Below are 55,250 nucleotides of genomic sequence, written 5' to 3' on the forward strand. Positions count from 1 at the left end.
CCGGTGGGGCCACGGCGGCGGGCCGGGCCGGGGCCGCGGGCACCGGGCGGGACGGCGCGCCGCCGGCCGCGGGGGGAGTGGCCGTGGTGGCCGGTTTAGCGATGATCGTGGGCGGACGAACGGCCGGCTTGCCGGCTTCCACCGGGCGCGGCCGAGCTGGAGCCGGGGTACCGGGGGGCCTGGGGCGCGCCGCAGGTGGTTCTGGACGGGCAGGGGCGGGGGCGGCGGCAGGGCCTGCCGTGGGCCTCGGAGCCGGGGGCCGGTTCGCGGGCGCTGCCGGGGCGGCTGGGGCCGTTGGGGCCGGCGGAGCGCTGGCCCGGGGAGCGGCCATGGGGGCCGGCGCGGCCTTCTTCACCGCCAGGATCGCCTTGGCCGGAGGGGTGGGCGCCGCAGGCTCGGGCCGCGACGGGGCCTGGCCGCCGACATTGACGCCGATCAGCGAACGGATGCGGGTGGCCTCGTCATCACTGATCGAGCTGCTGTGACTCTTGGCCGCAATGGAGAGCTTCTCGGCGGCATCGAGCACGTCCTTGTTGTCCAGGCCCAGGTCCTTCGACAGCTCGTAGATTCTCACTTTGCCGCTGCTGGTCATTCAGAAAGGTCTCCGTACGGTGGGGCCGAAAGGGCCCCGGGGCCGCACGCACGTGGCGACCATGGTTCATCTTGCCTCAGAGGTTGCGGGGCCGATCGCTCGAGACGTGCCTCGAGGCTGGCGATGATGGCATCGCTGACGGCGCAGCGGAGGCCGCGCTGGAGGCGGCGGCGGCGGCGGGCTTCCTCCAGGCAGCTCGGTTCGGGGCAGAGATAGGCCGAGCGACCCATGCCCCGATCCAGACTCACGCTCCCGTCGGCCTGACGCACCACCCGCCAGAGCTGGCTGCGGTCGCAGAGGCGGCGACAGGAGACGCAGCGGCGCAGCACCGGGCGCCTCGCGGGCGCCGTCACCGGACGTCCTCGCCAGGAAGTTCGTCGTCGGGGACGGCCGCGGTCGTGGCTTCGGCCGGCTCCTCGCCCGGCCCTTCGGCAGGGGCGCCGTCCTCAGCCTCCTCCAGCTCGTAGGACTCCTCGTCCTCGGGCAGGGGGTACAGCTCGCGCAGGCGGGCATCCTCCTCGGCCCTGGTGGCCTGTTCGGCCTCCAGGCGGGCCTCGGCCTCGGCCTGCAGGGCCTCCTCCTCCTGGCGCTGGGCGATCAGGGCCGCCACCGTCTGGTCCTCGCTGACCTGGTCGTACTCCTGGGCATTCTTGATGTCGATCTTCCAACCGGTGAGCCGGGCCGCCAGGCGGACGTTCTGCCCCTCACGGCCGATGGCCAGGCTCAGCTGATCGTGGGGCACGAGCACGTGGGCGTGGTGCCCTTCGGGGTCCACCAGTCGGACCATCTCCACCCGCGCCGGACTGAGGGAGTTGGCCAGGTACTGGGCCGGATCCGGTGACCAGCGGATCACGTCGATCTTCTCGCCCCGCAGCTCATTCACCACCTGCTGGATGCGGGAGCCGCGGGCGCCGATGCAGGCCCCCACTGGATCCACTTCCCGCTCCACACTGTCGACCGCGACCTTGGTGCGGGGGCCGACGGCACGGGAGGGGGGGTTGGCTTCCCTGGCCACGGCGACGATCCGCACCGAGCCCTCCTGGATCTCAGGCACTTCGTTCTCGAACAGGTAGACCACCAGGCCCGCATTGGCCCGGGAGACGAACAGCTGGGGACCACGACGGGGCACCTCGCTGACCTCCTTGAGGAACACCTTGAAGGTGGCGTTGGCGCGGTAGTTGTCGTTGGGGAGCTGGTCGCGGCGGGGCAGTTCCGCTTCCACCTCCGGCCGGCCCAGGCCGCTGCTCACGGCCATGATCACGCTTTGACGCTCGAAACGAATGACCCGGGCGGTGAGCACGGGATCTTCCAGGTCGGCGAATTCCTCCTGGATCATGCGGCGCTGCTGGTCGCGCAGTTTCTGGGCCAGCACCTGCTTGGTGGTGGCGGCGGCCATGCGGCCGAAATCATCTTTCTCCGGGGTCACGTCCAGCACCACCGTGTCGCCGATCTGGGCGTCTTCCGCCACCTGGCGCACCTCTTCAATGGCGATCTGGTGGTCGTCGCTCTCCACCTCCTCGACGATGATCTTGCTGGCCAGCACCCGATAGCCCTCTTCCTCGAGATCGAGCGCCACGTCGAAGTTGCTGAAGTAGTCCTCCTCGAAGGGGTCTTCGCTGATGCCCAGGTAGAGGGTGCGGCGGTAACGCTCGTAGCCCTTCAGCAGGGCCTCCCGCAGGGCGGCCTCCACCACCTGGGGAGCCAGCTTCTTCTCGTCGCTGATGTCCTCGATCAGGTTGTTGAGACCGGGGAGCAGAACCAGGGCCATGGACTCGGGGGCAGGTGGGAAGGAAGGGGAGGAAGGGCGAACCGGAGCGGCTCAGGAATCGGGGGGCGCTTCGGTGAGCCGCACCCGCAGCACCTCGTCGCGGGGAATGCGCAGGATGCGGCCACGCTCATTGAGCTGCACCACCTGGTCATCCCGGCCCAGCAGCAGGCCCGTGCGGCGCACCTCCGCACCGCCGGCCTCCTGGCGGATCAGCTCCACCGGGAAGCCGCGGAAGCTGACGAAGTCCCGGTCGGTGAGGAGCTCCTCCCCGATGCCGGGGCTGCTCACCTCCAGGACATAGGCCATGGTCAGCAGTTCCGACGCCTCAAGGGCCTCGGCGAGGGGACCGCTCACGGCGGCGCATTCGTCGAGGTTCACGTCGCTGCCGTCGGCCCGCTGCACCCGCACCACGACCGTGAGGGGGAGGCGATGGGCGAGCACCTCGACCGACTGCACCGTGAGGTGGGCGGCCTCGACCACCGTCCGGGCCAGTGTCTCCAGGTCGTCGGTGAGGGGATGGGGCAAGGACAGGCGGCGTGGGGAGGGACTCCCGCGGGCGGGATGGTCCGCCGTGCGCTGCAGTGTTCACTGCCCCCAACCAGCGGCGAAGCCCCTGTCAGGGGAAACGTCGTCCGGGAAAAGGGTGATGCCCGGCGGGCACTCGCTCACCCTAAGGGATTGGCCCCCGGGGGGCTGGGCAGCTCCAGGACAGGAGCCTCGGCGTAATAGTCGTTGGCGCTGACCTCGCCCCGTTGGCTGAGGTCCTGGTTGAGGCACTGGCCGCACTGCTCAGGGGTGCGCAGGAACTGGCACACCCGGGCCCAGAGCTTGGCGCGGCTGCCGGGAGCCCCCTGGCTGAAGTGGACCAGGTCGTTGCCTCCGGCCATTCCCTGGATCTCCACCTTGCAGAGGGTGCAGCGCTGCCGGGTGCCGGGAGGGATTGTGGCCATGGCCTCGGGGAGGACTGGGGGCAAAGTTAAGCCGATTCAGGTCAAGCGGTCCTGCCGGGGGCCAGCCAGGGCGGTCTCCGATGCGAATTCTTCAACTGAGCGACCCCCATCTGCTGGCCGAGCCGGCCGGCCGCTGCCATGGCCGGCCGGCGCTGGACCTGCTGCGCCATGGGGTGCAGGAGGCCCTCGGCCAGCTTCGGGCGGCCAGGGAGGCCCCCGATCTGCTGCTGATCAGCGGCGACCTCTGCGATGACGAGAGCTGGGGCGGTTACGTCCGCCTGGGGGAACTGCTGCAGACGCTGCCGTTGCCGGTGGCGTTGCTGGCGGGCAACCACGACCAACCCGCCCTGCTGCGTGCCGCTCTCGGGCGCCGCGCCGTGATCGCCCCGGCCCTGGTGCGCTGCGGCCAGGGCTGGCTGCTGCTGCTCGACAGCCACCGCAGCGGCGACACCGCCGGCGAACTGGGTCCGCTGCAGCTGGACTGGCTGCAGCGCCAGCTCGTCGTCGAGGGGTTGGCCGGGGGCCAATCCCTGCTGGTGGCCGTGCACCATCCCCCGGTTCCGATCGGCGACACCGTCATGGATGCCATCCGGCTGCGGGACGGCGAGGCCCTGCTTGATGGGCTGCGGCCGTTCTCTGGCCTGCGGGGGCTGGTCTTCGGCCACGTTCACCAGCACTGGCAGGGACAACTGCCCGGCCGGCCGGAGGTGCCCATGCTGGGCTGCCCCTCCACCCTGCGCAGCTTCCCCCCCGTGCAGCGCTGCCCCCTGGAACGTCCGGACGACCCAGGCGGGCGCTGGCTTCAGATCGGCGAGGACAGCGTCCTGCGGCAGCAGTTGCTGCGCTGGGCGCCGCTCGACGGACCTAGCCTCGCCGGATGCAACGCTCCCACCCCCTGTCTTCCCTGAGCCGGCGGCTGCGGGGCCTGATGCTGCTGGCCCTGCTGCTGGCGTTCGCCGCCCTTCCCCCGCCCGCCGCGGCCCTTGAGGCGGATCCACCGGCCCTGACCCCCCACAGCTTCGTGGCCGACGCCGCCCGGCGGGTGGGCCCGGCGGTGGTGCGGATCGACACCGAGCGCAACGTCGCCAGGCCCCCCTTCGATCCCACCCTGCTGGATCCCCTGCTGCGGGACCTGTTCGGCGACCCCTCCAGCAGCACGCGGGAACGGGGCCAGGGCTCGGGGGTGGTGATCGATGGACCGCGCGGCCTGGTGCTCACCAATGCCCATGTGGTGGAGAGGGTGGACGCGGTGACCGTGACCCTGGCCGATGGCCGTCAGCTGGACGGGTCGGTGGTCGGCACCGACCCGGTCACCGATCTGGCGGTGGTACACATCACCGGAAAGTCCCCCCTGAGCGCCGCGCCCCTGGGGGATTCCGAAGCCCTCGAGGTGGGCGACTGGGCCATCGCCCTGGGCAGTCCCTATGGCCTGGAGCGCACCGTCACCCTGGGGATCGTCAGCAGCCTGCACCGGGACATCAACAGCCTTGGCTTTGCCGACAAACGCCTCGACCTGATCCAGACGGACGCGGCGATCAACCCCGGCAACTCCGGCGGCCCGCTGATCAACGCCGCCGGTGAGGTGATCGGCATCAACACCCTGGTGCGTTCCGGGCCAGGGGCCGGGCTCGGCTTCGCCATCCCCATCAACCTGGCCAAACGGGTGGCCGACCAGCTCGGTGAGGGGGGCACGGTGGTGCATCCCTACCTGGGCCTCCAGCTGGTGCCGCTCACGGCCCGGATGGCCCGGGACAACAACAAGGATCCCGATGCCCTGCTGCAGCTGCCCGAGCGGGATGGGGCCCTGGTGCAGCGGGTGCTGCCGGAAAGTCCGGCTGAGGCGGCCGGGCTGCACCGCGGCGATCTGGTGGTGGCAATTGCCGACCAGCCGGTGAACACCCCCTCGGCGCTGTTGCAGCAGGTGGAACAGGCCCAGGTGGGCCAACCCCTGCCGCTGCGGGTGGTCCGGGGCCAGCGGGAGCTGCAGCTCTCGATCCGGCCGGCGGCCCTGCCCCAGGCGGGCTAGGGAAAGCTCCCTTGCTACGGTCTGGCCCGATTTCCGCCAGACCCCCGATGTCCGATCTCCAGGACCGCATGAAGGAGGCCGTGGCCACGGCGGCGGTGGATCAGATCCGCGACGGCATGGTGGTGGGGCTGGGTTCCGGTTCCACCGCCGCGCTGATGATCCGGGCCCTGGGTCAGAAGCTGCGCCAGGGCGAACTGAAGGACATCGTCGGCGTCACCACCTCGTTCCAGGGGGAGGTGCTGGCGGCCGAACTGGGCATCCCGCTGATGGCCCTCAACGCCGTCACCAGCATCGATCTGGCCATCGACGGCGCCGATGAGGTGGATCCGTCCTTCCAGCTGATCAAGGGGGGCGGCGCCTGCCACGTGCAGGAGAAGCTGGTGGCCCGCCGGGCCGATCGCTTCGTGATCGTGGTGGATGCCACCAAGCTGGTGGAGCGCCTCAACCTCGGCTTCCTGCTGCCGGTGGAAGTGCTGCCCGGGGCCTGGCGCCAGGTGCGCGATGAACTCACGGCCATGGGGAGCTCGGTTGAGCTGCGCATGGCCGTGCGCAAGGCCGGTCCGGTGGTCACCGACCAGGGCAACCTGGTGCTTGATGTGGCCTTTGAAGGGGGCATCGGCGACCCTGCCGCCCTGGAGGCGACGATCAACAACATCCCCGGCGTGCTCGAGAACGGCCTGTTCGTGAACCTCGTCGATCAGGTGCTGGTGGGTGAGATCGAAGCCGGCGAGCCCCGGGTGCGGGATCTGCCCCGGCATTGACCAGCCAGGCAATGGACCAGCCCTGGCGTCAGTCGGGCGAGAGCCGCTGGCGCACTGACTCGGCGTGGCTGTGCAGCCCCTCGCTCTCGGCCAGGGTGATGACGGCGGCGCCGGTGGCCTCCAGGGCCGCTCGGTTGAACTGGATCAGGCTGGTGTGCCGCAGGAAGGTCTCGACGCTCAGGGCGCCGGCGAAGCGGGCGGTGCCGGAGGTGGGCAGGGTGTGGTTGGGTCCGGCCAGGTAGTCGCCCACCGCCTCGGGGGACCAGGGGCCGAGGAAGATGGCGCCGGCCTGGCGGATCCGATCGGCCAGGTCTTCGGGATCCGCCACCAGCAGTTCGAGGTGCTCCGGGGCGAAGCGGTCGCTGAGGGCCGTCGCTTCGGCCAGATCGCCGCAGACCACGATCAGTCCCCAGTCGTTAAGCGCCTGGAGGGTGATCGCGGCCCGTGGATGCCCCTGCAGCTGGGCGTTGATGGCGGCCGGCAGGGCGGCGGCCAGCTCCTCGCTGGTGGTGATCAGGATGGCGGCCGCCAGGGGATCGTGCTCGGCCTGGGCCATCAGATCGGCGGCCACCTGGGCGGGCTTGGCGGTGTGGTCGGCGATCACCAGCACCTCGCTGGGGCCGGCCAGGGAATCGATCCCGACCCTGCCGTAGACCGCCTTCTTGGCCAGGGTCACGTACAGGTTGCCGGGGCCGCTGATCACATCAACGGCGGGGATCGTTTCGGTGCCGTAGGCCAGGGCTGCGATCGCCTGGGCGCCCCCCACCCGGTACACCTCCTCCACCCCGGCCCGGTGGGCGGCTGCCAGCACGGTGACGTTCGGCTCGCCTCCGGGGCCTGGCGGGGTCACCATCACCAGCCGTTCCACGCCGGCCACCCGGGCGGGAATCGCATTCATCAGCACCGTGCTGGGGTAGGAGGCGCGGCCGCCGGGGACGTAGATCCCCGCCCGCTGCACCGGGCGCCAGCGGCGCCCCAGCCGTTCGCCATGGGGGCCGTCCACGGCCAGATCCGAAGGGATCTGGCGGCGGTGGAAATCCAGGATGCGGTCGTGGGCCAGGTCGAGGGCCCGGCGCAGGGGCTCTGGGCAGGCCGCCCAGGCCTGGGCCAGGCACTCGGGCGGTACCCGCAGGGGATCGGGCCGCAGGCCATCGAAGCGCTCGCTGAACTCCAGCAGGGCCGCATCGCCGCGCTGGCGCACTTCGGCCAGGATCGCCGCAACTGTGGCCTCTGCTTGCTGCATCTGATCGCCTTCGGTGCGGGCGGCGATCGCTTCGAGCCGTTCACCGGCCAGCCGCCCATCCCGCAGGCAGGCGATCCGCAGCGGCGGCAGCGCGGCCAAGGCGCCACCGGCGGGGCTGCTGCTGGTCGGGATGGAAGCAACCACGGGTCGGTGCCGAAGGCGGAGGGCTGCCTCAAAATTAGGGCCAAGGACCCGCCAGGCCCCAGGAGGTAGGATCCGCGTTTGCCGAGTCAGCGCCCCTACGCCTGTGGCCAATAACAAGTCTTCGAAGAAACGCATCGAGATCGCTGAACGCAATCGCCTGCGCAACCGCACCTACAAGTCCGCCCTGCGCACCCTGATGAAGCGCTGCCTGACGGCCTGCAGCGCCTACGGCCAGCAGCCCGGAGAGGAGGCCAAGGCCGCCGTCCAGGCCAGCATGAGCGCCGCCTTCAGCAAGATCGACAAGGCCGTCAAGGTGGGAGTGGTGCACCGCAACACCGGTGCCAACCAGAAATCACGTCTCAGCGTGGCGGTGAAGCAGGTGCTCGAGCCGACGGCCGCCGGCAGCGCCGGCGCCTGAGCGCCACCCCATGGCCGTCAGCTCCGAGGCCGCCCCTTCCCTGGTGGACAGCCATTGCCACATCGTGTTCCGCAACTTTGAAGCGGACCTTGAGGAGGTGGCCCAGCGATGGCGGCAGGCGGGGGTCAAGGCCCTCGTCCATGCCTGTGTGGAACCCGCCGAAATTCCGGCGATCCGGTCCCTGGCCGACCGCTTTCCTGAGCTGCGTTACGCCGTAGGGGTCCATCCCCTCGATACCCAGCATTGGCACAGCGACACCGCTGCGGTGCTGGAAACAGCTGCCCGTGCCGACGACAGGGTGGTGGCGATCGGTGAACTGGGCCTGGATCTGTTCCGGGCCACCAATCTCGATGAACAACTGGCGGCCCTGGGACCCCAGCTGGATCTGGCGGTGGCCCTGGATCTGCCGGTGATCATCCACTGTCGGGACGCGGCCGAGCCGATGCTCGCCGAGCTGCGCCAACGGCAGCGCCGTGGCGCCTGCCCCCGGGGCGTGATGCATTGCTGGGGGGGCACCCCTGAGGAGATGGCAGGGTTCCTGGAGCTTGGCCTTTACATCAGCTTCAGCGGCACGGTCACCTTCGCCAAGGCCGAGCCCATCCACGCCTGTGCCCGGCTGGTGCCAGCCGATCGCTACCTCGTCGAAACCGACTGCCCCTTCCTGGCGCCCGTGCCCCGCCGCGGCAAGCGCAACGAGCCTGCCTATGTCGCGGAGGTGGCGGCCAGGGTGGCCGACCTGCGGGGCGAGACGCTCGAGCAAGTGGCGCAGGCGACCACGGCCAATGCCACCCGTTTATTCAGGCTGCCCGACCAGGTTGTATGATGTCTTATTGGCCTGGAAGCGGAAGCGCTCTTTTTGTCCACGACGGCATCCATTGAGTCGGCAACTGAGTCGGCACATTCTCAGCGAGCCCTGTAAGCGCCTCTGCTGGAGCATTCGTCCCATTTCCATGGGCGGACGCCACAGCTAGGCGCCTGTTGGCATGGCCCGTCACCGGGCACCCCTCCAGGCAGGTCTCACCGTGATCGCCCTTCCCCGTCCAGGCCCGCCCTACCACCACCGTTCCTGCAGGTTCACCGCATGAGCAGCGCGATCCAGGTCGCCAAGACCGTCACTTACCTTCCCGATCTCGTGGAGGTACAGCGGGCGAGCTTCAAATGGTTCCTGGAGAAGGGCCTGATCGAAGAGCTGGACAGCTTCTCTCCGATCACCGACTACACCGGCAAGCTGGAGCTGCATTTCATTGGCGATCAGTATCGCCTGAAACGCCCCCGCCACGACGTGGAAGAGGCCAAGCGTCGCGATGCGACCTTCGCTTCCCAGATGTATGTCACCTGCCGTCTGGTCAACAAGGAAACCGGCGAGATCAAGGAGCAGGAGGTCTTCATCGGGGAACTTCCCCTGATGACCGAGCGCGGCACCTTCATCATCAACGGCGCCGAGCGGGTGATCGTCAACCAGATCGTGCGCAGCCCGGGCGTCTACTTCAAGGACGAGCAGGACAAGAACGGCCGCAAGACCTTCAACGCCAGCCTGATCCCCAACCGCGGCGCCTGGTTGAAGTTCGAGACCGACAAGAACGACCTGCTGCACGTCCGCGTCGACAAGACCCGCAAGATCAACGCCCACGTGCTGATGCGGGCCATCGGCCTGTCGGACAACGACGTGCTCGACAAGCTGCGGCACCCGGAGTATTACCAGAAGTCGATCGAAGCGTCCAACGAAGAGGGCATCAGCTCCGAGGACCAGGCCCTGCTGGAGCTCTACAAGAAGTTGCGTCCGGGTGAACCGCCCTCGGTGAGTGGCGGCCAGCAACTGCTGCACAGCCGCTTCTTCGATCCCAAGCGCTATGACCTGGGCCGGGTGGGTCGCTACAAGATCAACAAGAAGCTGCGTCTCACCATCCCCGATGCGGTGCGCACCCTCACCGCCGAGGACGTTCTCTCCACGATCGACTACCTGATCAACCTTGAGCTCGATGTGGGCGGAGCCAGCCTCGATGACATCGACCACCTCGGCAATCGCCGTGTGCGTTCGGTCGGCGAGCTGCTGCAGAACCAGGTGCGTGTCGGCCTGAACCGTCTCGAGCGGATCATCAAGGAACGGATGACCGTCGGCGAGACCGAATCGCTCACGCCAGCCCAGCTGGTGAACCCCAAGCCCCTGGTGGCGGCGGTGAAGGAGTTCTTCGGCTCCAGCCAGTTGAGCCAGTTCATGGACCAGACCAACCCCCTGGCCGAGCTGACCCACAAGCGCCGCATCAGCGCCCTCGGCCCAGGCGGTCTGACCCGGGAGCGGGCCGGCTTCGCCGTGCGCGACATCCACCCCTCCCACTACGGCCGCATCTGCCCGATCGAAACCCCGGAAGGCCCCAACGCCGGCCTGATCGGTTCGCTCGCCACCCATGCCCGGGTGAACGAGTACGGCTTCATCGAAACCCCCTTCTGGCGGGTGGAAGACGGCATCGTCCTCAAGCAGGGCGACCCCCTCTATCTCTCCGCCGACCTGGAGGACGAGTGCCGGGTGGCCCCCGGTGACGTACCCACCGACGCCACCGGCCGCATCACCGTCGATCTGGTGCCGGTCCGCTACCGCCAGGACTTTGAGAAAGTGCCCCCCGAGCAGGTGGACTACGTCCAGCTGTCGCCGGTGCAGGTGATCTCGGTGGCCACCTCCTTGATCCCCTTCCTGGAGCACGACGACGCCAACCGGGCCCTGATGGGCTCGAACATGCAGCGCCAGGCCGTCCCCCTGCTGCGGCCCGAGCGGCCCCTGGTGGGCACCGGCCTGGAAACCCAGGTGGCGCGGGATTCCGGCATGGTGCCCATCACCAAGGTGAACGGCACCGTCTCCTTCGTGGATGCCACCGCCATCGTGATTCGCGATGAGCAGGGCCGGGATCACACCCACTTCCTGCAGAAGTACCAGCGCTCCAACCAGGACACCTGCCTCAACCAGCGGCCGATCGTTCGCCAGGGCGATCCGGTGATCGCCGGCCAGGTGCTGGCCAACGGCTCGGCCTGCGAAGGCGGCGAGATCGCCCTTGGCCAGAACGTGCTGATCGCCTACATGCCCTGGGAGGGCTACAACTACGAGGACGCCATCCTGGTGAGCGACCGGCTGGTTCAGGACGACCTCTACACCTCGGTGCACATCGAGAAGTACGAGATCGAAGCCCGCCAGACCAAGCTCGGACCCGAGGAGATCACGCGGGAAATCCCGAATGTGGCCGAGGAAAGCCTGGGCCACCTCGATGAGATGGGCATCATCCGCATCGGTGCCTACGTCGAATCCGGCGACATCCTGGTGGGCAAGGTGACCCCCAAGGGTGAATCCGACCAGCCGCCTGAGGAGAAGCTGCTGCGCGCCATCTTCGGTGAGAAGGCCCGTGACGTGCGCGACAACTCCCTGCGGGTGCCCAGCACCGAACGGGGCCGGGTGGTCGACGTGCGCATCTACACCCGCGAGCAGGGCGACGAACTGCCGCCGGGGGCGAACATGGTCGTGCGGGTCTACGTGGCCCAGCGCCGCAAGATCCAGGTGGGCGACAAGATGGCCGGCCGCCACGGCAACAAGGGCATCATCAGCCGCATCCTTCCCCGGGAGGACATGCCCTACCTGCCCGATGGCACCCCCATCGACATCGTGCTCAACCCCCTGGGGGTGCCGAGCCGCATGAACGTGGGTCAGGTGTTCGAATGCCTGATGGGCTGGGCCTCGTCCCACCTCGACTGCCGCGTCAAGGTGGTGCCGTTCGATGAGATGTACGGCCCCGAGAAATCGAAGCAGACGGTGCAGGCCTACCTCGAGGAGGCCGCCAAGCTGCCCGGCAAGGAGTGGGTCTACGACCCCACCAACCCCGGCAAGATCCAACTCATTGATGGGCGAAGCGGCGAACCCTTCGACCAGCCGGTGACCGTGGGCTACGCCCACATCCTCAAGCTGGTGCACCTGGTGGACGACAAGATCCACGCCCGCTCCACCGGTCCCTACTCCCTGGTGACCCAGCAGCCCCTGGGCGGCAAGGCCCAGCAGGGCGGCCAGCGACTCGGGGAAATGGAGGTGTGGGCCCTGGAGGCCTACGGCGCCGCCTACACCCTGCAGGAACTGCTCACCGTCAAGTCCGACGACATGCAGGGCCGCAACGAGGCCCTCAACGCCATCGTCAAGGGCAAGCCCATCCCCCGGCCGGGCACGCCCGAGTCCTTCAAGGTGCTGATGCGGGAGCTGCAGTCCCTGGGCCTCGACATCGCCGTCTACACCGACGCCGGTGAGGAAGTCGACCTAATGCAGGACGTCAATCCCCGCCGCAGCACCCCCAGCCGTCCCACCTACGAGTCCCTCGGTGTCGCGGATTACGACGATGACTGATCGCTTGATTCACCGGCTCTGATTTCTCCGCTTCTCTCGATCACCCTGCGTTTCCGCCATGTCCAACAGCAACCTTCGCACCGAAAACCACTTCGATTACGTGAAGATCACGCTCGCTTCCCCCGAGCGGATCATGCAGTGGGGGCAGCGCACGCTGCCCAACGGTCAGGTGGTGGGTGAGGTCACCAAGCCGGAAACGATCAACTACCGCACCCTCAAGCCCGAGATGGACGGGCTCTTCTGCGAGAAGATCTTCGGCCCCTCCAAGGACTGGGAATGCCACTGCGGCAAGTACAAGCGGGTGCGGCACCGCGGCATCGTCTGCGAGCGCTGCGGCGTGGAAGTGACCGAGAGCCGGGTGCGGCGCCACCGCATGGGCTTCATCAAGCTGGCGGCGCCTGTGTCGCATGTCTGGTACCTCAAGGGCATCCCCAGCTATGTGGCGATCCTGCTCGACATGCCCCTGCGGGATGTGGAGCAGATCGTCTACTTCAACTGCTACGTGGTGCTCGACAAGGGGGACCACAAGGATCTCACCTACAAGCAGTTGCTCACCGAAGACGAGTGGCTGGAGATCGAGGACCAGATCTTCGCCGAGGATTCCGAGATCGAGAACGAGCCGATCGTGGGCATCGGCGCCGAAGCCCTCAAGCAGCTCCTCGAGGACATCGACCTCGAAAAAGAAGCTGAGCAGCTGCGGGAGGACATCAACAACTCCAAGGGCCAGAAGCGGGCCAAGCTGATCAAGCGTCTGCGGGTGATCGACAACTTCATCGCCACCAACGCCCGTCCCGACTGGATGGTGCTGGATGTGATCCCGGTGATCCCTCCCGATCTGCGCCCCATGGTGCAGCTCGACGGCGGTCGCTTCGCCACCAGCGATCTCAACGACCTCTACCGGCGGGTGATCAACCGCAACAACCGTCTGGCGCGTCTCCAGGAGATCCTCGCTCCCGAGATCATCGTCCGCAACGAAAAGCGGATGCTGCAGGAGGCCGTCGATGCCCTGATCGACAACGGCCGCCGCGGCCGCACCGTGGTGGGGGCCAACAACCGGGCCCTCAAGTCGCTCAGCGACATCATCGAGGGCAAGCAGGGCCGCTTCCGCCAGAACCTCCTCGGCAAACGGGTCGACTACTCCGGCCGTTCCGTGATCGTGGTGGGCCCCAAGCTCAAGATGCACCAGTGCGGCCTGCCCAAGGAGATGGCGATCGAGCTGTTCCAGCCGTTCGTGATCCATCGCCTCATCCGCCAGAACATCGTCAACAACATCAAGGCGGCCAAGAAGCTGATTCAGCGGGCCGACGACGAGGTGATGCAGGTGCTGCAGGAAGTGATCGAAGGGCATCCGATCCTGCTCAACCGGGCCCCGACCCTGCACCGTCTGGGTATCCAGGCCTTCGAACCCAAACTGGTGGATGGCCGGGCGATCCAGCTCCATCCCCTGGTCTGCCCCGCCTTCAACGCCGACTTCGACGGTGACCAGATGGCCGTGCACGTGCCCCTGGCGATCGAGGCCCAGACCGAGGCCCGCATGCTGATGCTGGCCAGCAACAACGTGCTCTCTCCCGCCACCGGCGAGCCGATCATCACCCCGTCCCAGGACATGGTGCTGGGCGCCTACTACCTCACCGCCGTCGATCGGGAGAAGGTGCAGCCCGCCTTCGGCGACCGCTCGCGCACCTTCGCCGATCTCGAGGACGTGATTGCCGCCTTTGAGGAGAAGCACCTCACCCTGCACGACTGGGTCTGGGTGCGCTTCAACGGTGAGGTCGAAAGCGACGACGAGGACAACGAGCCCGTCCAGCAGGGCACCCTCACGGACGGCACCCGCTTCGAGCAGTGGAAGTTCCGCCGCGACCGCTTCGATGAGGACGGCGCCCTGATCAGCCGTTATCTGCTGACCACCGTGGGTCGGGTTGTGATCAACCACACCATCATCGACGCCGTGGCCGCCACCTGAGTTCCACCGGCCGGGCCGAGCCCCGCGCCCCGTGTCTTCCGTCCCCCTCCAGCCTTTTCCAACGCGCGCTGCCATGACCGCCACCCCCGCCAAGAAGATCAGCAAGAAGAGCGCCAAGGCCGCCGCCGAACTGGCCGCTGCCACCGCCGCCGCCGAACTCGCGGCCTCCGCCCTGAGCAAGCAGGCGCCGCCGTTCCGCAACCGGATCATCGACAAGAAGGCGCTGCGCAACCTGGTCTCCTGGGCCTACAAGCACCACGGCACCGCGGCCACCGCCGCGATGGCCGATGAGCTGAAGGATCTGGGTTTCCACTACGCCACCCAGGCGGCGGTGTCGATCTCGGTCGACGACCTGCGCATCCCCGGCGACAAGGCGGTTCTGCTGGAGGAGGCCGAAGAGCAGATCACGGCCACCGAGGAGCGTTACCGGCTGGGCGAAATCACCGAGGTGGAGCGCCACACCAAGGTGATCGACACCTGGACCGAGACCAACGAACGGCTGGTGGCGGCCGTGCGCCGCAACTTCAACGACAACGATCCACTCAACTCGGTGTGGATGATGGCCAACTCCGGCGCCCGGGGGAACATGTCCCAGGTGCGCCAGCTGGTGGGCATGCGCGGCCTGATGGCCAACCCGCAAGGGGAGATCATCGACCTGCCGATCCGCACCAACTTCCGTGAGGGCCTCACGGTCACCGAGTACGTGATCTCCTCCTACGGCGCCCGCAAGGGCCTGGTGGACACGGCCCTGCGCACCGCCGACTCCGGCTACCTCACCCGCCGTCTGGTGGACGTGGCCCAGGACGTGATCGTGCGGGAGGAGGACTGCGGCACCCACCGCTTCATCCCCATCAACGCCGACGAGCGGGGCCGCTTCGGCACCAAGCTGGTGGGCCGTCTGGCGGCCCAGCCCGTCGTCGACAGCGACGGTGTCGTCATCGTCGATCGCAATGGTGAGATCGACCCGGCCCTTTCCGCCGCCATCGAGAAGGCGGCGATCGCCACCGTGATGGTGCGCTCACCGCTCACCTGCGAGGCCTCCCGTTCGGTCTGCCGCAAGTGCTACGGCTGGGCCCTGGCCCACAACGAACTGGTCGACCTGGGCGAAGCGGTGGGGATCATCGCGGCCCAGTCGATCGGTGAACCGGGCACCCAGCTCACCATGAGGACCTTCCACACCGGTGGTGTGTCCACGGCCGAAACCGGCGTGGTGCGTTCCCTGGTGGACGGGATCGTCGAATTCGGCCCCAAGGCCAGGGTGCGTGACCACCGCACCCCCCACGGGGTGGAGGCCAAGCTGGCCGAAACCGATTTCACCCTCACCCTCAAGCCTTCGGGCAAGGGCAAGGTGCAGAAGATCGACATCACCAACGGCTCGATTCTCTTCGTGGCCGATGGCGATCCGGTCGCCAACGACATCATCCTGGCCCAGATCTCCTCGGGCTCGGCGGTGAAGAAGAGCGTGGAGAAGGCCACCAAGGATGTCATCTGCGACCTGGCCGGCCAGGTGCGCTTTGAGGATGTGATCCAGCCCCGGGAAGTCACCGACCGCCAGGGCAACATCACCCACAAAGCCCAGCGTCTCGGACGTCTGTGGGTGTTCAGCGGCGACGTCTACAACCTGCCGCCCAACGCCCTGCCGGTGGTGGAGACCGACAAGCCGGTGACCACCGGCAATGTGCTGGCCGAGAGCCGTCTGCAGAGCGAGTATGGCGGCGCCGTGCGGCTGCGCGAGTCCACCGGCGACTCACGCGAAGTGCAGATCGTCACCGCCAGCCTCACCCTCAAGGACTGCAAGCTGGTGGGTGAATCCAGCCACACCGGCGAAAGCTGGCACCTGGAGGGCAAGGACAACAGCCGTTACCTGGTCAAGACCCAGCCCGGCACCAAGATCGGCGCCGGAGAGGTGATCGCCGAACTCACCGACGACCGTTTCCGCACCCAGACCGGCGGCATGGTCAAGTTCGCCCCCGGCCTCTCGATCAAGAAGGCCCGCTCCGCCAAGCACGGCTTCGAGGTGAGCAAGGGCGGCACCCTGCTGTGGATCCCCCAGGAAACCCACGAGATCAACAAGGACATTTCCTTGCTGATGATCGAGGACGGCCAGTGGATCGAGGCCGGCACCGAAGTCGTCAAGGACATCTTCAGCCAGACCGCCGGCATCGTCACCGTCACCCAGAAGAACGACATCCTGCGGGAGATCATCGTGCGCTCCGGTGAGCTGCACCTGGTCTCCGACGCCAAGGTGCTCGGCCGCTACGGCGAGGACGGCAAGATGGTCAACCCCGGCGAAGAGATCGCCCCTGGCCTCAAGGCCGAGGCGATGAAGTTCGTCGAGAAGGTCGACACCCCGGAGGGCGGCGCCCTGCTGCTGCGGCCCGTCGAGGAATACGCCATCCCCGATGCCGCCCACCTGCCCGAACTCTCCACCGTCAAGCAGACCGGCGGCCCCTCCCTGGGTCTGAAGGCCACCCAGCGCCTCACCTTCAAGGACGGCGAGCTGATCAAGTCGGTGGAAGGGGTGGAGCTGCTGCGCACCCAGCTGATCCTGGAAACCTTCGACACCACCCCCCAGATGACGGTGGATGTGGAGGTGGTCGCCGACAAGCGGGCCAAGACCATCGAGCGCCTGCAGCTGGTGATCCTGGAAACCCTGCTGGTGCGCCGCGACACCCTCTCCGATGCCAGCCACGGCTCCACCCACACCGAGCTGCAGGTGGAGGACGGCATCGCCGTCAAGCGCGGCGATGTGGTGGCCACCACCCAGATCCTGTGCAAGGAGAACGGCGTGGTGCAACTGCCCGAACCCGTCGTCGGTGAACCGATCCGGCGCCTGATCGTGGAGCGGGCCGACGACACCCGCAGCCTGGATCTGGGCGGAGCCGCCCCGAAGGTGGCCGTGGGCGATCGCATCGTCGACGGCGACGTGCTGGCTGACGGGGTGCTCTCCCCCTGCTGCGGCCAGGTGGAGGCCATCGACGGCAAGACCCTCACCATCCGTCTGGGTCGGCCCTACATGGTGTCGCCCGATTCGGTGCTGCACGTCCGTGACGGTGAGCTGGTGCAGCGCGGTGATGCCCTCGCCCTGCTGGTGTTCGAGCGCCAGAAGACCGGCGACATCGTCCAGGGTCTGCCCCGTATCGAAGAACTGCTGGAGGCCCGCCGGCCGCGGGAATCGGCGGTGCTCTGCCGCAAGAGCGGCACCGTGCAGATCAAGCAGGGCGAAGACGACGATTCGATCACCGTCTCGGTGATCGAGACGGACGACGTCATCACCGAGTACCCGATTCTTCTCGGCCGCAACGTGATGGTCAACGATGGCCAGCAGGTGAGCGCCGGTGAGATGCTCACCGACGGTCCGATCAATCCCCACGAGCTGCTGGAGTGCTTCTTCGAAGACCTGCGCAGCCGCAAGCCCACCATGGAGGCCGCCCAGGAGGCGATCTCCAAGCTGCAGTTCCGCATGGTCACGGAAGTGCAGAACGTCTACAAGTCGCAGGGGGTGTCGATCAGCGACAAGCACATCGAAGTGATCGTGCGCCAGATGACCAGCAAGGTCCGCATCGAGGATGCCGGTGACACCACCCTGCTGCCCGGTGAGTTGATCGAGCTGCGTCAGGTGGAGCAGGTGAATTCCGCCATGGGCATCACCGGTGGCGCTCCGGCCGAGTTCACCCCCGTGCTGCTGGGCATCACCAAGGCCTCCCTCAACACCGATTCGTTCATCTCGGCGGCCTCCTTCCAGGAGACCACCCGGGTGCTCACCGAAGCGGCGATCGAGGGCAAGAGCGACTGGTTGCGGGGCCTCAAGGAGAACGTGATCATCGGTCGCCTGATCCCCGCCGGCACCGGCTTCGGTGGCTTCGAAGAGGAGCTGCGCGCCGAGGCCGGACCCCACCCCGACATCCTTGAGGAGGAGGCCGCCGGCTACCGCCGCAACCAGAACCTGCGTCCCGACTACACCGTCGAGATGCCCGCCCCGGCGGTCACCGCCGCCGTGCTCGATGACCCCTCCGAGGAGGATCTGGAGGCCACCCGCAGCCGCCACGGCATCGAAGCGGCCGCCAGCGGCTTCGCCGCCTTCGCCCGTCCCACGGCGGATGAGGGCCTCGAGGAGGAGCTGATTGCCGATCCGGCCGCCCTCGAGGGCCTGCAGGAGGAGGGGCTGCTCAGCGATGACTGATCCGGCCGTCACCACCCCGGTGCCGGTGCGCCGGGTGCCGCGCTTCGGCTTCCACACCCACACCGAGCGCTTGAATGGCCGGCTGGCCATGCTCGGCTTCATCGCCCTGGTGGCGGTGGAGTGGAAGCTGGGTCACGGCCTGCTGATCTGGCCCTGATGGCGGAGCCCGTTCCCCTGCTGGGGATGGGCCTGGCGGCCCTCCAGGAGTGGGCGGGCCTGCAGGGCCAGCCTGCTTTCCGTGGCAAGCAGCTGCACGACTGGATCTACGCCAGGGGAGCCCGCAGCCTCGAGGAGATCACGGTGCTGCCCAAGGCCTGGCGGGAGCAGCTGGCGGCCGCCGGCACCGGCCTCGGCCGTTCGCCCCTGCTGCACCGCAGCGACGCCCGCGACGGCACCACCAAGCTGCTGCTGGGCACCGCCGATGGCCTCAGCATCGAGACCGTGGGCATCCCCAGCGGCGACCGGCTCACGGTGTGCGTCAGCAGCCAGGTGGGCTGCCCCATGGGCTGCCGCTTCTGCGCCACCGGCAAGGGGGGGCTGCAGCGCTCCCTTGCGGTGCACGAGATCGTCGATCAGGTGCTCAGTGTGTGGGAGGCGATGGACCGTCGCCCCAGCCACGTGGTGTTCATGGGCATGGGCGAACCCCTGCTGAACACCGACGCGGTGCTCGAAGCCATCGCCTGCCTCTGCACCGATCTGGGCATGGCCCAGCGGCAGATCACCGTCAGCACCGTGGGGGTGCCCCGCAGCCTGCCCACCCTGGCCGAGCGCGCCCTGGAGCGGCTGGGCCGGGCCCAGTTCACCCTGGCCGTGAGTCTTCATGCCCCCGACCAGCGCCTGCGGGAGGAGCTGATCCCCACCGCCCATGCCTACCCGTTGGAGGCCCTGCTCGACGACTGCCGCCACTACGTGGCCATCACCGGCCGGCGCGTGAGCTTCGAATACATCCTGCTGGGCGGCCTCAACGACCATCCCCGCCAGGCCGACGCCCTGGCCCGCCTGCTGCGGGGCTTCCAGAGCCACGTCAACCTGATCGCCTACAACCCGATCGCCGAGGAGGACTTCCGCCGCCCCGCCCCCGAGGCGGTGGAGGCCTTCCGCGCCCAGCTGGAGCGGCGCCACATCGCCGTGAGTGTGCGGGCCAGCCGTGGTCTGGATCAGGACGCGGCCTGTGGCCAGCTGCGCCGCCGCCTGCTCACCGCCCCGGCGCCTTGATCGCCGTGGTTTCGGCCCAGCGACCCGTCGCCGTGCTCGCCGTCGCCGGCCTGCTGGTGGCCCTGGCCTATCTCGGCATCTGTGGCGTCCTGTTCCTGCGCCAGCGCGCCCTGCTCTATTTCCCCCAGCCCCGCTCCGCCGATGCGCCCGGCGAGCTGCTGGCCCTGACCATGGCAGGCGGCCCGCCGGGAAGCCAGGTGCTGGTGAGCGTCCAGCGCCGGCCCGGCCCGAAGGCGCTGCTCTATTTCGGCGGCAATGCGGAGGCTGTGGCGGGCCAGTTGCCGCTGCTGGCGGCCGCCTTTCCGGAGCACAGCCTTTATCTGATGCACTACCGGGGCTACGGCGGCAGCAGCGGCCAGCCCTCGGAGCAGGCCCTGTTCGCCGATGCCCTGGCCCTGTTCGACCGGGTGAGCACCGACCACGACCACATCGCGGTGCTGGGCCGCAGCCTGGGCAGCGCTGTGGCGGTGCATCTGGCGGCCCGCCGTCCCGTCGCCCGGCTGGTGCTGGTCACCCCGTTCGACAGCATCGAGGCGGTGGCCTCCCGCCAGTTCCCGCTGGTGCCGGTGGCCCTGCTGCTGCAGGACAAATACCGCTCCTGGGCGGACGCCCCCCGCGTGGACGCCCCCACCCTGCTGATCGCGGCCGAACGGGACGAGGTGATCCCGCGCGCCAACACCGACGCTCTGCTCTCCCACTTCCGCCCCGGCGTCGCCTCCCTGGTGGTGCTGCCCGTCGATGGCCACAACGCGGTGGAGGGCTCCCCCGGCTACATCCCGCTGTTGCGGGAGTTCTCTGCATCCCGCTCGGCGGAGTAGGCCCCGCGGGCGCCCTGGCCGTTCCAGGGGGTGAGCCGCAGCATCAGCAGGAAGGCCGGCAGGGCCGCGGCGGCGGTGGCCAGGAAGAAGCCTGGCCAGCCCAGCCGTTCGGCCACCAGCCCGGCGGGTGCGGCCAGCAGCGAGCGGCTCAGGGCGTAGACCCCCGAGAGCAGGGCGTACTGGGTGGCGGAGAAACGGGGGTTGCAGAGGCTCATCAGCAGCGCCACGAAGGCGGCGCCCACCATGCCGCCACCGATGTTCTCCAGGGCCACGGCCATCAGCAGGCCTGGCATGCCGCCGTCGAAACGGGCCAGGGCCCAGTAGGCCAGGTTGCCCGCCGCCCCCACCAGGGCGAACAGCCACAGGGAGCGGTTCATGCCCAGCCGGCCGAACAGCAGGCCCCCCAGCAGCGTGCCCACGATGGTGGCGCCGATGCCCCAGCCCGCCAGCACCGACCCCACCACCTCGGGGCTGAAGCCCTTCTGGATCAGGAACGGCACCGCCATCAGGCCGAGCAAGCCGTCGGGCCAGCGGTAGAGCAGCACCAGGGTGAGCAGGGCCACGGCCCTGGGGCCGCCGCTGCGGTGCAGGAATTCCCGCGCTGGACCCAGCACCGCCTGGCGCAGGCTGCTCACCGGCACCGCCAGGGGTTCCAGCCGCGGCGCCGTGAGGGTGAAGGGCACCACCACCAGCATCAGCACGGCCGAGAACACAAAGGCCAGCGGCCAGTTGTAGCGGCCGGCCAGGATGAAGCCGCCGGCGCCCACGGCCAGCATCGCTGTGCGGTAACCCAGGTTGGAGGCGGCGGCCCCGGCGCCCCGCTCCAGATCGGGCAGCAGGTCGGTGCGGTAGGCATCGACGGCGATGTCCTGGGTGGCGCTGACCACGGCCAGCAGCACCGCCATCAGGCCGATCGCCGTCAGGCTGGCCGGATCCGTGGAGGGCCGCAGCAGGGCCATGGCGCCGATCACGGCCACCAGGGTGAGCTGCAGCACCAGCAGCCAGCCGCGGCGACGGTCGGGCCAGGGCAGGGGCCAGCGGTCGAGGGCCGGAGCCCAGACCATCTTCAGGGTGTAAGGCAGCTCGGCCAGCCCCAGCAGGCCGATCAGGCTCAGGGGGATCTGGCTGGCGGTGAGCCAGCCCTGCAGCAGCTTGGTGCCCACCATGTAGGGGGTGCCGCTGGCCACCCCCTCGGCGGCCACCGCCAGGAGGCGACGCCAGGGCCGGACGCTGCTGGAGGCACGGGTGGCCATGGCCGCTTGCGGGTGGCCGAACCCTAGAAGCGACCGCTCGGACCACAATGCAGCCAGCACCGCCGCACGGCCCCCATGTCCTTCCTGCGCTCCAAGCTCCTGCCTGCTGCCATCGTGCTGCTGTTCGGCCTGGCCCTGTTCGCCGTCAGCGCCCGCATCTGGCTGCCCGGCGACATGGCCGCCCCCGCCCCGCTGGGCTGATCCCGTACCCAGGGGCTGATCGGCTGGCCGTCCTGCTTTTACGATGCCGTCACCTGGATGGCTCCATGCCGGAAGACGGCCTGCCCTTTCCCGAAACCACCCATGAGCTGGCCCTCGATCCGGAGGTGCTGGCGCGGGAACTGGCGCAGGAGCTGCTGGGCGACCCGCTCGATGAAATCGACAGCGTTGCCCCCTCCAGCTCCGATGTGGCCGCCGAGTGCGACCTTGGCATCGTCCTGCTCAAGGGGGGGCGTGAGGAGCGGCTGCAGGGGCTGCGCATCTTCTGCGAGCACCGGGATCCCCGAGCCATTCCGCTGCTGCTGCCGTTGCTCAAGGCCGGCTGTCCGATCGTGCGCATGAGCGCCGTCTACGCCCTGGGGCGCAATCCCCACCCCCTGGCGGTGGAGCCCCTGCTGGGCCTGTTGGTGGCCGACGACAACGGCTACGTGCGCAAGGCCGTGGCCTGGAGCCTGGGCAATTACCCCGAGGCTCCCGTGCTCAACCCGCTGATCCGGGCCCTGGAGATGGACATCTCGGCTGTGCGGCTGTGGGCGGCCAGCTCCCTTGCCGATGCCGGCGCCACCGGTGTGGCCAAGGCCGACCCCGCTGCCGCCCAGCTGCTCCTGACCCTGCGCATCGACAGTGAACCGGCCGTGCGCAGCAACAGTGCCTGGGCGCTGGGGCGCCTCTACACCGATCTGGTGGAACCGCGCCAGCGGGACGTGGTGGAAGCCTTGCTGCACACGATGCTGCACGACGGTGATTCCACCGTCCGCGACGAAGCCCGGATGGCCCTGGAGCAGCTGGAGCAACCCGAGGTGCTCGAACGGCTCCAGACCCTGGTGGACGAGGGCCTGATCAGCTGAGCGGCCCTGCCGCCGCGCCCTTCCCACCCACCGCGGCCACCCGAATTCACGGTTAAGATCCCGTTCTCACCTGTGCAACCCATCCGGGATGGCCCAACGCTCCATCCGCTTCCGCATTCGTCCTGACGGACGGGTGGAGGAACTCGTGGAAGGTGTGCAGGGCGAGGGTTGTTCCCAGCTCACGGAGCGGATCGAGGCCAGGCTGGGCAGCGTCCAGCAACGCCAGAGCACCGCTGAAGCGTTCCAGGCCCAACCCCTCGATCTCCAGGACCCCCAGGTGGTCGTCCAGCACCACGGCACCTGAGCCACCACCCCTCTCCCCCTTACGACCCATGTCGCACTTCAGCACCGTCAAAACCGAGCTGCGCGATCGCCAGGCCCTGGTGGAAGCCCTGCGCGACCTGGGCCACCCGCCCGCCGAGGGCTCCTGCCAGGTGCGGGGCTACCGCGGCCAGACGGTGACCGCCGACCTGGCCATTCCCCAGGCCGATGGGGTGGACATCGGTTTCCGCCTCAACGCCGAAAGTGGCAGCTACGAGCTGGTCACCGACCTGGAACTCTGGAAGCAGCCCATCCCGGTGGAGCGTTTCCTGGCCAAGCTCACCCAGCGCTACGCCCTGCGCAGCATCCTGGCCAGCACCGCCGAGGAGGGCTTCCAGGTGAGCGAGCAGACCAGCCACCTCGACGGCAGCATCGAACTGGTGGTGACCCGCTGGGACGCCTGACCCCGTGAGCACAACGGGCCCCTCCGCCGGCCTCGATCCCGCCCTGGCCTTTCGCACCGCGGCGGCCCCGGAGTCGGAGGCGACAGGGCTGGAGCCAGTGCTTGGAGGTGCCCTGCGGCAGCAGGCCGTCTGGGTGGACGAGGCCGTCTGCATCGGCTGTCGCTACTGCGCCCACGTGGCCGGCAACACCTTCGTGGTGGAGCCGGACTGGGGCCGCTCCCGGGCCCTGCGCCAGGACGGGGACAGCACCGAACGGATCCAGGAAGCGATCGACACCTGCCCCGTGGACTGCATCCACTGGGTGGCCTACGAGCAGCTGCCGAACCTGAGGGCTCAGCTCGACGAGCAGGAGATCCAGCCCCTGGGGCTGCCCTCCCAGGGCCGCCGCCGCCGCACCCTGCCCCGCTCCACCCCGCCAGCGCCGTGACCATCCCCAGCCGGCGTTTCGGCCGTACGGGGCTGGCCATGCCGGTGCTCTCCCTCGGGGGCATGCGCTTTCAGCAGAGCTGGAGCGATCTGCCGCCCGAGGCGGTGGAGGCCGAGAGCCAGGACCGGCTGGAGGCCACCCTCCGGGCCGCCATCGCAGCGGGCCTGCATCACATCGAAACTGCTCGCCACTACGGCACCTCCGAGCGGCAGCTGGGTTGGCTGCTGCCGCGGCTGCCGGATCCCCGGCGGCTCCTGCAGACCAAAGTCCCCCCCAGCGCCGACCCGGCCGCCTTTGAGGCCGACCTGCGGACCAGCTTCGAGCGGCTGGGTCTGACGGGCGAAGCGGGCCGGGTCGACCTGCTGGCCATCCACGGCCTCAACACGCCGGAACTGCTCGATCAGACCCTGCGCCCCGGTGGTTGCCGAGACGTGGCCCGCCGCTGGCAGGAGGCGGGCCGAATCGGCCACGTGGGCTTCTCCACCCATGCGCCACTGCCCCTGATCCTGGAAGCGATCGAGAGCGACCAGTTCGATTACATCAACTTGCACTGGTACTTCATCCGCCAGGACAACCGGCCCGCGATCGAGGCCGCCACCGCCCACGACATGGGGGTGTTCGTGATCAGCCCCACCGACAAGGGGGGCCATCTGCACAACCCGTCGCAGCGCCTCTGCGAGCTGTGTGCCCCCTTGCATCCGATCGTCTTCAACGACCTGTTCTGCCTGTCGGCCCCTGGCCTCCACACGATCAGCGTCGGCGCCGCCGGCCCCCAGGATCTCGCCTTGCATCTGGAGGCCGTGGCGCTGCTGCCCCGGGCCGGGGAGCTCCTGCCACCGATCCTGGACCGGCTCGAGCAGGCGCGCCGGCAGGCCCTCGGGGAGGCGTGGCTGGCCAGCTGGGACCGGGGTCTGCCGGCCTGGGAGGACACCCCCGGCCGCATCAACCTGCCGGTGCTGCTCTGGTTGCACAACCTGCTGGAGGCCTGGGACCTGGAGGCCTACGGCCGGGCCCGCTACGGCCTGCTGGGCCAGGGGGGGCACTGGTTTCCAGGGGAGAACGCCGATGCTCTCGATGGCACGGTGAGCGAGGCCGAGCTGCGGGCGGTGCTGGGGGCCAGCCCCTGGGCCGCCGAGATTCCCGAGCGGCTGCGGCAGTTGCGCCAGCGGCTGGGGGGCGAGGCCGTGAAGCGCCTGCAGGTGGCCTAGGCCCCTGGCGTGATGGCCCCTGGCGCGATCGGCGTCTTCTGGGGCACCCCCACGGCCCGGGGGTAGGCGGCCGGACAGGGGCCGGCCGGCCGCAGCCAGAGGCCGTGGCGCACGCCCCGGCCCGCCGGCAGGTCGAGGCGCTTCACCGGATCCACCGTCGCCCGCAGCACCCCCACGGCCGCCTCCAGGTCGCGCTGGTCGTCGGCCCCCCACTGGCCCCGGTAGAGCAGGGCCAGGCCGTCGGGCTTCAGCAGCGGCACCAGGTATTCGGCCACCACCGGCGCGCTGGCCACGGCGCGGGCCATGGCACGATCGAAGCGGCCGCGGCAGTCCGGGGAGCGGCCGGTGCGCTCGACCCGTTCGCAGCGCAGCCGCAGGCGCCCCTCGTCCAGCCCCAGGCTGCGGGCCATGGCCCGCACCGCCTCCAGCTTGCGGCCCACCGAATCCACCAGGGTGATCCGGGCGGTGGGCAGGGCGATCGCCAGGGCCAGCCCGGGGAAACCGCCGCCGGTGCCGACGTCGATCAGCTCCAGGCCATCCGGAACGCCGCCCGGGGCCGTGAGCAGGGGCACCCAGGGCCAGAAGCTGTCGAACACCTGGGCGACCCAGAAATCGTCTCCCTCCACCAGGCGGGTGAGGTTGACCCGGCCGTTCCAGAGCCTCAGCTGCTCCTGCAGGGCCACCAGCGCCGCCAGCTGGCCGTCGTCGGGGGTCCAGCCCAACGCCTGCCAGAGGCCGGCATCGGGGGGGGCGCTGGGGTCGGGGCTGGCGGCCATCCGCTACGGCAGTGGTGCTTCTCCCTAGGATCCCTCACGCCGGGCAGGCTGCCACCGCCGCCTCAGGGACCATGTCCGCCACAGCCAAGCCCCCCACCCACTACCAGGTGCTGCAGCTGCAGCCCACCGCCACCGATCAGGAGCTGCGGCAGGCGTTCCGGGGGCTGAGCAAGCGCTACCACCCCGACACCACCGCCTTGCCCGCGAGCGAGGCCGAAGTGGCCTTCCGGCAGCTGCGCCAGGCCTATGCCGTGCTGAGTGATCCCGCCGCCCGGCGGCTCTATGACGCCGCCCTGCTGCAGAGCGCCCTGCCGACCCCGGTCCAGCGCCCCCCGTCCGAGGCCGTCGCCCGACCCGTGTCGGTGCGCCGGGCCTTGTCGGGCGGTGAATGGTTCGCCCTGCTGCTGCTGGCCCTGGCCCTGGTGCTCAGCCTGGTGCTGGGGCTGGGTGTGGCCTGGGCGCGGGGCGCCGAAATGATGGCCTGGCCCAGCTGGTGGGCCGACCTTGAGACGGCTTCGGCGCCGCCGGCGGCCGCCTCTCCCCCCAGCCCCAGCCAGCCCCTGCCGATCCGACCGTGACCCTGCTGCCCCCTGCGGCCACCCCCCTCTACAACCATCCCCTGCCCGCCCTGGAGGCCTGGCTGCGCCAGCTGGGGGCGACCCAGTCGCGCACCAACGTCGCCCACTGGGACCTGCACCGCCCCGAATGGAGCGCCCGCATCGCCATGGAGGTGGAGGAGCTGCGGGTGAGCTGGCACCAGGAGGGCCGCACCACGGCACGCCAGTTCCCCTATGGCCTCTCACGGGCCGATGTGGAGGCGGCGATCCTGGCGGGTCCCTGAGGGCCAGGCGGCCGATGCCGTTCAGAGGCTGTCCAGGGCGGCGTCGATGACGGCGTAGCAGCGGGCCAGCTGGTCGTCGTCGAGGCACAGCGGCGGCAGCAGGTAGGCCACCTGCCCCAGGGGCCGCAGGAACACGCCCCGCTCCAGGGCCAGCCGCTGCAGCCGCGGCCCCACCGGATTGAGGTAGCCGGGCTGATCCGTGGCCACCTCGAAGGCGGCGATGCTGCCCAGCAGCCGCGGCCGCCGCACCAGCCGGTGGCGTGCCAGGGCCTCCAGGTGGGGGCGGTGGCGGGCCTCGAACCCCTGGTGGCGCTCCGGACGGTCCTGCAGAAGATCGAGGCTGGCCAGGGCGGCGGCGCAGCCCAGGGGGTTGGCGGTGAAGCTGTGGCCGTGGAAGAGGGTCAGGCCCGGGGCGGTGCCGATGAAGCCCTCGTAGATGGCCTCCCGGGCCAGGGTGACCCCCATGGGCAGGAAGCCGCCCGTGAGCCCCTTGGAGAGGGCCATCAGGTCGGGGCGGATCCCTGCCCGCTGGCAGGCGAACAGGTGGCCGCTGCGGCCGAAGCCCGTCATCACCTCGTCGGCGATCAGCAGGGCCCCGCTGGCGCGCACCAGCGCCTCCACCCGGCGCAGAAACCCTTCCCGCACCAGGGCCATGCCGCCGGCCCCCTGCAGCAGGGGTTCAAGGATCACCGCCGCCGTGGGCGTCTCCAGCAGCTGCTCCAGCCGCGCCAGGGCGGCGGCCTCCCGCGCCTCCACCCCGTCGTCGCCCCACCAGGTGGCGGGCCAGGGGGCCCGGGCCACAGCGAACAGCAGCGACTCAAACGCCTCTGAGAACAGGGAGCGCTCCCCCACCGCCATGGCGCCGAAGGTGTCGCCGTGATAGGCCCCATCGAAGGCGATCAGCTGCTGGCGCGGTTCGCCCCGGTTGCGCCACCACTGCCAGGCGATCTTCAGGGCCACCTCCACCGCCGTGGAGCCGTTGTCGGAGAAGAACAGCCGCTCCAACCCGCTGCAGGCGGCCAGGCGCTCGGCCAGCTGTTCGGCGGCCGGATGGCGGAAATCGGAGAAGCCCACCTGTTCGAGGCGGCGGGCCTGGCCGGCGATGGCGGCGGCGATGCTGGGCTCCCCGTGGCCGTGCAGGGTCACCCACCAGCTGCTGATGGCGTCGATCAGCCGGCGGCCGTCATCGAGCTCCAGCAGGGCGCCTTCAGCGCGCACCACCCGCAGGGGAGGGTCGGCCGTGGCCACCTGGGTGAAGGGGTGCCAGAGGTGGGGATGCCAGCCGGGATCACTCAGCGGCATACATCGGAGCGGCGCTCGCCTCCGGTGGCCAGCGGCCCGCAGTTGACCCAGCGGGTGACGCTGGTCTCGATGTCGGTGAACAGCACCAGGATGCCCGCACAGAGCGCGGCCACGGCAGCTGTCACGAGCAGATGCTTGCGGCTCATGGCTGCAGGCTACGGGCCAGGCCACTGCGCTGCCATTGCCGCTCCAGGCCCTCCCGGTCAAGGGGATCCAGCGGCGGCAGTTCCGCCAGCACCGGCACCCCGCCGATGGCGGCCAGGGTGCGGGGGTTGTCGGGGTGGGGCTCGCCGTTGAGCACCAGCCCGAGGACGGGGATCGAACGCCGCTTGAGGGCTTCCAGGGACAGCAGGGTGTGGTTGAGGGTGCCCAGGCCGCTGCGGGCCACCAGCAGCACCGGCAGGCCCCAGACGGCGATCTGATCGATCTGCAGCCAGTCGCGCCGCAGGGGCACCAGCAGCCCCCCCGCCGTCTCCACCACCAGGGGCCCGTCCCAGTCCGGCAGGACCAGCCGGGCCGGATCGATGCTGAGGCCATCCCGTTCGGCCGCCCAGTGGGGGGAAACGGGGGCCGTGAGGCGGTAAGCCTCTGGCCACAGCCGCTCCGGGGGCAGGTCGAGCAGCCGCTGCACCCGGCCGCTGTCGCCGCCGTCCTCCAGGCCGCTCTGGACCGGTTTCCAGTAATGGGCCCCCAGCCCCTGCACCAGCAGGGCGCTCACCACGGTCTTGCCCACGTCGGTGTCGGTGCCGCAGACCACCAGTTGCAGGGGGGGACTCATGGGGCGGGGACGTCAGGGTGGGTTCGGTGGCCGATCAGCAGCAGCACCTCCCAGGTGAGGGGCGTCTGCTGGGGCCAGTGGGCCAGAAGCCGGCGCAGGTCCCCGGCCGCCAGGGGCGGCCGCCGGTTGGCGTCGGCGCCGAGGTGCTTCAGGTGGCGCAGGGCGGCCAGCCCCCCCTGCCGCGGCCGGCTGAAGCGCAGCAGCCGGCTGTGGCGAGGGCGCAGGCCGGCGGCGGTGGCGGCGCGGAGCAGCCCGTCGGCCGTCGGCAGCTCCAGGGCTGTGCAGGGCACCCCGGCGGCGGCGGCGGCCCGGTGCCACTGGGGGAAGCTGCCGGCGGTGGGCACCGCCAGCACCAGCCAGCCGCCCGGGGCCAGGGCGCGGCACCAGTCGCCCAGCTGGCCGGCCGGATCGTCGAGCCACTGCAGCGCGAAATTCGAGGCCAGCAGGGCGGCCCCCTGCAAGGCTGAGGGCAGCCCGTCGTTGAGGTCCCACACCAGCTGGGGCTGCTGGGGGTTGCAGCGCAGCAGTTCGGAGCAGAGGTCGAGCTGCAGCAGCCCGTGGGCCGGCAGTGCCCGCGACAGCAGGCCACTGCCGGCCCCCAGGTCAGCGCGGGGCCCGGCGGGCAGGGGCAGAGTGCGGCAGAGGCGCCCCAGGCGGCAGGCCACAGCCCGCTGCAGGAGGGCCTGGGTCTCGTAGCCCGCCGCCTGGCGCCCAAAGTGATGGCGCACCCGGTCACTGAGGCCAGCCCTGGTGTCGGTCGCGGACAGCAGGCTGCTCATGCCGCCTCCAGGCTCTGCAGCCACTCCAGCACCGGCGCCATCACCGGGCTGTCCAGCAGGCAGTGGCCGGCACCCGGCAGGCTCACCAGATCAGCCTGGGGCAGCGCCTGCCGCAGCAGGGCGCGGGTCTGGGGAACCACGATGCGGTCGGCTTCGGCCTCCACGATCAGCACCCGGGCGTCGGTGGGGAAGCCCGCCGGCAGGCCTTTGCTGCGCTCCAGCAGGGCGAGATCGTGCCGCAGCCGCTCCCGGCCCGCCGCCCCCACCGGCTGGTCGGCAGGACCGGGCGGCAGCAGTTCGGGGGGATCGGGGCTGGCCGCTTCGGCCAGAAAGCGCCGCAGCAGGGTCTGGGCCCGCAGGGCTGCCTCGGCCTCGCTGGGACCCTCGGCCAGCTGGGCGGCCATGGCGGCCAGGGCGGCGCGCACCCGGCGGCCCTCCGCCCCCGAAGGCACGAAGCGGCCGAAGCCGGCCAGCAGCACGACGGCGTCGGCCCCGGCGAGCACCGCGGCGTCCAGCAGGTGGGGACCCATCGAATGACCGATCACCACCCGCTGGCCGGCTCCGTCCCAGCCGGGGTTGAGCGGGGTGCGGCAGCCATAGCCCCGCTCACCGCAGGCCCAGCGCCAGCCAAAAGGCGCGCTCACCTCCTGCCAGGCGTTCCAGTTGGCGCCATCGCCGGCCCAGCCGTGCATGGCAATCACCTGGAGGCTGGCGGGAGCGCTGGAGGCCATCAAGGGGTGAGGGGAGACGGGGCCGGGCCGAGGGCCCCGATCAGGCGAGGCAGGGTTCCGCGGGGAAGATCCTGGCGCAGCACCAACCGCAGCCGGGCCGTCCCGGCCGGCACCGTGGGGGGGCGGATCGCCACCGCCAGCAGGCCGGCGGCCTCGAGGCGCTCCTGCAGGGCCAGGGCGGCCCCGTCGTCCCCTACCAGCAACGGCAGCACGGGCCCGTGGCCGGCGGGCCGCGGCCAGCCCGCCGCCGCCAGCGCCTGCCGCCAGTGGTGCGCCCGCGCCAGCAGCTCCGTGGCGATCTGGGGCTGGGCCTCGATCTGCCGCAGGGCCGCCAGGGCCCCGGCCGCCAGGGGCGGCGCCAGGGCCGTGGTGTAGCGGAAGGCACCGCTGGCCTGCAGCAGATAGTCGCCCAGCAGCGCGTCGCCGGCGAGGAAGGCGCCACCGCTGCCGAAGGCCTTGCCGAAGGTGCCGCTGACCAGGTGCACCCCCTCCAGGCCATGGGCCAGGCCGCGGCCGCCGGGCCCCAGCACCCCCAGGGCATGGGCCTCGTCGAGCAGCAGCAGGGCCCCGTGGCGCCGGCACAGGGCAGCCAGGCCCGGCACGTCGGGACTGGTGCCCTCCATGCTGAACAGGCTTTCGCTGAGCACCAGCCGGGTCTGGTCGGGTTGGCTGGAGCGGGCCTGGGCCAGCCGCCGCTCCAGGTCCTCCAGGTCGTTGTGGGCGAAGCGCACCAGCCGCGCCCCGCTGGCGCGCACCCCGGCCAGCAGCGAGTGATGCACGTGGCGGTCGGCGCACACCAGGGCACCCCGATCGGCCAGGGCCGTGACCGCCGCCAGGTTGGCCTGGAAGCCACTGGGGAACAGCAGCACCCGCTCCCGGCCCAGCCAGGCGCCCAGGGCGGCCTCCAGCTGCAGATGCACCGGCCGGGTGCCGGTGACCAGCCGCGAAGCGCCGGCCCCCAGGCCACTACGTTCGAGTTCGGCCCGGGCCGCGGCGATCACACCGGGATGGCGACTCAGGCCCAGGTAGTCGTTGCTGGCCAGATCCAGCAGCGGCAGCGGCAAGCCATCGCCTGGTGCCGCCCCGGCCTCCCTGGTCTCCTCCTGCAGGGCGATGCCATCGGTGGGGCGGAAACTGCGCAGCCGCCGCCAACGTTGCTGCTGCAGGGCGGCCAGCCCGTCATGGAGCCGCTGCCGCCAGGGGGGCCTCAGGCCGTCGGCATCCAAGGGATGAACCCGAACACGGGTGGCAAAACCCTAAGGGGGCGGCAGGTCACGTCCAGCCCATAGGATTCGCTGATGCTCGACCGCCCTGACGTTGGCAGCACCACCCGCGTCGACGGGGCCAGCGACGGCGCGATCGGCAGCGACGTGACCGGCAGCAACAGGGCCGTGAACAACCCTGTCCCGCCCGTGCAGGAGCTGTTCCCCTTCCCCCTGGATGATTTCCAGCTGGAGGCGATCGATTCGCTCAACCAGGGCCACTCGGTGGTGGTGAGTGCCCCCACCGGCTCCGGCAAGACCCTGGTGGGCGAGTACGCCATCCACCGGGCCCTGGCCCATGGCCAGAAGGTTTTTTACACCACTCCCCTCAAGGCGCTCTCCAACCAGAAGCTGCGCGATTTCCGCCACCAGTTCGGCCACGAGAAGGTGGGCCTGCTCACCGGCGATCTGAGCCTGAATCGGGAGGCCCAGGTGGTGGTGATGACCACCGAGATCTTCCGCAACATGCTCTATGCGGAGATCGACCATGCCGACGACGATCCCCTGGCCGATGTGGAGGCCGTGGTGCTCGATGAGTGCCACTACATGAACGACACCCAGCGCGGCACCGTCTGGGAGGAATCGATCATCCACTGCCCGACGCGGGTGCAGCTGGTGGCCCTCTCGGCCACGGTGGCGAATGCCGGCCAACTCACCGACTGGATCGAGCGGGTGCATGGCCCCACCCGCCTGATCCACAGCGACTTCCGCCCCGTTCCCCTGGCCTTCAGCTTCTGCAGCGCCAAGGGCCTGCACCCGCTGCTCAACGACGAGGGCACCGGCCTGCATCCGAATTGCAAGGTCTGGCGCCCTCCAAAATCCACCCGCCGCAAGGGACCGAAGGAACCGCGGCCGCCCCAGCCGGAGGCGCCGCCGATCGGCTTCGTCGTGGCCCAGATGGCGGAGCGCGAGATGCTGCCGGCCATTTATTTCATTTTCAGCCGCCGCAACTGCGACCGCTCCGTCCGCGACCTGGCCAAGGTGTGCCTCGTCAACGCCGAAGAACAGGCGCGGATCCGCACGCGGCTGGACGCCTTCATGGCGGTGACCCCCGAGGCGGTGCGGGAGGGCGGCCATGCTGATGCCCTGTTGCGGGGCATCGCCGCCCACCACGCCGGCGTGCTGCCGGCCTGGAAGGAACTGATCGAGGAGCTGTTCCAGCAGGGGCTGATCAAGGTGGTGTTTGCCACCGAGACCCTGGCCGCGGGCATCAACATGCCGGCGCGCACCACCGTGATCTCGGCCCTCTCCAAGCGCACCGAGCGGGGCCACCGTCCCCTGATGGGCAGCGAGTTCCTGCAGATGGCGGGCCGCGCCGGCCGCCGCGGCCTGGATACGCAGGGCTACGTGGTGACGGTGCAGAGCCGGTTCGAAGGGGTGCGGGAGGCAGGCGCCCTGGCCACCAGCCCGGCCGATCCCCTGGTGAGCCAGTTCACCCCCAGCTACGGCATGGTGCTCAACCTGCTGCAGCGCTACGACCTGGCCAAGGCCCGGGAGCTGGTGGAGCGCAGCTTCGGCCGCTACCTGGCGGGGCTGGATCTGGCCGAGGACGAATCCCGCATCGCCGAGCTGATGGCCCAGCTGGCCAGCCTGGAATCGAGTGGCGGCGAGGTGCCCTGGGACGACTTCGAGGACTATGAAAAGGTGCGCAGCCGCCTGCGGGAGGAGCGCCGCCTGCACCGGATCCTGCAGCAGCAGGCCGAGGAGACGCTGGCCCACGAGCTCACCCTGGCCCTGCAGTTCGCCAGCGAGGGAACGCTGGTGAGCGTCAAGGCGCCGGCCCTGCGCAGCCGGGTCACCCCGGCGGTGATCGTGGCCAAGGTGCCTGGATCCGGCCAGTTCCCGCTGCTGCTCTGCCTCACCGACGAGAACGTCTGGATCCTGCTGCCCTGCCACGCGGTGGTGACGCTGCACGCCGAGCTCAGCTGCCTGCAGGTGAACCAGCTCGAGCCGCCGGAGCTGCACCACGCCAACGAGCTGCGCCACGGCGACAACGCCAGCGGCGGCCTGGCCCTGGCGGTGTCCTCGATGGCCCGCCGCCACGACATGCACACCCCCCGCTACGACCTGGCCGGGGAGGTGCAGCAGCAGGGCCAGCTGGTGCAGCAGCTGGAGCAGGAGCTGGAGGCCCACCCCGCCCACCGCTGGGGCGACCGCAAGCACCTCAAGAAGCATCGCCGCCGCATGGAGGAACTGGAGGAGGAGATCGGCGAACGCCAGCGGCTGCTGCACCACCGGGCCAACCGCCACTGGGAGACCTTTCTCTCGTTGATCGACATCCTGCGTTTCTTCGGCGCCCTGGATGGCGAGGAGGGGCTGGAGCCCACCGAGGTGGGCCGCACCGTGGCAGCCCTGCGGGGCGACAACGAGCTCTGGCTGGGGCTGGCCCTGATGAGCGGCCACCTCGATGGCCTGGATCCGGCCGAACTGGCGGCGGTGCTCGAGGCCATCTCCACCGAGGTGAACCGGCCCGATCTCTGGTGCGGCTATCCGCCGCCACCGGCCTCCGAGGAGGCGCTCCACGACCTGCGCGGCCTGCGGCGGGAGTTGCAGCGCCAGCAGGAGCGGGCTTCGGTGGTGGTGCCGGTGTGGTGGGAGCCGGAACTCACCGGCCTGGTCCACGCCTGGGCCCGGGGCGCCAGCTGGAACGACGTGATCGCCAACACCTCCCTCGATGAGGGGGATGTGGTGCGGATCCTGCGCCGCACCGTCGATCTGCTGGCCCAGGTGCCCTACTGCGAGGCGATCAGCGAGCAGCTGCGCCGCAACTCACGCCTGGCGCTCAAGAGCATCAACCGCTTCCCGGTCTGCGAGATCGAGGATCTGCTGGCCAGCGGCAACGGCAAGCTGGATCCAGCTACAGAGAGGCCGCCTGCCGGTTAGAGGGCGGCCGCCTTCCTCAGATTCCCAGCCGCTCCCAGATCACAGCCAGATTCGCCCGGTGCAGGTCGGTGGCGAAGCAGGCCTCCAGCTGATCGGGGCCCAGGTGGCTGGTCACCACAGGATCGCCCGCCAGGTTGGCGCGGAAGTCGCCCCCTTCGCTGTTCCAGGCGGCGTGGGCGTGGCGCTGCACGATCCGGTAGGCCTCCTCCCGGCTCAGCCCCGCCTCCACCAGGGCCAGCAGCACCCGCTGGCTGAACACGACGCCGCCATACAGGTTCATGTTGCGGGCCATGTTCTCGGGGTAGACCCCCAGCCCCTGCACCACGGCGGTCATCTCCCGCAGCATGAAATGCAGGGTGACCGAGCAGTCGGGCAGCATCATCCGCTCCACCGAGCTGTGGCTGATGTCGCGTTCGTGCCAGAGGGCCACATTCTCCAGGGCCGCCACGGTGTAACTGCGCAGCACCCGGGCCAGGCCGCTGATGCGTTCGCTGCGGATCGGGTTGCGCTTGTGGGGCATGGCCGAGCTGCCCTTCTGCCCCTTGGCGAAGTTCTCCTCCACCTCCAGCACATCGGAGCGCTGCAGGTTGCGGATCTCGGTGGAAAAGCGCTCCAGGGAGGCGCCCACCAGGGCCAGGGTCTGGACGTACTCCGCATGGCGGTCGCGGCCGATCACCTGGGTGCTGGCGGTGTCGGGCTCCAGGCCCAGCAGCCGGCAGGTGATCGCCTCCACCTCGGGGTCGGTGTTGGCGTAGGTGCCCATGGCGCCGCTGATCTGGCCAACGGCCACCACCCGCTCGAGCCGCTCCAGCCGCTCGCGGTTGCGCTCGGTTTCCGCCAGCCAGCCGGCCACCTTGAAGCCGAAGGTGATCGGCTCGCCGTGGATGGCGTGGGAGCGGCCGATCATCACCGTGTCCTTGTGGGCCCGGGCCAGCTCCCGCAGGGCGTCGGCGAGGCCATCGAGCTCGGTGCGCAGTAGGGCCACCGAGGCCTTGAGCTGCAGGGCCAGGCCGGTGTCCAGCACGTCGGAACTGGTCATGCCCACATGGATGTACCGGCCCGCATCACCGACGTGCTCGTTGACGTTGGTGAGGAAGGCGATGACGTCGTGGCGCACTTCCGCCTCGATCTCCAGGATGCGGGGCACCTCGAACGCGGCCTTCTCGCGGATGGCGGCCATCGCCTCGGCCGGCACCCGGCCCAGCTCGGCGTTGGCCTGGCAGGCGGCGATCTCCACCTCGAGCCAGCTGCGGAACTTGGCTTCCTCGCTCCAGAGGTCGCCCATCTCCGGGAGGGTGTAACGCTCGATCAAGGGCCGGGCGGTGGCGAAGGATCCCCCAACCTATCGAGCCGCCCCCTCCGGCTCAGGCGGCGGCGGTGAGGCGGCGGTAGGGGAGCTCCAGGTGCACCATCGACCCCCAGGCCTGTTGGCGCACCCAGCAGCGGGTGCCGCGGCGGCGGATCAGCTGGAAGGGGGGCAGATCCTCCGGATGGTCCCGCAGCCTCACGAAGCTTCCGGGGTGGAGCAGCTCCACCACGTTGGATCCGGGGGCAGCCATGGGATGAAACCGGGGGAAGACTGGAGCCATCCTGCGACTGTTCCGCGTTGAACCCTCCGGTCATCGGTTTTTGTTCGGTTTGGGTGGCAGTTCGATGACAACATGCCGGTGGAGCGGCAGCACCCATGGCCGAAACGCAGCATGCCCCGTAAGGAACGGCTCGATCGCCGCCTGGTGGATCTGGGGCTGGTCGCCAGCCGCCAGCAGGCCCAGCAGCTGATCCGGGCGGGCCGGGTGCGCGGTGGCGGCGAGGTGCTCGACAAGCCCGGCACCGAGGTGGCCGACTCCCTGGTGCTGGAGGTGGAGCAGCCGCCCCGGTTTGTCTCCCGGGGGGGCGAGAAGCTGGAGGGGGCCCTGGCGGCCCTGCCGATCCAGGTGGAAGGCCGGGTGTGCCTCGACGGTGGCATCTCCACCGGCGGCTTCAGCGACTGCCTGCTGCAGCACGGGGCCGTGCGGGTGTACGGGATCGATGTGGGCTACGGCCAGACGGCCTGGAGCCTGCGCACGGATGAACGGGTGGTGCTGCGGGAGCGCACCAACCTGCGCCACCTCACTCCGGAGGCCCTCTATGGCGAAGCGGACCCGTGGCCCGACCTGGCCGTCGCCGACGTGTCGTTCATTTCCCTCACCCGGGTGCTGCCGGCCCTGCGGGCCCTGCTGCTGCAGAGCGGCGAAGCGCTGCTGCTGGTCAAGCCCCAGTTCGAGGTGGGCCGCCAGCGGGTGGGCAAGGGTGGGGTGGTGCGGGATCCGGCCGCCCATGCCGATGCCATCGCCACCGTGATCGCGGCGGCCAGGGAGCTGGCCTGGCATCCGGCGGGACTGGTGGCCTCACCCCTGACCGGGCCGGCCGGCAACCATGAATATCTGCTGTGGCTGGTCCCGCCCGGGGCAAGTGGCGAAGCTCCTGCCGACGGCACGGACTGGTCGGGCAGGATCGCAGCCCTGGTGAAGGACACCCTGGCCGAGGGCTGAGGGGCCCACGGCCAGGGTCAGGTCGGCAGGAGCGGTGCTCAGATGGCGCCGCTGTCGAGGTCGCCGGTGCGGATCCGGATCACCGAATCGACGGTGCTGATGAAGATCTTGCCGTCGCCGATCTCACCGGTGCGGGCCGCATCCTGGACCGCCTGGACCACCGTGGCCACCCGTTCATCGTCGACGACGATTTCGAGTTTGAGTTTCTGCAGGAATTCGACCGTGAATTCGGATCCGCGATAGCGCTCCACCTGCCCTTTCTGCCGACCGAATCCGCGAACCTCGCTGACGGTCATGCCAACGATGCCCGCGTTGACAAGGGCGATCTTCACGTCCTCGAGTTTGAAGGGGCGGATGATGGCCTCGATTTTCTTCATGGCTGTGCTGCGGTCAGGAAGGCGACGGTTGGAGTCTCTCAGAGTCCCCCCCTGGGCAGGGGACGGCTCCATTACCGCCGAGGCTTGCCGGGGTCGTCGTAACGGTTGCTACGTGAACTCCGGGCTGCTGACGGGCGGGCCGGAGCGCCGCAGGGGGCTCGGCGCCATCCGTCAGCTCCTGTACGGTCAAAATCCGTTTCCCTGTCCCCCTGACCATGGCTTCCGGTGTCGCCGACGAGCCCCAGACCGTGACGCCCCCCTACGGCGAGCGGGCCATCGCCGAGGCGCAGCTGATCTGTTTCCCCAATCCGCGGCTGGGGCGGCCCTACGAAGTGGCGATCGAACTGCCGGAGTTCACCTGCACCTGCCCGTTCTCCGGTTATCCCGATTTCGCCGTCCTGCGGCTCCTCTATCAGCCGGGGCCCCGTGTGCTGGAACTCAAGGCGCTCAAGCTCTACATCAACAGCTACCGCAACCGCTCGATCTCCCACGAGGAGGCGGCCAACCGGATCCTCGACGACCTGGTGGCCGCCTGCGATCCGGCCTGGATGCAGTTGGAGGCCGATTTCAACCCCCGCGGCAACGTTCACACCGTGGTGCGGGTCAGCCATGGCGTGCGCCAGCCCTGCTGAGTCAGGGCTGGGGTTCGAGCCGCTGGAGCAGGGCCGGCAGCTCTGAGGCGAAGGCGGTGAGGTTGCGGTTGCAGAGGCCCGCCACGTGCAGCCGGCCGCCGGACCCATCGGCGATCGCCCAGAGCTGGCGGGTGGCCACCAGGCTGAGGCCGCCGCCCAGCAGGGCGATGGCGAAGCCGGTGTAGACGAGGGGCACGCCGGGATCGCGCTTGAGCAGGATGCCGCTGGCCGGCAGCACGCTCGCCACCCGGATCGGCAGACCCTTCACCTCCTGGGCCTCCCCACCGGGCACCAGCTGGGCCAGGGCCTCGCCGTCGGGGCCGAACACCTGCACCGGCCCCTGTTCGCTGGTGAGGCTCAGCAGCACCGGCTCGGAGCCATCGGGCCGGGTGGGCAGCACCAGCCCCCAGAGTTGATCGCCCAGCTGGGGGAAGCTCTGCAAGGGGAGCTCCAGCACCGGGCTGCGCCCCAGCTGCAGGCTGATCGTTGCCAGGGACCAGTCCGCCTGGTACAGGGTCATGCCCCGGTAGCGCAGGGGATGGTTGACGCTGATGGCGGCTGCGGTCGGGGGGGTGGTGTCGCTGGGGGGGATCAGCCGCAGGCTGGAGGAGAACTGCTCCGGCCGGCCGGCCGGATCCCGCTGGATGCGGAAGTCGTCGAGGGCCAGGGTCACCTGGGTGCTGCCGCGGCTGTCGAGCAGTTCCAGCTCCCGGCCCGGGGCCAGGAAGCGCTCCAGGCGCTGGCCGCCCAGGGCGCCCCAGGCCGCCCCCACCATCAGCACCACCATGCCGGCATGGACGAGCAACGGGCCCACCCTGCCCAGCACGCCGCGGCGGGCGGCCAGGCGATCGTCCTGGCGGCGGATCTGCCAGCCCGAACGGCGCAGATCGGCCTCCAGCCGCTCCAGGCCGGCAACGGGCTCGGCGGTCACGAGGGTTTCGGCCACGCTCAGCTTGCTCAGCTGGCGGGGACTGCGGTAGTCGATCCAGCGCAGGGAGGCCTGCAGGGCGGGCCACTGGCGACGCCAGCTGCACAGGATCAGGGACAGGCCCAGCCAGGCCAGCAGGCCCAGGAACCAGCCACTGGAATAGACGTGGTCCAGCTGCAGGCGCAGCACCCCGTCGCCGCCCAGCAGGCCCAGCCAGGGTTTGGGGTCGTAGAGCTGGTGGTAGAAGGCCGCCTCCTCCTTCTGGGGGATGGCCGTGCCGATACCGCTGGCCAGGGCGATGACCAGCAGCAGGCCGATGGCCAGGCGCAGGTCGGAGATCCAGCCGGCCAGGCGCTGCAGGGGACGCCAGGGGGCGGGGGTGGTGCTCGTCATGGCAGCACCGACAGCAGGGTGAGGCCGCCGCTGGCGAGCAGCACCACGCCACTGATCGGTGGCACCCACTGGCCGAGTTGGCGCAGCTGCAGCAGGCCTGGCAGGGAGGCCGCCACGGTGCCGGCCAGCAGCAGGGGCAGCACCTGGCCGGCACCGAAGCTGCAGAGCAGCAGCATGCCGACGAGGGGCTGGCCGCTCTGGGCCATCCAGGCCAGCAGCACGGCCAGCACCGGGGTGGTGCAAGGAGTGGCGGCCAGGCCGAAGGCCAGGCCAGCCGCCAGGGGGGCCAGCGGCGCCGGCACCAGCCGCCGCCAGCGCTCGGGGTCGGGCCCGGCCGGCAGGGGCAGCCGCAGCAGGCCCAGCAGATTGAGCCCCATCACCACGGCCACGACGGCCACCAGCAGGGGCAGCTGGCCGGGGATACGGCCGTAGAGGCGACCCATCAGGCCACTGGCCAGGCCCAGCAGCACCAGGGCCGCCACAATGCCGGCGGCGAAGCTGACGCTGCGCTGCCAGGGGGCACGGCCCTGCTGCTCTGTGCCGAAACCGGCCAGGTAGGCCAGGGTGACGGGCAGGAGCGAGAGCGAGCAGGGGCCGAGGCTGGTCAGCAGGCCGCCGCTGAACACCACCGCCAGGGTCAGGGGACCGGGGTGGGCCAGGGAGCCCTGGAGCAGCAGTTCACTGCTGCGGGCCCAGTCGGCGAACGGCAGCCCGGAACTGAGCATGGCCGGTCAGGTGTGGCAGCAGGGCTCAGCCTATCGGGGCAGGCCGTTGGGCCCGGCGCCGGGGACGGACCGGCTCGAGACCGGAGGACTCCAGGGAGCAGCGCAGCAGCAACCCGGCCAGGAAGAGGCTGCTCAGCAGGGAGTTGCCGCCGTAGCTGATCATCGGCAGGGGCAGACCGGTGGTGGGCATGGAGCCGCTGGCCACGGCGATGTTCAGGATCGACTGGCCCACCAGCAAGGTGGTGCAGCCGATGGCCACCAGCCGGTGCTGGTTGCTGCGGCAGGCCAGGGCCACCCTCAGACCCACGAAACCGAAGATCACCAGGAACAGCAGCAGCATCACCGAGCCGATGTAGCCGAACTCCTCGGCAAACACGGCGAAGATGAAGTCGGTGGTCTGGATCGGCAGGTACTGGAGTTTCTGGGTGGACAGCCCGAAGCCCGAGCCGAGCACCCCCCCAGAACCGATGGCCAGCAGGCTCTGCACCAGCTGGTAGCCGTCGCCTTGGGCGACCCGCCAGGGATCCAGGAAGGAGCTCACCCGGGCCATCTGGTAGGGGTTGATCATGATGCTGAGGCTGCCCAGCACGACACCGCCGCCGGCGGCCCCCAGCAGCAGCGTCAGGGGCAGTCCGCCGGCCAGGGCCATCAGCCAGAGCAGCAGGCCGAGCAGGGCGGCGGTGCTCAGGTTGGGCTGCTTGAGGATCAGCAGGATCACCACCCCGAAGATGCCGATCCAGAGGAGTTTCTGGTCAAGGGCGATGCGGCGCCAGTGGGAGAAGATCACAGCGCCCTGCAGCACGATGAAGGGCTTGATCAGCTCCGAGGGCTGCAACTGCACGGGGCCGAGCACCAGCCAGCGGCTGGCCCCGTTGACGGTGGTGCCGACGACGAGGGTGGCGGCCACCATCAGGGCACCCACCAGCAGGGCCGGTGCCGCCAGGTGCAGCCAGCGCCGCATCGTCGAGCGCATGGCCAGCCAGAGCAGCCCCCAACTGGCCACCAGCCAGATGGCCTGGCGCTTGACGTAGTACGCCCCGTCTCCCATCTCCCGTTCGGCCACCCACCAGCTGGCGGAGGTGAGCACCAGCAGGCCCAGCAGGCTCCAGAGGGCCACCAGGCCCAGCAGCAGGCGGGCTTCTGCCGGCCACTGCTGCCAGGGCAGCGGCATCAAGCCGGCGCCGGGGCGGCCGTGGAGCAGGCGTGGCGAAGAAGTGGACAAGGCCGCGGCAGGGATGCGGGAATGGCCCATTCAGCCGTGACGAAGGCGGGTTTGTCGAGTCACGCCGAACATTTCTCCTTTTCTGCGGGTTGGCGTGGGTCGAGGCACAAAAAAGCCCGGCCATGGGCCGGGCGCTGGAGCGATGGTGCCAGGGGCACTCAGTTGCCGCAGTTCTGCTGACGACGGCCGGTGGCCAGTTCCACCTTCAGGATCCTGCCGCCCTGCTTCATGATCCGCTGCTGCTCAGCGAACCAGCTGTGGTAAGGCACCCACTTGGTGAAGTAGGTGTTCTGCAGTTCCCTCTGACTGCGCGCCTTATCGGGGCAGGGGATGCAGGCCGTGATCTTGAACAGGCGCATGGGGTGATCCTCGGAAAACGTGCCGTGGTGGGGGCGTTGCTGGGGATCAGTTGCCCAGGCCGGAGCTGATGTAGTCGAAGTAGACGCCCATCTCACGACCGGCATCGGGACCGACGAGGGAGGCGGTGGTTTCCTTCATGGCCTGGATCGACTGCACCGTGGCGCCGATGGGCACACCCAGGGAGTTGTAGGTCTCCTTGAGGCCGTTCAGCACGCGCTCGTCGAGGATCGACGTGTCACCGGCCAGCATGGCGTAGGTGGCGTAGCGCAGGTAGTAGTCGAGGTCGCGGATGCAGGCCGCGTAGCGACGGGTGGTGTACATGTTGCCGCCCGGACGGGTGATGTCCGAGTAGAGCAGGGCCTTGGCGACGGCTTCCTTGATGATGGCCGAAGCGTTGGCGCTGATGGTGGCGGCGGCACGCACCCGCAGCTCACCGCTGGCGAAGTACTGCTCGAGGCGCCCCATGGAGCCGCCGTCGAGATAGAGCCCCTGGACGTCGGCCTGGTTGATGACGTTGGTGATGGCGTCTTGCATGGATCCTGGGTTTGATGGCGATGGACGGGAGGGAGGTGAAACCTCAGGAGAGGGCGCCGACCACGTAGTCGAAGTAGAAGCCGGCCTCTTCGGCATCGGAGCCGGTGAGGAGCCCTGTGGCTGCGGTCTTCATCTCGCGCACGGCTTCCGCCATGGCTTCGAGGGGGGTGCCGAGGGCGCGATACATCTCGCGGGCCCCGATGACGCCGATCTCTTCGATCGGGGTCACATCCCCGGCGACCACGCCGTAGGTGACCAGGCGCAGGTAGTAGTCCATGTCGCGCAGGCAGGAAGCCGTCATCTCCTCCCCGTAGGCGTTACCGCCGGGGGAAACGAGATCGGGGCGCTTCTGGAAAAGCTGGCCTCCGGCCTGCTTCACGATGCGCTCCCGGCTTTCAGCCAGGACCTGGGCGACGCGCAGACGACGCTGACCCCCTGCCACGAACGACTTGATCTGGTCAAGTTCGCCAGGGCTGAGGTAGCGGGCTTCGGCGTCCGCGTTGATGATCGAGTTGGAGACGATGCTCATGCAGTTCTGCCTCGAAACAAGCGGTCACCGTGAAGGAGACCGGTATCCGGTGGGTAAGGGTGATCGGCTTGGCCGACCGTCGCATCATTCTGTGGCAAGGCCCCGCGCTCCCATGGGGGCCGGTAACAGTTCTTCACGGCGGATGAGTTGGCGAGATCCCTTGGCTTGCAACGGCTTTCACGGGAGTTCTTAACACCATTCCAGCGCAGCAATAGTTCATCTCTTGTTGTCGCCCTCTGACGCACCGCAAGCGCATTGGCAGCCCAATCTCCCCGTCTCGTTGTAGAGACGGGCCAAAAGAAACCCCCCGGGGCTGACCCGGGGGATCGCTAAAGCACGGAATCCGCTGCCTTCAGGGGCGAGCCTCGATCGGGTGGAGGGCGATCAGATCGCACCCCGCACCGAGGGGGTGAGACCCCCATTGCCGCCGTAGAGGGAGGCCGTGCGGTTCACCGTGGTGAGGGGGACGCCATCTTCGGTGGCCAGGCCGCGAAGATAGGGCACGGTGTCCTGGCCGAAGGCCGAGGCGTACTCCCGGGCGTTGAGCAGTTCGGCTACCGCGGCCTGCTGGCCGGCGGTGGCGCGGGTGGCGAGGAATCGGCTCACTTCCGCCGGCATGGCGGCACGGCCGAGCAGGGCCAGGTAGGCGGCCGAGGCCGCCCGCAGGGGCGCCATCCGCTGGAGCCGCTGCTGGAACAGATCACTGCCGGCGATCTGGGAGACGAATTCGGCCACCGAGAGCTGGCCGTCCCGCAGCTGGGATTCCGGATCCATCTGCCGTTCGGCCGCGAAGGGCACGCGGTTGAGCAGCTGGCGGTACACCGCCTGCACCACCTCCTGGACCTGGGTTTCGCTGGGATCCCGGAGCAGTTGCACGGGACGCGGCAGGCTCTGGCGGCGGTTGAAGCCCTGGGGAGAGCCGGGCCGCAGGGCCTTGGCCATCGCCCCATCGGGCGCCATGGCGGCGCCACTCAGTAGGCTGGTGCCCACGGTGGCCTTCCAGCTGCCGGCGATGCCGATGCTGGCGGGGGCCACATAGCCATTGCTGCCGCCCGCGGTGGAGACACCACTGCGCCAGACCGGGGCGGAACCGCCGCCGGGCTGCCAGCGGGACTGGCTCCAGCTGCGGGTGGGGGCCGGAGGCTGCTTGACCGTCTGGGGACCGCTGGGGACGCCGGAAGACACCGTGGCGCTCTGGCCACCGGCTACATCCGCTTTCCACTGTCCACGCACCTTCGGTCGGTCCGTCAGGTTGCGGGGCACCAGGTCGCCCACGGTGCGCAGCACCTGGGCCACCGGAACGATGGGGCGCTGCAGGGGGGTGATGTCGGCGACCGCCTCCAGGGTCCGCACCAGGCCGGGCACCCGGCGAGCGTTGCGATCGGCCGGGGTGATGAAGCGTTCGTAGGGGACGGTGTCCTCCCCGAAGCACTCGTTGTATTCACGGCCTTCGAGCATGGCGTCGACGACGCCATAGAAGCCCTTGCGGGCGGCGGTGTCGAAGTAGGCGTTGATCTCCCAGCGGCCGAAGGTGGGCCGGCCCAGCAGGCGACGGTGCATCACCTCGATGGCTTTGGTGATGTAGAGGCCACTCCAGTAACGGCGTCGGAACGCATTGGAGCGGGCCACCTGGCGCACGAACTCCCGCAGGCTGATATCGCCGTTCTCGAGTTTGATCTCCTCGACCTTGTTGCGCTCGCCGGCATAGCCGGCGGTGCCCAGCACCTGCACGTAGACCGCATTGATGACGGCCTGGGTGCTGGATTCGGTGCCGCGGATGCTGGGCTGGCCGCCCCGGCGGGGGGTGGAGCTGCCGCCGGTGGCGATCTGGCGCAGACGCACCACCTTCGGGCCCACCCGGCGTGGGGTGGCCTTGCGGAACTGGGCGCTGTCCATGGGCCCGGGCTGGGCCATGCCGTTGCCGATCAGGATCCGACGGGTGTCGTAGCTGAAGGGCGCCGGGCGGGTGGCCACCGAAGCCGTGCTGGAGGGGAAGATCGCCCCGTAGGTGAGGGCCAGGGGGTCATTACCGCCGCCATAGGGGTGCTGGTCGGCCAGGGGCTGGCGGTAGGACGCGTAGAGGGTGATGTACTGGGGCGCACCTTCGAACGGGGCACTGAAGCGGAAGAGGTTGCGGTTGGACCCCCAGCCGGCGCTCTCCTGGGCTTCCTCGCCGATGTCGCGAAGATAGGGAACCGTTTCCTCACCGAAGACACGGGCGTACTCCATGCCGTTGACCAGGGCGTCAACGAGGCCGCCCAGGCCCTTGGCGCTGACGATGGCGAAGTACTGGCGGAACTCTTCGATCGAGCTCACACCGCGGCCGAGGAAGTGGCGGAAGGCCAGTTCCACCACCCGGCTGTTGGAGAAGCGGCCATAGAACTGCCGCTGGTACACCTTGCTGCGGCCGAGGGCGCGGATGAACTCCCGCATCGAGAGCTGGCCCTGGCGCACCTGGGTGGCCTCCACCGGGCAGACGACCTGGGAGTAGCCCTTGACGATGTCCCGCTCGAACACCTGGCGGTAGGCGGCCCGGATGATCTCGGCCTTCTCCGCGCCGGAAAGACGTGGCCGCATCACGAAGCGCTGGGCGCCTTCGGCGGCGAGGGCATAGGTGGCCGGCAGCTGCAGGCCCTGGTTGACGGGGCTGCCGAGGCGGGCACGGGTGGAGGGGGTGGCCACCTCAAGCTCCTTGAGGAGCACGTTGAAGCAGTCGATCACCAGCTGGCGGGATTCCGGCTCCCCCTTGAACAGGCCGGCGGCGGCGGCGCGCATCTCCTGCAGGGCCACGTTGGTGGCGGACAGGGAGCAGGCCTTCTCGAGCACATCGCGAAGGCCGCGGGTGTTCACCGCCAGGATGCTGGGATCGCCGGCGATCACCGCGTAGCCCACGTAGCGCAGGAACCAGGCCATGTCCCGCAGCGACTTGCGCATGCGGGCGTTGCCGTAGATCGCCACCGAAATGGGGTTGAAGCCGCTGGGCAGCACGACCCGCACGTCGGCGTCGGCCTGGACGCCCTCGAGGATGCGGCCGAGCAGGCCACTGCCCCCGGAGCCCTGGGCAAAGGTGCGCACCGAGCGCTGGAACGCGGCCTGGTCGGCGGCGAGGGCGACACCATCGGCCGGCCCCGCGCTGGGGGTGCTGAGGGGGGCGTCGAGATAGGAGAGGGGGGTGCCGCCCGTGAAGATGCGGTTGGCGGCCCGGGCCACGATCGCGTCGGCGTTGGCGGAGATCCGTCGGGCGGCTTCGACGCGGATCTGGCCGCTGCGGAAGAAGGTGGTCAGGGCGTCCAGTTCGCCGCCGTCGGGGAAACGGTCCTGCTGCTCCGCCTTCCGGACGCTGGAGAGCGGCAGGGTGTCGTAGCGCTGGGGGGCGACCCTGGTGCTGCCGCTGCTGGCGGTCACGGTCATGAACGAGAGCGAGCCGGGCTGGGTCACGTTACGGCTGCCCCCCTGGCCCCCCGGCGGGGGATGAACAAATGTTTGCAGCCTTCCCCGGGGCTCAGGCTGAACGGCGGCCGGCGCCGTGGAATGCTGCCGGACCCTGCACCAAGGCACTGATGGATCACCCCCCGGAGGCCCCGCTGGATGCCGCCACGCCGGTGGTCAGCGCCTTCTACGACCGTTTCCCCTATCCGGGGGACCCCCTCCAGGACGGCCCGCCACCGGGATACAACTGGCGCTGGTGCGTGGACAGCGTCGTGGCGGCCGTGGACGGGGCCCTGCCGCCGGCACCGCGCCCCTGGCGGATCCTCGACGCCGGCTGCGGTACGGGGGTGAGCACCGACTACCTCTGCCATCTCAATCCGGGGGCCGCCGTGCTGGCGGTGGACATCAGCGCCGGTGCCCTGGCGGTGGCCCGGGAGCGCACCGGCCGCTCCGGGGCCGCCGCCCAGGTGGCGGAGCTGCGCATCGAGCAGCGCAGCCTGCTCGATCTGGCGGGGGAGGGACCCTTTGACTACATCAACTCGGTGGGGGTGCTGCATCACCTCGACCAACCCGAGCTGGGTCTGCGCGCCCTGGTCCCCCTGCTGCGGCCGGGCGGACTGCTGCACCTCTTTCTCTATGCCGATGGCGGCCGCTGGGAGATTCACCGCACCCAGCGGGCCCTGGCCCTGATGGGGGTCGGCACCGGGCCGGCGGGCCTGCGGCTGGGGCGCGAGCTGTTCACCACCCTCCCCGAGACCAACCGCCTGCGGCGGCACCACGAGCAGCGCTGGGCCCTCGACACCGCCGCCGATGCCAACTTCGCCGACATGTACCTCCACCCCCAGGAGACCAGCTACAACCTGGAGCGCCTGTTCCGTTTCGTTGATCAGCCCGGGGTCCGCTTCGCCGGTTTCTCCAATCCGGAGGTCTGGGATCCGGCCCGGTTGCTGCAGGGGGAACTGCTGGAGCGGGCCCAGGCCCTGCCGCCGGCGCAGCAGTGGGCCCTGGTGGAGAGCCTCGATCCCGACATCAGCCATTTCGAGTTCTTCCTGCGGTGCCAGGACGGCAACGGGGCAGCGGAGGGGATGCCGGAGCCGTGGAGCGATACGGCCCTGCTGGCGGCCGGCGGCGAGCGCAACCGCTGTCTGTGGGGCTGGCCGTCCACCGCCTTGCTGGGGCCGGAGCTGAAGCCCCTGACCATCACCGAGCCCGAGCTCGCCCTGATGGAGGCCCTGGAGGCAGCCCCCGCCGGCACTCCGATCGGGGCGCTTCCGCTGGCCCAGGGCCCCGAAGAGCGTGTGGCGGCGGTGCGGCGACTGCTGGCAGAGCAGGTGCTTCTGTTGCTAAGAGCCTGAACGGGCCGAGTGATAAAGTCCGCACGCCAAGACAGAGCCTCGACGGTTGCAGGCTGCCCTGACCCCCTCTCCGGATGCCGCTCCCCCCGCGGAGACGTCGGCCGAAGCGGTCGCAGGTCATCCGACCAACGAAGCCCCTCCCCTGCCTGAAGACGCCGACGTTTCGTCGTCGGTGAACAACGGCATGGACGGTTACCTGCGGCTGCAGCGCCGGATGCTTCTTTCCACGGTCTGTGCCACCGCCCTGGCGGTGCCCATCACGGCCCTGTGGTTCGACCTTCCCACCGCTTTCAGCCTGCTGGTGGGAGCCCTGGCGGGTCTCCTGTACCTCCGCCTCCTGGCCCGCAGCGTCACCCGCTTCGGCGTCGAAACCAAGGGGGTGGGCAAGGCCCAGTTGCTGGTGCCGGTGGTGCTGGTACTCGCGGCCGCCAGGCTCCCCGTTCTCGAGATCCTGCCGGCCCTGGTGGGATTCCTCCTCTACAAACCCGCCTTGATCGTTCAGGCCGTCCTCGACACCTGATACCCGCATTCAGCCGCCTCGGCGGCCCAGACGTTCCGCCAGGTCCTATCCCCGATGGCTCCGTTGCCCCTCGCCCTTCCCTTCGCCGCCCTTGAGGTCGGCCAGCACCTCTACTGGCAGCTCGGCAATTACAAGATCCACGGCCAGGTCTTCCTGAGCTCCTGGGTCGTGATCGGCGCCCTGCTGGCCGTTGTGGTGATCGGTACCCGCCGCCTGGAGCGTGACCCCAGGGGAGTGCAGAACCTGCTGGAGTTCCTCTGGGATTACCTGCGCGACATCGCCCGCGAGTACATCGGCGAGAAGGCCTACCGCGACTGGCTTCCCTTCATCGGCACCCTGTTCCTGTTCATCTTCGTGAGCAACTGGGGCGGGGCCCTGATCCCCTGGAAGCTGGTCCACCTGCCCAGCGGTGAACTGGGTGCTCCCACCGCCGACATCAACACCACCATCGCCCTGGCCTTGCTGGTGTCGCTGGCGTACTTCTATGCGGGCCTGAGCCGCAAGGGTTTCCGGTACTTCGAGTACTACGTGGAGCCCACGCCGATCATGCTTCCCTTCAAGATCGTCGAGGACTTCACCAAGCCCCTCTCGCTCTCCTTCCGTCTGTTCGGCAACATCCTGGCCGACGAACTGGTGGTGGCGGTGCTGGCGTTCCTGGTGCCCCTGGTGGTGCCCCTGCCGGTGATGTTCCTCGGCCTGTTCACCAGTGCGATCCAGGCGCTGATCTTCGCCACCCTTGCCGCTTACTACATCGGCGAGGCGGTCCACGAGGAGCACCACTAGCTCCTGCCCCCGCTGGGCCGGTCCCCCGGTCTGGCAAACTCCTTGCGCGCAGGTCCGGCACGATCCGGGCCCGCCTTCCCAGGTGTCCCCGGCGCAGGGTTCTCGACAAGGTTCCTTCCGCGCTTCCCCGGCGCCCCACATTTCTAACCCCACCATGGATTCCCTTACTTCCGCTGCGTCTGTCGTGGCTGCTGGTCTTGCCGTCGGTCTCGGCTCCATCGGTCCTGGCATCGGCCAGGGCACCGCTTCCGGCGGCGCCGTTGAAGGCATTGCCCGTCAGCCCGAAGCCGAAGGCAAGATCCGCGGCACCCTGCTGCTCTCGCTGGCCTTCATGGAATCGCTCACCATCTACGGCCTGGTGGTCGCCCTGGTGCTGCTGTTCGCCAACCCCTTCTCCTGATCGGAGGCCGTCGCGGGGATGAGCGGGCCGCACGTTCGTCGCGGCCCTTCTCCACCCCCGGCTCCATCCACGCCTCTACCACCGCCCGCCTTATTGCCCCATGACCAGCTGGCTTCTGCTTGCCGAGGCAGGTGCGACCGCAGGGTCGCCCGAGGGAGGTCTGTTCGACCTCGATGCCACCCTGCCGCTGATGGCGCTGCAGGTGGTCCTCCTCACCTTCATCCTCAACAGCCTTTTCTTCCGACCGGTCGGTAAGGCCGTGGAGGACCGTGAGGGGTATATCACCACTAGCCGTACCCAGGCCAAGGAGAAGATCGCCCAGACCGTGCGCCTCGAGGCCGACCTCAAGGAGCAACTGAAGGGAGCCAGGCTCGAAGCCCAGAAAGTGATCCTCGAGGCCGAGCAGGATTCCGACCGCCTGTACCGCGAGGCCATGGCGGTGGCCCAGGCCGAAGCCATCGCCAGTCGCGAAAGCGCCCGCAGCAAGATCGATGGCCAGCGGGCCGATGCCCTGAGCCTTCTTGAGGCCGATGCCGACAGGCTCGCCGACCTCATCGTCGACCGTCTTCTGCCCGCCTCATGATGACCTCCACCCTCCCGTCGTTGTTCGCCAGCCACGGCACCTTCGGCCTCAACCTCGACATTTTCGAGACCAACATCATCAACCTGGCGATCGTGATCGCCGGCCTGGTGTGGTTCCTGCGGGGCTTCCTGGGAGGCATCCTGGAGCGCCGCCGCGAGCGGATCCTCGGAGAACTCAAGGACGCCGAGGAGCGCCTCAGCGTCGCCACCGCGTCCCTCGCCGTGGCCCAGAACAGCCTGGGTGAGGCCCGCGCCCGCGCCGAGAAGATCCGCGCCGAAGGCAAGGTCCGCGCCGAGGCCATCCGCCTTGAGAGCGAGAAGCGCACCGTCGAGGAGATGGCGCGGCTCAAGCAGGACTCCCAATCCGATATGGATTCGGAGGTCTCCCGCGTCAGCAAGCTGCTGCAGCGCGAAGCTGCCGAGATGGCGATTGCCAAAGCCCTCGCCAGCCTGCCCGGACGCCTTGACGCCAGCACCCAGGCCCAGCTGATCGATCAGTCCATTCAATCGATGGGGAACGCCTGATGCCTCTGCTCAACACCATCACCACCCCCTACGCCGACGCCTTCCTCCAGGTCTGCGACGCCAACGGGGACACCGATGCCGTGATCGACCAGGCCCGGGCAATCCTGGCCCTGTGGCACGACTCCAGCGACCTGCGTGAGGCGATGGCCTCCCCTGTGCTGGAGGTCGAAGGCAAGAAGGCGGCCCTTGAGCAACTCTTCGGAGCGAGCATCTCCCCCTCCTTCCTCAACCTGCTCAAGCTGCTGGCCGACCGCCAGCGGATCGGCTTCCTCGATGCCGTTCTGGAGCGGCTCCTGGAGCTCTACCGCGAGCAGAACCAGATCGCCCTGGCCACGGTGACCTCCGCCAGCCCCCTGAGCGACGCCCAGCAGGCCCTGCTCGCCGAGAAGGCCAAGGTCGTGGCCGGTACCGACAAGGTGGAGATCAGCCTCGCGGTGGATCCTGCCCTGATCGGTGGGTTCGTCCTCAGTGTCGGCTCCCGGGTGATCGATGCCAGCCTCGCCGGTCAGGTGCGGCGCCTTGGCCTGACGCTCGCCAACGTGAGCTAGCGCTTCGCTCCCTTTCCCCTCTTCTTCTCACTTCATCGCCTCCCCTCCGGGGACTCCCACCCATGGTTTCCATCCGCCCCGACGAGATCAGCGCCATTCTCAAGAAGCAGATCGCCGACTACGACAAGTCGGTGTCTGTCAGCAACGTCGGCACCGTCCTGCAGATCGGTGATGGCATCGCCCGGGTCTACGGCCTGGAGCAGGTGATGGCCGGTGAGCTGGTGCTGTTCGAGGACGGCACCGAGGGCCTGGCGCTGAACCTCGAAGACGACAACGTCGGCGTCGTGCTGATGGGTGAGGGCCTGGGTATTCAGGAAGGCAGCACCGTCAAGGCCACCGGCCGCATCGCGGCGGTCCCCGTGGGTGAAGCCATGCTCGGCCGGGTGGTGAATGCCCTGGGCCAGCCGATCGACGGCAAGGGTGAGATCCCCACCACCGAGACGCGCCTGATCGAGTCGATGGCACCCGGCATCATCCAGCGCAAGTCGGTGCATGAACCGATGCAGACCGGTATCACGGCGATCGACGCCATGATCCCCATCGGCCGCGGCCAGCGGGAACTGATCATCGGCGACCGCCAGACCGGCAAGACCGCCATCTGCATCGACACCATCCTTAACCAGAAGGGTGAGGACGTGGTCTGCGTCTATGTGGCTATCGGCCAGAAGAATGCCTCGGTGGCCAACGTGGTGGAAGTGCTGCGTGAGCGCGGCGCCCTGGATTACACCGTGGTGGTGGCGGCCAGCGCCTCGGAAGCGGCGGCCCTCCAGTACCTGGCCCCTTACACCGGCGCGGCCATCGCCGAGTCCTTCATGTACAAGGGCAAGGCCACCCTGGTGGTGTACGACGACCTCACCAAGCAGGCCCAGGCCTACCGCCAGATGTCCCTGCTGCTGCGCCGCCCCCCCGGTCGTGAGGCCTACCCCGGCGACGTCTTTTATTGCCACAGCCGCCTGCTTGAGCGGGCTGCCAAGCTCTCCGACGCCATGGGCAAGGGCAGCATGACCGCCCTGCCGATCATCGAAACCCAGGCCGGTGACGTCTCCGCCTACATCCCCACCAACGTGATCTCGATCACCGACGGCCAGGTGTTCCTCAGCTCCGACCTGTTCAACTCCGGCCTGCGGCCCGCCATCAACGTGGGCATCTCGGTGAGCCGGGTGGGCGGTGCCGCCCAGACCAAGGCCATCAAGAAGATCGCCGGCACCTTGAAGCTGGAACTGGCCCAGTTCGACGAACTGGCAGCCTTCTCCCAGTTCGCTTCCGACCTGGATGCCGCCACCCAGGCCCAGCTGGCCCGGGGCAAGCGTCTGCGTGAACTGCTCAAGCAGCCCCAGTTCAGCCCCCTGATCCTGGCCGAGCAGGTGGCGGTGGTCTATGCAGGCGTCAAGGGTCTGATCGACGACGTCCCGGTGGAACTGGTGCCCCAGTTCGCCCGTGAGCTGCGCGAGTACCTCAAGAGCAGCAAGCCCGAGTTCATCAACAAGGTTCAGACCGACAAGGTGCTGAGCGACGAATCCGAAGCCATGCTCAAGGAGGCCATCCGCGAGGTCACCTCCTCGATGCTGGCTGCCGCCTGAGGACTCTCCACCCATGGCCAATCTCAAGGCAATCCGCGACCGGATCAGTTCGGTCAAGAACACACGAAAGATCACCGAAGCCATGCGGCTGGTGGCCGCCGCCAAGGTGCGTCGTGCCCAGGAGCAGGTGCTGCGCACCCGCCCCTTCGCCGATCGCCTGGCCCGGGTGCTGCAGAACCTCGAATCCCGCATGGGCTTTGAGGGGGCTGACTCCCCTCTTCTGGGCGAGCGCCGTCCGGTGGGCACCATCACCCTGCTGGTGGTCACCGGTGACCGGGGCCTCTGCGGCGGCTACAACGCCAACGTCATCCGCCGGGCCGAGCAGCGCTTCGCTGAACTCAAGGGTCAGGGCTTCGCTGTCGACATGGTGCTGATGGGCCGCAAGGCCATCACCTACTTCACCAACCGCTCCTACCCGATCCGGGCCACCTTCACCGGCCTGGAGCAGGTGCCCACCTCTCAGGAGGCGAACGAAATCTCCAACGAAGTGCTCGCCGAGTTCCTTTCGGCCAGCACCGATCGGGTGGAGATCGTCTTCACCCGCTTCATCAACCTGGTGAGCTCCCAGCCGGTGGTTCAGACCCTGCTGCCCCTGGATCCCCAGGGCATTGCCAGCTCGGATGACGAGATCTTCCGTCTCATCACCCGCGACGGCCGCCTCGGCGTGGAGGTGGGCAAGGTGGAGAACGCTGAGCCATCGCTTCAGCCCGACTTCGTGTTTGAGCAGAGCCCGGAGCAGTTGCTCAATGCCCTGCTGCCCCTCTATCTGGCCAACCAGCTGCTGCGCTCCCTCCAGGAAGCGGCCGCCAGCGAACTGGCCAGCCGGATGACGGCCATGAACAACGCCAGCGACAACGCCAAGGCGCTCGCCAAGACCCTCACCCTCGACTACAACAAAGCCCGCCAGGCGGCCATCACCCAGGAGATTCTGGAAGTGGTGGGTGGCGCGGCCGCGATGGGCTGATTGTCAGCTCCAGGTGGCCGGTGGCGGCATCCCGCTTCCGGCCCAACTGCCAGCCTTCCGGGCAGAGCAGCAGAATTTCCATTGTGGTGTACACCCGGCTTCCATGGCAGAGGTGACCTCCAAGGATGTGGCCCTGGGCGTCGGCCACCACCACGTGCAGATGGGCGCCATCCCCGCTCACGCTGCCCGTCAGCGTGACCACCTCCTGCGGACCGGCCAGCACAGTCCCTTCGTCCTGATCGGCAAAGCGCAGCACCGCACTCTCAAGGCTGCCGATACCGCAGACGATGAAGCCGCTCAGCCTCGGATCCTCCTGGGCCATGGCTTCCAGATGCCTTCGCAGGTCCACCCCTGGGGGGAGACGCAGGGGTCTGGGAAACTGGTCCGTCATCAGGGGATCCGTTCAGGCCTCAACGGCCACAGACATAGCGCTTCTCGTTGCACAGCCGCAGGCAGGCCTCCACCACGTCCGCGTCGTAGAGCTTGCCTCGGTTTTTGCTGATCTCCGCCAGGGAGGCATCGCTGCCAAGGCCGGAACGGTAGGGACGGTGGGCTCACATGGACTGCACCACGTCGGCGACAGCCACAATGCGGGATTCGAGCAGCAGTTCATCCCCCCGCAGGCCCTTGGGATTGCCGCTGCCATCCTTCCGTTCGTGATGTTCATGGACGATGCGGGCAATCGGCCAGGGGAACTCCACATCCTTGAGGATGTTGTAGCCAGCCTCGGCATGGTCCTTGACCAGGTCGTATTCATGGCGGGTCAGTGTCGTCGGCTGGCAGAGGAGCGCCGCCGGCACCATGATTTTGCCGATGTCGTGGATAGAACCGGCCAGTTGGTCCACACTGTGTTGGTGGCCGGCGGTGTAGGGATCGCGCATCTCCGCCATCCCACCCAGAACCGTGAGCAACTGCTTGTACAGCCTCTCGTTCTCCTCGAGGGTTCTGTTCAACCCCTCCTCGGCAATCGCCTTGGCGATGAGGCTGCCGAGACGGGTGGCGATCGTGTCCAGCAATACCCGTTCTTCCGCCAGAAAAGGCCCTTCGATGGCCTCAGCGAATGGTTGGGTATAGCCGACTTCCAGGCAGCCGTCGATGGTGTCGTTGGCCCTGATTGGCGACGACTGATCGGATTGGCAACGATCAAGATGGCCCGTCTGGTATGTCTTGGTGCCCCGGGAAATTCTGGCCACGCCGTGGGCGGCATGCAGCCAGGCTTGCGGGATGGCGTCGACCGTCTGCTGATGAATGTCGTCGATGCTGCCGTGACTGGCGCCAATGATCTGCTCAATCTGCTGGAGGCAGCGCAGTTCCTTCCTGTGATCCGTCAGCGCCATCACGGTCAGATGCGCACCGAATGGCGGATCGGTCGTCAGCTTCGAAGCGGGCTGGGCATGAAAATGATCACATTGCCCTTCTTGCGCCCGGTGTCGACATAACGGTGGGCTTCCACGATCTGCTCGAGTGGATAGCGTCGATCGATGACGGGTTGGAAGTCTCCCGCTTCAGCCAGTGCCGCCAGATGGCGCAGATCCTCCAGCTTCACGGCAGCGGGTCCGGCGATGACCGTGTGCTGGCTCGTCAGCGACACCCACACGCCCTTCAGCATGTCCGGCAACCCGGCCAGCACCAGCAACAGCCGCCCCCCATCCTTCAGCGATCGCCTGCAGCGAGAGAAGGGCGCCGTGCCGACCGTATCGACGATGAGGTCGTAGGTGTCGCCGCTGCGGGTGAAGTCGATCTGGGTGTAGTCGATGACATGGGCCGCACCCAGGGAGCGCACCAGATCGCCATTGGCTCCACTGCACACCCCGGTGACCTCGGCCCCGAGCTGGCGGGCCAGTTGCA

58 protein-coding genes (1 of these 58 running past the window's edge) are annotated in these 55,250 nt (G+C 69.2%); 31 read left to right on the forward strand and 27 right to left on the reverse strand.

The window, feature by feature from the left end:
- The 5 genes from KUG43_RS03090 to nblD all read right to left on the reverse strand — a co-directional run.
- A partial coding sequence (locus KUG43_RS03090; protein ID WP_216905949.1) for a translation initiation factor IF-2 N-terminal domain-containing protein occupies positions 1-592 on the reverse strand: 592 nt, incomplete at its 3' end.
- Positions 589-945, reverse strand: coding sequence for a YlxR family protein (locus KUG43_RS03095; RefSeq protein ID WP_216905951.1), 357 nt, complete (start codon positions 943-945; stop codon positions 589-591). The genes KUG43_RS03090 and KUG43_RS03095, both read right to left, overlap by 4 nt.
- Positions 942-2,360 carry a transcription termination factor NusA gene (gene nusA, locus KUG43_RS03100; protein ID WP_216905953.1) on the reverse strand — a complete coding sequence of 473 codons (1,419 nt, stop codon included), beginning with the start codon at positions 2,358-2,360 and terminating at the stop codon, positions 942-944. Before nusA ends, KUG43_RS03095 begins: the two co-directional genes overlap by 4 nt.
- A 51-nt stretch (positions 2,361-2,411) precedes the next feature.
- Positions 2,412-2,885, reverse strand: coding sequence for an LSm family protein (locus tag KUG43_RS03105; RefSeq protein WP_216905955.1), 474 nt, complete (start codon positions 2,883-2,885; stop codon positions 2,412-2,414).
- A 140-nt stretch (positions 2,886-3,025) separates the two neighbouring features.
- Positions 3,026-3,310 (reverse strand): NblD family protein, encoded by a 285-nt coding sequence (gene nblD, locus KUG43_RS03110; RefSeq protein WP_216905957.1) that lies wholly within the window; start codon positions 3,308-3,310, stop codon positions 3,026-3,028.
- A gap of 80 nt (positions 3,311-3,390) precedes the next feature.
- On the opposite strand from nblD, the gene KUG43_RS03115 reads away from it, so the two are divergent.
- Genes KUG43_RS03115 through rpiA form a run of 3 tightly spaced genes read left to right on the forward strand, consistent with a single transcriptional unit; the run spans position 3,391 to position 6,097 of the window.
- The gene (locus tag KUG43_RS03115) at positions 3,391-4,218 is read left to right on the forward strand and encodes a metallophosphoesterase (protein ID WP_216905959.1); all 828 of its coding nucleotides are present in this window, start codon (positions 3,391-3,393) and stop codon (positions 4,216-4,218) included.
- Entirely contained in the window at positions 4,188-5,336 is a 1,149-nt protein-coding gene (locus KUG43_RS03120; protein WP_216905961.1) for a trypsin-like peptidase domain-containing protein, read from the forward strand. The genes KUG43_RS03115 and KUG43_RS03120 overlap by 31 nt, the downstream gene beginning before the upstream one ends.
- A 47-nt stretch (positions 5,337-5,383) precedes the next feature.
- Complete coding sequence (gene rpiA, locus KUG43_RS03125) at positions 5,384-6,097, forward strand: ribose-5-phosphate isomerase RpiA (protein ID WP_216905963.1); 714 nt, start codon at positions 5,384-5,386, stop codon at positions 6,095-6,097.
- A 28-nt stretch (positions 6,098-6,125) separates the two neighbouring features.
- Here the strand turns inward: rpiA and hisD are convergent, their stop codons facing one another.
- Positions 6,126-7,484, reverse strand: coding sequence for a histidinol dehydrogenase (gene hisD, locus KUG43_RS03130; protein ID WP_502988572.1), 1,359 nt, complete (start codon positions 7,482-7,484; stop codon positions 6,126-6,128).
- 103 nt (positions 7,485-7,587) lie between these two features.
- On the opposite strand from hisD, the gene rpsT reads away from it, so the two are divergent.
- The 8 genes from rpsT (at position 7,588) to KUG43_RS03170 (ending at position 20,453) form a co-directional block, all read left to right on the forward strand.
- Positions 7,588-7,902: a 30S ribosomal protein S20 gene (rpsT, locus tag KUG43_RS03135; RefSeq protein WP_216905964.1), complete on the forward strand. Its 315-nt coding sequence runs from the start codon at positions 7,588-7,590 to the stop codon at positions 7,900-7,902.
- Positions 7,903-7,912: 10 nt separating this feature from the next.
- A complete protein-coding gene (locus KUG43_RS03140; RefSeq protein WP_216905966.1) occupies positions 7,913-8,725 on the forward strand; it encodes a TatD family hydrolase in 813 nt (270 codons plus the stop codon).
- Positions 8,726-8,983: 258 nt separating this feature from the next.
- Positions 8,984-12,274, forward strand: a complete 3,291-nt coding sequence (rpoB, locus tag KUG43_RS03145) for a DNA-directed RNA polymerase subunit beta (protein ID WP_216905968.1) — start codon at positions 8,984-8,986, stop codon at positions 12,272-12,274.
- A 58-nt stretch (positions 12,275-12,332) separates the two neighbouring features.
- Positions 12,333-14,237: a DNA-directed RNA polymerase subunit gamma gene (locus KUG43_RS03150; protein WP_216905970.1), complete on the forward strand. Its 1,905-nt coding sequence runs from the start codon at positions 12,333-12,335 to the stop codon at positions 14,235-14,237.
- A gap of 73 nt (positions 14,238-14,310) precedes the next feature.
- On the forward strand, positions 14,311-18,420 hold the full coding sequence (locus KUG43_RS03155) for a DNA-directed RNA polymerase subunit beta' (RefSeq protein WP_216905972.1): 4,110 nt from the start codon (positions 14,311-14,313) through the stop codon (positions 18,418-18,420).
- Entirely contained in the window at positions 18,413-18,577 is a 165-nt protein-coding gene (locus tag KUG43_RS03160; RefSeq protein ID WP_216905974.1) for a CAB/ELIP/HLIP family chlorophyll-binding protein, read from the forward strand. The genes KUG43_RS03155 and KUG43_RS03160 overlap by 8 nt, the downstream gene beginning before the upstream one ends.
- Complete coding sequence (gene rlmN / locus KUG43_RS03165; RefSeq protein ID WP_216905976.1) at positions 18,577-19,635, forward strand: dual-specificity RNA methyltransferase RlmN; 1,059 nt, start codon at positions 18,577-18,579, stop codon at positions 19,633-19,635. Before KUG43_RS03160 ends, rlmN begins: the two co-directional genes overlap by 1 nt.
- Before the next feature lie 5 nt (positions 19,636-19,640).
- Positions 19,641-20,453: an alpha/beta hydrolase gene (locus KUG43_RS03170; protein WP_216906255.1), complete on the forward strand. Its 813-nt coding sequence runs from the start codon at positions 19,641-19,643 to the stop codon at positions 20,451-20,453.
- On the opposite strand, the gene KUG43_RS03175 is transcribed toward KUG43_RS03170, so the two are convergent.
- Complete coding sequence (locus KUG43_RS03175; RefSeq protein WP_216905978.1) at positions 20,405-21,706, reverse strand: AmpG family muropeptide MFS transporter; 1,302 nt, start codon at positions 21,704-21,706, stop codon at positions 20,405-20,407. The two genes, KUG43_RS03170 and KUG43_RS03175, sit on opposite strands and share 49 nt — an antisense overlap.
- Positions 21,707-21,781: 75 nt before the next feature.
- On the opposite strand from KUG43_RS03175, the gene KUG43_RS16890 reads away from it, so the two are divergent.
- The 6 genes from KUG43_RS16890 to KUG43_RS03200 all read left to right on the forward strand — a co-directional run bounded on the left by KUG43_RS16890 (position 21,782) and on the right by KUG43_RS03200 (position 25,133).
- On the forward strand, positions 21,782-21,907 hold the full coding sequence (locus tag KUG43_RS16890) for a DUF8624 family small hydrophobic protein (protein ID WP_254963361.1): 126 nt from the start codon (positions 21,782-21,784) through the stop codon (positions 21,905-21,907).
- Between the two features lie 65 nt (positions 21,908-21,972).
- The gene (locus KUG43_RS03180) at positions 21,973-22,773 is read left to right on the forward strand and encodes a HEAT repeat domain-containing protein (protein WP_216905980.1); all 801 of its coding nucleotides are present in this window, start codon (positions 21,973-21,975) and stop codon (positions 22,771-22,773) included.
- Between the two features lie 88 nt (positions 22,774-22,861).
- Positions 22,862-23,077 carry a DUF2997 domain-containing protein gene (locus tag KUG43_RS03185; RefSeq protein WP_216905982.1) on the forward strand — a complete coding sequence of 72 codons (216 nt, stop codon included), beginning with the start codon at positions 22,862-22,864 and terminating at the stop codon, positions 23,075-23,077.
- 28 nt (positions 23,078-23,105) lie between these two features.
- Positions 23,106-23,498, forward strand: a complete 393-nt coding sequence (locus tag KUG43_RS03190) for a DUF1257 domain-containing protein (protein ID WP_216905984.1) — start codon at positions 23,106-23,108, stop codon at positions 23,496-23,498.
- Positions 23,499-23,502: 4 nt separating this feature from the next.
- Positions 23,503-23,925: a ferredoxin gene (locus tag KUG43_RS03195; protein WP_216905991.1), complete on the forward strand. Its 423-nt coding sequence runs from the start codon at positions 23,503-23,505 to the stop codon at positions 23,923-23,925.
- Between the two features lie 38 nt (positions 23,926-23,963).
- Positions 23,964-25,133, forward strand: coding sequence for an aldo/keto reductase (locus KUG43_RS03200; RefSeq protein WP_216906257.1), 1,170 nt, complete (start codon positions 23,964-23,966; stop codon positions 25,131-25,133).
- Here KUG43_RS03200 and KUG43_RS03205 read toward each other — a convergent pair.
- On the reverse strand, positions 25,130-25,909 hold the full coding sequence (locus KUG43_RS03205; RefSeq protein ID WP_216905992.1) for a 16S rRNA (guanine(527)-N(7))-methyltransferase RsmG: 780 nt from the start codon (positions 25,907-25,909) through the stop codon (positions 25,130-25,132). The genes KUG43_RS03200 and KUG43_RS03205 overlap by 4 nt on opposite strands.
- 71 nt (positions 25,910-25,980) lie before the next feature.
- On the opposite strand from KUG43_RS03205, the gene KUG43_RS03210 reads away from it, so the two are divergent.
- Positions 25,981-26,487, forward strand: a complete 507-nt coding sequence (locus KUG43_RS03210) for a J domain-containing protein (protein ID WP_216905993.1) — start codon at positions 25,981-25,983, stop codon at positions 26,485-26,487.
- Complete coding sequence (locus tag KUG43_RS03215) at positions 26,484-26,750, forward strand: DUF3143 domain-containing protein (protein ID WP_216905994.1); 267 nt, start codon at positions 26,484-26,486, stop codon at positions 26,748-26,750. Before KUG43_RS03210 ends, KUG43_RS03215 begins: the two co-directional genes overlap by 4 nt.
- A gap of 21 nt (positions 26,751-26,771) precedes the next feature.
- On the opposite strand, the gene bioA is transcribed toward KUG43_RS03215, so the two are convergent.
- The 6 genes from bioA to KUG43_RS03245 are packed head-to-tail and all read right to left on the reverse strand — an operon-like array spanning position 26,772 to position 31,515.
- The gene (bioA, locus tag KUG43_RS03220; protein ID WP_216905995.1) at positions 26,772-28,052 is read right to left on the reverse strand and encodes an adenosylmethionine--8-amino-7-oxononanoate transaminase; all 1,281 of its coding nucleotides are present in this window, start codon (positions 28,050-28,052) and stop codon (positions 26,772-26,774) included.
- A complete protein-coding gene (locus KUG43_RS03225; protein WP_216905996.1) occupies positions 28,043-28,198 on the reverse strand; it encodes a hypothetical protein in 156 nt (51 codons plus the stop codon). The genes bioA and KUG43_RS03225 overlap by 10 nt, the downstream gene beginning before the upstream one ends.
- Positions 28,195-28,830: a dethiobiotin synthase gene (gene bioD, locus KUG43_RS03230; RefSeq protein WP_216905997.1), complete on the reverse strand. Its 636-nt coding sequence runs from the start codon at positions 28,828-28,830 to the stop codon at positions 28,195-28,197. Before bioD ends, KUG43_RS03225 begins: the two co-directional genes overlap by 4 nt.
- Positions 28,827-29,609 carry a methyltransferase domain-containing protein gene (locus KUG43_RS03235; protein ID WP_216905998.1) on the reverse strand — a complete coding sequence of 261 codons (783 nt, stop codon included), beginning with the start codon at positions 29,607-29,609 and terminating at the stop codon, positions 28,827-28,829. The genes bioD and KUG43_RS03235 overlap by 4 nt, the downstream gene beginning before the upstream one ends.
- Positions 29,606-30,340, reverse strand: coding sequence for an alpha/beta fold hydrolase (locus tag KUG43_RS03240; RefSeq protein WP_216905999.1), 735 nt, complete (start codon positions 30,338-30,340; stop codon positions 29,606-29,608). The genes KUG43_RS03235 and KUG43_RS03240 overlap by 4 nt, the downstream gene beginning before the upstream one ends.
- On the reverse strand, positions 30,340-31,515 hold the full coding sequence (locus KUG43_RS03245; protein ID WP_216906259.1) for an 8-amino-7-oxononanoate synthase: 1,176 nt from the start codon (positions 31,513-31,515) through the stop codon (positions 30,340-30,342). The genes KUG43_RS03240 and KUG43_RS03245 overlap by 1 nt, the downstream gene beginning before the upstream one ends.
- 123 nt (positions 31,516-31,638) lie before the next feature.
- Here KUG43_RS03245 and KUG43_RS03250 point away from each other — a divergent pair, with 123 nt between their 5' ends.
- Complete coding sequence (locus tag KUG43_RS03250) at positions 31,639-34,485, forward strand: DEAD/DEAH box helicase (protein WP_286194355.1); 2,847 nt, start codon at positions 31,639-31,641, stop codon at positions 34,483-34,485.
- A gap of 16 nt (positions 34,486-34,501) precedes the next feature.
- Here the strand turns inward: KUG43_RS03250 and purB are convergent, their stop codons facing one another.
- The gene (gene purB / locus KUG43_RS03255; RefSeq protein ID WP_216906000.1) at positions 34,502-35,797 is read right to left on the reverse strand and encodes an adenylosuccinate lyase; all 1,296 of its coding nucleotides are present in this window, start codon (positions 35,795-35,797) and stop codon (positions 34,502-34,504) included.
- 52 nt (positions 35,798-35,849) lie between these two features.
- Positions 35,850-36,044 carry a hypothetical protein gene (locus KUG43_RS03260; RefSeq protein ID WP_216906002.1) on the reverse strand — a complete coding sequence of 65 codons (195 nt, stop codon included), beginning with the start codon at positions 36,042-36,044 and terminating at the stop codon, positions 35,850-35,852.
- A 141-nt stretch (positions 36,045-36,185) separates the two neighbouring features.
- On the opposite strand from KUG43_RS03260, the gene KUG43_RS03265 reads away from it, so the two are divergent.
- Positions 36,186-37,016, forward strand: coding sequence for a TlyA family RNA methyltransferase (locus KUG43_RS03265; protein ID WP_216906004.1), 831 nt, complete (start codon positions 36,186-36,188; stop codon positions 37,014-37,016).
- Between the two features lie 38 nt (positions 37,017-37,054).
- Here the strand turns inward: KUG43_RS03265 and KUG43_RS03270 are convergent, their stop codons facing one another.
- Complete coding sequence (locus KUG43_RS03270) at positions 37,055-37,393, reverse strand: P-II family nitrogen regulator (RefSeq protein WP_216906005.1); 339 nt, start codon at positions 37,391-37,393, stop codon at positions 37,055-37,057.
- Between the two features lie 215 nt (positions 37,394-37,608).
- On the opposite strand from KUG43_RS03270, the gene queF reads away from it, so the two are divergent.
- Entirely contained in the window at positions 37,609-38,025 is a 417-nt protein-coding gene (gene queF / locus KUG43_RS03275) for a preQ(1) synthase (RefSeq protein ID WP_216906007.1), read from the forward strand.
- A gap of 1 nt (position 38,026) precedes the next feature.
- On the opposite strand, the gene KUG43_RS03280 is transcribed toward queF, so the two are convergent.
- From KUG43_RS03280 to KUG43_RS03310, 7 genes are all read right to left on the reverse strand, one after another.
- Positions 38,027-39,346: a cytochrome c biogenesis ResB family protein gene (locus KUG43_RS03280; RefSeq protein WP_216906009.1), complete on the reverse strand. Its 1,320-nt coding sequence runs from the start codon at positions 39,344-39,346 to the stop codon at positions 38,027-38,029.
- Positions 39,343-40,071: a cytochrome c biogenesis CcdA family protein gene (locus tag KUG43_RS03285; protein WP_216906011.1), complete on the reverse strand. Its 729-nt coding sequence runs from the start codon at positions 40,069-40,071 to the stop codon at positions 39,343-39,345. The genes KUG43_RS03280 and KUG43_RS03285 overlap by 4 nt, the downstream gene beginning before the upstream one ends.
- 25 nt (positions 40,072-40,096) lie before the next feature.
- Positions 40,097-41,242 (reverse strand): FtsW/RodA/SpoVE family cell cycle protein, encoded by a 1,146-nt coding sequence (locus KUG43_RS03290; RefSeq protein WP_286194364.1) that lies wholly within the window; start codon positions 41,240-41,242, stop codon positions 40,097-40,099.
- Positions 41,243-41,451: 209 nt separating this feature from the next.
- Complete coding sequence (locus tag KUG43_RS03295) at positions 41,452-41,652, reverse strand: rod-capping linker protein CpcD domain-containing protein (RefSeq protein ID WP_216906015.1); 201 nt, start codon at positions 41,650-41,652, stop codon at positions 41,452-41,454.
- 46 nt (positions 41,653-41,698) lie between these two features.
- Positions 41,699-42,187 (reverse strand): allophycocyanin subunit beta, encoded by a 489-nt coding sequence (gene apcB, locus KUG43_RS03300; RefSeq protein ID WP_216906017.1) that lies wholly within the window; start codon positions 42,185-42,187, stop codon positions 41,699-41,701.
- A 43-nt stretch (positions 42,188-42,230) separates the two neighbouring features.
- Positions 42,231-42,716 (reverse strand): allophycocyanin subunit alpha, encoded by a 486-nt coding sequence (apcA, locus tag KUG43_RS03305; protein WP_015110589.1) that lies wholly within the window; start codon positions 42,714-42,716, stop codon positions 42,231-42,233.
- Between the two features lie 384 nt (positions 42,717-43,100).
- The gene (locus tag KUG43_RS03310; protein WP_216906263.1) at positions 43,101-46,127 is read right to left on the reverse strand and encodes a phycobilisome rod-core linker polypeptide; all 3,027 of its coding nucleotides are present in this window, start codon (positions 46,125-46,127) and stop codon (positions 43,101-43,103) included.
- 149 nt (positions 46,128-46,276) lie between these two features.
- On the opposite strand from KUG43_RS03310, the gene KUG43_RS03315 reads away from it, so the two are divergent.
- The 9 genes from KUG43_RS03315 to KUG43_RS03355 all read left to right on the forward strand — a co-directional run bounded on the left by KUG43_RS03315 (position 46,277) and on the right by KUG43_RS03355 (position 53,402).
- Entirely contained in the window at positions 46,277-47,500 is a 1,224-nt protein-coding gene (locus tag KUG43_RS03315; RefSeq protein ID WP_216906019.1) for a class I SAM-dependent methyltransferase, read from the forward strand.
- A 46-nt stretch (positions 47,501-47,546) separates the two neighbouring features.
- Positions 47,547-48,020, forward strand: a complete 474-nt coding sequence (locus tag KUG43_RS03320; protein ID WP_216906021.1) for an ATP synthase subunit I — start codon at positions 47,547-47,549, stop codon at positions 48,018-48,020.
- 54 nt (positions 48,021-48,074) lie between these two features.
- A complete protein-coding gene (gene atpB, locus KUG43_RS03325; protein ID WP_216906023.1) occupies positions 48,075-48,803 on the forward strand; it encodes a F0F1 ATP synthase subunit A in 729 nt (242 codons plus the stop codon).
- A gap of 154 nt (positions 48,804-48,957) precedes the next feature.
- A complete protein-coding gene (atpE, locus tag KUG43_RS03330; protein ID WP_015110594.1) occupies positions 48,958-49,203 on the forward strand; it encodes an ATP synthase F0 subunit C in 246 nt (81 codons plus the stop codon).
- A 100-nt stretch (positions 49,204-49,303) separates the two neighbouring features.
- A complete protein-coding gene (locus KUG43_RS03335; RefSeq protein WP_216906025.1) occupies positions 49,304-49,786 on the forward strand; it encodes a F0F1 ATP synthase subunit B' in 483 nt (160 codons plus the stop codon).
- The gene (locus tag KUG43_RS03340) at positions 49,783-50,310 is read left to right on the forward strand and encodes a F0F1 ATP synthase subunit B (protein ID WP_216906027.1); all 528 of its coding nucleotides are present in this window, start codon (positions 49,783-49,785) and stop codon (positions 50,308-50,310) included. Before KUG43_RS03335 ends, KUG43_RS03340 begins: the two co-directional genes overlap by 4 nt.
- Positions 50,310-50,858, forward strand: coding sequence for an ATP synthase F1 subunit delta (gene atpH / locus KUG43_RS03345; protein WP_216906029.1), 549 nt, complete (start codon positions 50,310-50,312; stop codon positions 50,856-50,858). Before KUG43_RS03340 ends, atpH begins: the two co-directional genes overlap by 1 nt.
- Positions 50,859-50,920: 62 nt before the next feature.
- Positions 50,921-52,438: a F0F1 ATP synthase subunit alpha gene (gene atpA / locus KUG43_RS03350; protein ID WP_216906031.1), complete on the forward strand. Its 1,518-nt coding sequence runs from the start codon at positions 50,921-50,923 to the stop codon at positions 52,436-52,438.
- A gap of 13 nt (positions 52,439-52,451) precedes the next feature.
- On the forward strand, positions 52,452-53,402 hold the full coding sequence (locus tag KUG43_RS03355) for a F0F1 ATP synthase subunit gamma (protein WP_216906033.1): 951 nt from the start codon (positions 52,452-52,454) through the stop codon (positions 53,400-53,402).
- Here KUG43_RS03355 and KUG43_RS03360 read toward each other — a convergent pair.
- The 3 genes from KUG43_RS03360 to KUG43_RS03370 all read right to left on the reverse strand — a co-directional run.
- Complete coding sequence (locus tag KUG43_RS03360; RefSeq protein WP_216906035.1) at positions 53,353-53,793, reverse strand: PPC domain-containing DNA-binding protein; 441 nt, start codon at positions 53,791-53,793, stop codon at positions 53,353-53,355. The two genes, KUG43_RS03355 and KUG43_RS03360, sit on opposite strands and share 50 nt — an antisense overlap.
- 163 nt (positions 53,794-53,956) lie before the next feature.
- A complete protein-coding gene (locus tag KUG43_RS03365) occupies positions 53,957-54,739 on the reverse strand; it encodes an HD-GYP domain-containing protein (protein WP_216906037.1) in 783 nt (260 codons plus the stop codon).
- Positions 54,740-54,774: 35 nt separating this feature from the next.
- Positions 54,775-55,250: the end of an NAD(P)-dependent alcohol dehydrogenase gene (locus KUG43_RS03370; RefSeq protein ID WP_216906039.1), read on the reverse strand. 511 nt of this gene lie beyond the right edge of the window; only the last 476 of its 987 coding nucleotides appear in the window; its start codon lies beyond the right edge, outside the window — the gene reads right to left on this strand; it ends in the stop codon at positions 54,775-54,777.

Origin of the sequence: Synechococcus sp. CCY 0621, from assembly GCF_019038465.1 — a bacterium.
Classification (GTDB): domain Bacteria; phylum Cyanobacteriota; class Cyanobacteriia; order PCC-6307; family Cyanobiaceae; genus Cyanobium.

Coding starts and splice junctions, on each gene's coding strand:
- KUG43_RS03185 (WP_216905982.1), top strand. CDS start 22,862: ATGGCCCAACGCTCCATCCGCTTCCGCATTCGTCCTGACGGACGGGTG.
- atpA (WP_216906031.1), top strand. CDS start 50,921: ATGGTTTCCATCCGCCCCGACGAGATCAGCGCCATTCTCAAGAAGCAG.
- atpH (WP_216906029.1), top strand. CDS start 50,310: ATGCCTCTGCTCAACACCATCACCACCCCCTACGCCGACGCCTTCCTC.
- KUG43_RS03295 (WP_216906015.1), bottom strand. CDS start 41,652: ATGCGCCTGTTCAAGATCACGGCCTGCATCCCCTGCCCCGATAAGGCG.
- KUG43_RS03140 (WP_216905966.1), top strand. CDS start 7,913: ATGGCCGTCAGCTCCGAGGCCGCCCCTTCCCTGGTGGACAGCCATTGC.
- KUG43_RS03315 (WP_216906019.1), top strand. CDS start 46,277: ATGGATCACCCCCCGGAGGCCCCGCTGGATGCCGCCACGCCGGTGGTC.
- KUG43_RS03270 (WP_216906005.1), bottom strand. CDS start 37,393: ATGAAGAAAATCGAGGCCATCATCCGCCCCTTCAAACTCGAGGACGTG.
- nusA (WP_216905953.1), bottom strand. CDS start 2,360: ATGGCCCTGGTTCTGCTCCCCGGTCTCAACAACCTGATCGAGGACATC.
- atpB (WP_216906023.1), top strand. CDS start 48,075: ATGGCTCCGTTGCCCCTCGCCCTTCCCTTCGCCGCCCTTGAGGTCGGC.
- KUG43_RS03335 (WP_216906025.1), top strand. CDS start 49,304: ATGACCAGCTGGCTTCTGCTTGCCGAGGCAGGTGCGACCGCAGGGTCG.
- atpE (WP_015110594.1), top strand. CDS start 48,958: ATGGATTCCCTTACTTCCGCTGCGTCTGTCGTGGCTGCTGGTCTTGCC.
- KUG43_RS03210 (WP_216905993.1), top strand. CDS start 25,981: ATGTCCGCCACAGCCAAGCCCCCCACCCACTACCAGGTGCTGCAGCTG.
- KUG43_RS03155 (WP_216905972.1), top strand. CDS start 14,311: ATGACCGCCACCCCCGCCAAGAAGATCAGCAAGAAGAGCGCCAAGGCC.
- KUG43_RS03250 (WP_286194355.1), top strand. CDS start 31,639: ATGCTCGACCGCCCTGACGTTGGCAGCACCACCCGCGTCGACGGGGCC.
- KUG43_RS03150 (WP_216905970.1), top strand. CDS start 12,333: ATGTCCAACAGCAACCTTCGCACCGAAAACCACTTCGATTACGTGAAG.
- KUG43_RS03225 (WP_216905996.1), bottom strand. CDS start 28,198: ATGAGCCGCAAGCATCTGCTCGTGACAGCTGCCGTGGCCGCGCTCTGT.
- KUG43_RS03200 (WP_216906257.1), top strand. CDS start 23,964: ATGCCGGTGCTCTCCCTCGGGGGCATGCGCTTTCAGCAGAGCTGGAGC.
- KUG43_RS03365 (WP_216906037.1), bottom strand. CDS start 54,739: ATGGCGCTGACGGATCACAGGAAGGAACTGCGCTGCCTCCAGCAGATT.
- rpoB (WP_216905968.1), top strand. CDS start 8,984: ATGAGCAGCGCGATCCAGGTCGCCAAGACCGTCACTTACCTTCCCGAT.
- KUG43_RS03240 (WP_216905999.1), bottom strand. CDS start 30,340: ATGGCCTCCAGCGCTCCCGCCAGCCTCCAGGTGATTGCCATGCACGGC.
- KUG43_RS03360 (WP_216906035.1), bottom strand. CDS start 53,793: ATGACGGACCAGTTTCCCAGACCCCTGCGTCTCCCCCCAGGGGTGGAC.
- KUG43_RS03280 (WP_216906009.1), bottom strand. CDS start 39,346: ATGACGAGCACCACCCCCGCCCCCTGGCGTCCCCTGCAGCGCCTGGCC.
- bioD (WP_216905997.1), bottom strand. CDS start 28,830: ATGAGTCCCCCCCTGCAACTGGTGGTCTGCGGCACCGACACCGACGTG.
- rpiA (WP_216905963.1), top strand. CDS start 5,384: ATGTCCGATCTCCAGGACCGCATGAAGGAGGCCGTGGCCACGGCGGCG.
- KUG43_RS03340 (WP_216906027.1), top strand. CDS start 49,783: ATGATGACCTCCACCCTCCCGTCGTTGTTCGCCAGCCACGGCACCTTC.
- KUG43_RS03285 (WP_216906011.1), bottom strand. CDS start 40,071: ATGCTCAGTTCCGGGCTGCCGTTCGCCGACTGGGCCCGCAGCAGTGAA.
- KUG43_RS03120 (WP_216905961.1), top strand. CDS start 4,188: ATGCAACGCTCCCACCCCCTGTCTTCCCTGAGCCGGCGGCTGCGGGGC.
- KUG43_RS03115 (WP_216905959.1), top strand. CDS start 3,391: ATGCGAATTCTTCAACTGAGCGACCCCCATCTGCTGGCCGAGCCGGCC.
- nblD (WP_216905957.1), bottom strand. CDS start 3,310: ATGGCCACAATCCCTCCCGGCACCCGGCAGCGCTGCACCCTCTGCAAG.
- KUG43_RS03355 (WP_216906033.1), top strand. CDS start 52,452: ATGGCCAATCTCAAGGCAATCCGCGACCGGATCAGTTCGGTCAAGAAC.
- KUG43_RS03235 (WP_216905998.1), bottom strand. CDS start 29,609: ATGAGCAGCCTGCTGTCCGCGACCGACACCAGGGCTGGCCTCAGTGAC.
- bioA (WP_216905995.1), bottom strand. CDS start 28,052: ATGCCGCTGAGTGATCCCGGCTGGCATCCCCACCTCTGGCACCCCTTC.
- KUG43_RS03310 (WP_216906263.1), bottom strand. CDS start 46,127: ATGACCGTGACCGCCAGCAGCGGCAGCACCAGGGTCGCCCCCCAGCGC.
- KUG43_RS03175 (WP_216905978.1), bottom strand. CDS start 21,706: ATGGCCACCCGTGCCTCCAGCAGCGTCCGGCCCTGGCGTCGCCTCCTG.
- queF (WP_216906007.1), top strand. CDS start 37,609: ATGGCTTCCGGTGTCGCCGACGAGCCCCAGACCGTGACGCCCCCCTAC.
- KUG43_RS03290 (WP_286194364.1), bottom strand. CDS start 41,242: ATGCCGCTGCCCTGGCAGCAGTGGCCGGCAGAAGCCCGCCTGCTGCTG.
- KUG43_RS03190 (WP_216905984.1), top strand. CDS start 23,106: ATGTCGCACTTCAGCACCGTCAAAACCGAGCTGCGCGATCGCCAGGCC.
- apcA (WP_015110589.1), bottom strand. CDS start 42,716: ATGAGCATCGTCTCCAACTCGATCATCAACGCGGACGCCGAAGCCCGC.
- KUG43_RS03180 (WP_216905980.1), top strand. CDS start 21,973: ATGCCGGAAGACGGCCTGCCCTTTCCCGAAACCACCCATGAGCTGGCC.
- KUG43_RS03205 (WP_216905992.1), bottom strand. CDS start 25,909: ATGGCCGCCAGCCCCGACCCCAGCGCCCCCCCCGATGCCGGCCTCTGG.
- apcB (WP_216906017.1), bottom strand. CDS start 42,187: ATGCAAGACGCCATCACCAACGTCATCAACCAGGCCGACGTCCAGGGG.
- rlmN (WP_216905976.1), top strand. CDS start 18,577: ATGGCGGAGCCCGTTCCCCTGCTGGGGATGGGCCTGGCGGCCCTCCAG.
- KUG43_RS16890 (WP_254963361.1), top strand. CDS start 21,782: ATGTCCTTCCTGCGCTCCAAGCTCCTGCCTGCTGCCATCGTGCTGCTG.
- KUG43_RS03260 (WP_216906002.1), bottom strand. CDS start 36,044: ATGGCTGCCCCCGGATCCAACGTGGTGGAGCTGCTCCACCCCGGAAGC.
- KUG43_RS03265 (WP_216906004.1), top strand. CDS start 36,186: ATGCCCCGTAAGGAACGGCTCGATCGCCGCCTGGTGGATCTGGGGCTG.
- KUG43_RS03160 (WP_216905974.1), top strand. CDS start 18,413: ATGACTGATCCGGCCGTCACCACCCCGGTGCCGGTGCGCCGGGTGCCG.